This window comes from Enterococcus sp. 2201sp1_2201st1_C11_2201SCRN_220225, from assembly GCF_040925905.1.
GTDB classification, from domain to species: Bacteria; Bacillota; Bacilli; order Lactobacillales; family Enterococcaceae; genus Enterococcus_C; species Enterococcus_C asini_A.
Genome location: NZ_JBCOJC010000010.1, coordinates 1 through 57,671, shown reverse-complemented (window position 1 = coordinate 57,671; position 57,671 = coordinate 1). Strand labels below are relative to the sequence as shown.

The following is a 57,671-nucleotide window of genomic DNA, read 5'->3' as shown; positions in this document are numbered from 1 at the left end:
GTATCGGATTTTGGACATTCTAGGGGACAGCGCCTTTTACTTTATGCCGATTTTGTTAGCGGTTTTTGCTTCCCGGAAGTTTAAAGTCAATACCTCGATTGCGGTAATCGTAGTAGGAGTCTTATTGCATCCCAACTTCACTACGTGGGTGGCTTCTGGAGATGGGATTAGCTTTTTAAAAATACCAGTACAGCCAGTCAGCTATGCGGCTTCGGTAATTCCGGCGCTATTAACCATTTGGATCATGTCTTATATTGAAAAATTTGTGGATCGGATTACGCCGAAAGCTTTGAAAATTATTTTGAATCCAACCTTGGTCTTATTGATTACAGCACCACTGGCTCTAATCGTTATTGGGCCATTGGGGAACTATGCCGGCATGGGCTTGGCTTGGTTTATCAATTTATTGCAAGGACAACTAGGTTTTATTATGGTGGCATTGTTAGCAGCTTTAATGCCATTTATCGTCATGACGGGGATGCACCATGCCTTAACCCCAATTTTTGTAGCTTCTTTTGCGGCGACGGGGACGGAATCTCTGATCTTAGTAGCGCAAGTTTGTGCTAACTTGGCTCAAGGGGGCGCCTCTTTGGCAGTGGCCGTGAAGAGTAAAGACAAGAGTGTTAAATCCCTAGCGACAGCTTCTGGGGTTTCTGCCATTATGGGGATTACGGAACCGGCTTTATATGGGGTAACGATGAAATACAAGAAACCATTGATTGCAGCGGTGATTGGTGCCGGAATTGCTGGTTGCTTTGCCGGGATTATGCACGTGACCTTGTATGTGCCTCAAAATAGCATCATGGCCTTATTAGGTTTTTCTGGAGATAAGGGAATGGCCAATATTATCGCCGGTGTCTTGATGATGTTGCTTTCCTTAGTGATTCCTTTTGTCTTGACTTTGTTTTTGCAAAAAGATGATCAAATCGTAAAAAACAATGTGACAAAATCGACTAAAGCCGGTCTTCAAAAAGGTTTTGCCAAATAAGCAAGTACCTCTTGGGCTACGTCTCAAGAGGTTTTCTTTTCCCTTTATGAAAAGGGGAGATACAATAATAAAAAAGAAATGATAGGAGTAACGCTATGGAAAACCAGTTTTTATTTACAAACGAAACTTTACCTAACCCTAATTTACAACAAGAAGAAACGGTTTTTAGTTTAAGTAACGGCCATTTAGGCGTGCGAGCTTCTCACGTGATTTCTACCTCAGTTGAAGATGCTGGCAGTCCCGGAGCTTTTGTGAATGGTTTTTATGATTCCCATCCCATTGAATATGGGGAGTGGGCCTATGGTTATGCCACAGATCACCAAACTATTGTGAAGTTGCCAGATTTGCGCAAGCTTCATTTACAAGTGGGAAAAGCTAAAGTTGCGACCGCCAAGCGTAGTGCAATCAGTTTAGATATGGCTCAAGGAATCTTAACCGAAAGCTATCAGGTGACGTTTACAGATGACAAAGAACTGGTCCTTAAGGTGATGTCTTTGGTTTCATTGGATCAAGAAACGGTCTATGCTAGCCGACTAACTTTAAAAGCGTTGAATTTCAGTGGGGCTTTAACCATGACCAAAGCCTTAGATTTTGAGACGCCACTTGCCTCAGAAGAATTAGATCCCCGGGTGGCGGCTAACCGAACAACGATTAGCGTAAAAAAAGTTAAGGACTATGACTGCTTACAAACTCAAAATAGCCAACAAAGCTTGCTTCTGGCTCAAGTGATGCAAACTGGGGAGGATCAAGTTTTAGGAACTGAGGGAACGCTAACTTGTGATTTGGAAAATGGAAAAAGTACCACTGTGGATATTTTGGTTTATGTATCGCCTTGGTTTACTACAGGAGAGAAACCTAGTGAAACTAAGGTCGCAGAAGACTTTGAAAAAGCCGTTGGTGGGTATTCTTTTGATCAATTGCTAGCACTTCAAAAAAAGACGTATACAGCGTTTTGGGCTAAAAGTGACATTCAAATTACTGGGGATGGGCAATTGCAAAAAGGTTTGCGCTTTAATTTATTCCAATTGTTCCAAAATGCAGGACGGGATGGCGTGACGAACTATCCGGCTAAAGGACTAACCGGCCCGGGTTATGAAGGGCATTATTTCTGGGATACGGAAATGTACCTTTTGCCATTTTTTATCTACACCCAACCAAAGATTGCCAAAGCCTTGTTAACGTATCGTTTAAGTATTTTACCTGCTGCGAAAAAGCGAGCAGCAGAGCTTCATCAAAAAGGGGCACTCTTTGCTTGGCGGACGATTAACGGTAACGAAGCCAGTGCTTATTATCCAGCTGGTACCGCCCAAGTCCACATTAATGCGGATATCGCCTATGGTTTTCAATTGTATGAGAAAGTTACCGGTGATCATGCCTTTATTGAAAAATCTCGAGAAGTGATTTACGAAACGGCTCGTTTTTGGGCTGGTTTTGGCCATTGGGTAAAAAAAGATGGCGAGAACCAGTTTGGCATTAATGGGGTCACTGGACCAGATGAATATTCTGCTATGGTCAATAACAACTACTACACCAATAAAATGGCCCAAAATAATTTGTGGTATGCCGCTAAATTAGCAAGCTCAGATGACCAAATTACCGAAGCAGAGCGTAATGCTTGGCAAAGGGCTGCCGACAAGATGATCTTACCTTATGATCAAAGTCGGAAAATCTTAAAACAAGATGATGCCTTTTTGGATAAAGAACCTTGGGACTTTGCCAATACGAAAAAAGAAGAATACCCACTGTTGCTGCATTTTCATCCTATGGTGATCTATCGCCATCAAGTGGCCAAACAAGCCGACAGCCTACTTGCAGAATTGCTCTTTCCTAAAGATTACACCCAAGAGCAAATCAGTCGAGATTACGACTATTATGAAAAAGTCACCACCCACGATTCTTCATTGTCTCGCTCGATTTTCAGCGTGTTAGCTAGCCGGATTGGCAAGGTGGAAAAAGGCTATAACTACTTCATGGACACGGCTTTAATGGACATTACCGATTTACAAGGCAATGTCAAAGATGGCATTCATGCGGCCAATATGGGCGGCAGTTGGTTGAGTTTAATTTATGGCTTTGCCGGTTTGTCAGTGGGAAAAGACAGTTTGGAACTCCACAATCATTTGCCAAAAGAAATCAAAGCCATGAACTTCCACTTGACTCTTTTAGGAGAACTGGTCCAAGTGAAGCTGATAGATGGCGGAGTTGAAGTTTTGTCCATGGAAAAAAATAGTCGGCTGGTAATTGCTGATACTCCTGATGGTGGAAAAGTAATCAATCTGTAAAGCATTTGCTGATGAAGGACTTACTGGCGAAAAAATTCGTTGCAACTTTTTTCAGAAAATTTTCTTTTTTTATGAAGCTAGCTAATTGTCCCCGCTAGGCATCCGTGGTAAGATAAAAGCGGATGTAAAAGTCCAAATTCAGAGTAGAAAACGAAGCGTTAAGTGCTTAGAGGATGGGATGTTGCCTCTTTGACGAAGGAATGGTGTGGCGCACTAGTTCCGCGGTTTTGTTTTCGCATTCGCTGCATGCAGATGTAGCAGCTCTTAAAGGAGATGCTGTTATGAAACAAAAATTAACCACCCAGTCATTGGCAACTATGGGTCTTTTGATTGCCATGATTGTGGTCTTGTCCCGGGTGTTGGGCATTGAGACCACCTTTTTAAAAATTAGTTTTCAATTTGTGCCGGAGATGATTATGGGCATGCTCTTTGGTCCCTTTTGGACGGCCATTGGTGCCAGTGTGGCTGATGTGATCGGCATGGCGATTTTGGCCAAAGCCCCTTATTTTGTGGGCTTTACCATTAATGCGGCCATTGGGGGAGCCTTGTATGGCTGGTTCTTCTATCAAAAAGAAGTCACCTTAAGCCGGGCGTTTCTAGTCACCTTGTTAAACACATTGTTGATTACCTTAGCTTTGACCCCATTGTGGTTGCACCTGATGTATCAAATGCCGTTGAACTGGGCTTTTTGGAGCCTGCGTTTAGCCAAAGCGGTGATTTTCTTACCAGTGCAAACTGGCTTAATTTATGCCACTGGAAAAGCCTTGCCTTATAAACGTCTCGCCAAACGTTTTGCCGCATTTGCGACGAAGTAATTTTCCTGCGTGAACTCATCCCAAACGCTTACGCCTCGATTGTTTTGCAATCGGGGCTTTTTTATGCTTTTAGGGATAAATCAGAAGAGGAGTAAGCTAGCGTACTGGGAGTCAGTAGCGGAAATTGCGGGCAGTTTTCACAGCTTTTCCGTCTATTTTTTACCAAGAATATGGTATCCTTAAGCGTGAGTGAAGGAAGTTTGGAGAGGATAATATGAAGAAAAGAACCTATACGATGCTTGGTATCGCTTCGGTGATTGTGGTGGGGGCGGTGGTAGCGCTGACTGTGTTTACGGATTTTGGTGGCCCATCTACGAAATCAAGCAGTGAAAAAAATCAGGAAACCACGCAAAGTACGGTAGTCCCAAGTAAGAGTACCCCTCAAAGCAGTAATACTGCAGAGGAAACAAACAATTTAGAAGACATGCTAGAGCAAATGACCACCGAAGAAAAAGTCGGGCAACTCTTTTTGGCTCGAGTACCGGAAAGTAATGCAGTGGCAGATATTCAGCAATATCATCTCGGGGGCTATTTGCTCTTTGGTCGGGATGTGGAAAGTGCGACCTTAGAAGAAGAACAGGCGCTGGTGAATTCTTTCCAAGAGGCTAGTCAAGTGCCCATGTTAATTGCCGCTGATGAAGAAGGGGGCACAGTAACCCGGGTGAGCAACAATCAAAACTTAGTGGCAGCCCCGTTCCAGTCCCCTCAAGCGCTATATACCCAAGGCGGCTGGGATGCGATTACTACGGATACAAAAGAAAAAGCCGCAACGTTGAAAAATCTTGGCATTAGCGCCGGTTTATTCCCAGTGGCTGATGTAGCCACCGATCCCAATGCGTTTATTTATGACCGGACCATTGGCCAAGATGCCCAAGGGACGGCCCAATATGTGACAACGGTGGTCAAAGCCTTAAAAGAAGCCGGCTCTGGTTCGACGTTGAAACATTTTCCCGGCTATGGCAACAATCAAGATTCCCATACCGAAATCGTCACCGACACTCGGAGTTTAGAAGAGTTGGAAAACAATGATTTGATTCCATTTCAAGCGGGGATTGAAGCCGGCGTGGACAGTATTTTGGTGTCTCATAATATCGTCAATGCCATTGATCCTAGCTTGCCGGCTTCGATTTCTCAGCCCGTCCATGAACTGTTGCGAGAGGAACTGGGCTTTGATGGCGTGGTGATGACCGACGATATGGATATGGCTGGTTTGGCGAATTTTATTTCCCAAGAAGAAGCGGGGTTAAAGGCCCTTCAAGCCGGCAATGATCTGATTTTGTCTTCCACTTATGCCAGTCAGATTCCTTATGTCTTACAAGCCCTAGAAGAGGGGACTTACAGCAAAGAAGACTTGGATGCTTCGGTGTTGCGGGTTTTGAATTGGAAAGAAGAGCTGGGATTGTTAGCGGAATAAAAGCCAGGGAGCAAAAACTGTGGTGTAGCTTTTGCTGAGCCTGAAAAGGAGAAAACGATGAATAATTGTCCAAATTGCGGGGCGCACCTCCCGGAAGCTGCCACGTCCTGTCCGGTGTGCGGCTATGTATTGCAACAAAAAATTCCCCGAGGTGATTTGACGAAAAAAGAACCCCAAAAAGCTGCTGAAAACGCAACTTTAGCAGCGTCAGAGGTAAAAGAAGAGACTACACTGGAACCTGCTGCCAAGGCCGTAACTCAGGCAGTTGACCCACTAAACTCAGAGGAGAAACTGGGCAAAGGGATCACGCCTAACGTCGATGTGACGGCAACAGACGAGAGTTCTGATAATAGTAGTAAATCAGAGGAGACCGCTGATTTAACGTTTGAAGCAGACCAGACCGTTACCTTCGACGAGCCAGCCGAAAAATCCGAAGCTAAATCTGAAGCTAAGTCTGAATCTAAATCTGAAACTAAGTCCGAAACTAAATCCGAAGCCAGCGTAGATTTCCCAACGGACTGGCAAGCCCGAGCTCAAGGGCAACCGAAAACCTTCAATCGCCCGGGTTTAACCCTGTTAGAAGGAGGACAAAAGGCAGAGAATACAGGAAATACCGAGAAAACCGCTAAAACAGTTTCGAAGCAAAAGCCCACTACCTGGGAAAAACTGGATTTATCGACACAAGTCACAGGCTATTTCCGTTTTCTCAATCAACAGGCCTTAGAACCTAAAATCAATCCCGCATTGCCGGATTCGGGTGGAGGCAAATGGTATCCGTTAATCAGCTTGATTATCCTGGTTTTAGGCAATGGCTTTGCTTTAAGTCGACTGGTAACGGCGGCGATTTATCGGGTATTGGGGATGATGCAATCCATCGGCCTCCAGTTTCGCTATGTAGGCTCCGGCGTAGTATTTTTCGTAGATTTGACCTTGTATTTATTCGTAGCCATTGGCCTCTTTTTGCTAGCTTATTACTTAGTGGCCGCCAAAGTCTTCGGCCGACCCTTGGGCTTTTTACAAGCCATGGGAGAAATTTTAGCGCCGGCTTCCTTAGCCGTATATTTAAGTGTGATTGGGGCAGTCTTGGCGCCGTTTTTACCTAAAGCCAGCTTGACTTGCGTTGTAGCGAGCCTCTTGTTAGTCTCAGTCTCATTCATGGGCAACCTGTGGCAAACCGCCAATCTTAGTGGTCGCTTCAATCGCTTTTACACCATCTTGTTGACGATTTTGCTCTGTCTCTTGCTCCTTAGTTTAATCACCCGCTTTTTTGTAGAAGGGATGATCCAAGATTTGCCGATTCAGCAAGTGCCAACTGGGCTTGAGGATTTGTTTGGCGATGGGGAGACGTTTTATTGATGTAATTAGAAAAGCTATCTCAGCTAACCTGATGGACTTATCTGTCAGGCGGTTACGGAATAGAATAAATTTTTGGGAGAACTGCTTGCCATTTTTTGGCAGGTAGTTTTTTTCATTTTCAAAAGATTGTAATGATGAGGGAAATTATGCTACTGCTAAGAATTTTTGTAGAACGGAGTAGGGATTTCGATTTAAAACAGCATTGCTACCAAGCGTAATTATAATAGTGGATATGTTGTAGGATTACATCGTAGAAACGAAAATTTATATGGCTGTCAACACTGCTCAAAAAAATTTTCAATTAAGTGCCATCGTTCTTACTAGTCAGCCTCACCTTTTGTGACATACCCAATGCTCCTGTCTTGGAATAATGAAATATCTAAATATACTTCGGAAGCTTTAACTATTAAAAATTGTATTTTTTAAAGCATTGAGATAATAAATCTAACAACTTATTGATTATGCCTAGATACATATGAATCAAGGGTTTGCTTATCAATCAAGGAAGTAACAACGCCATCTCTGGAAATTGAGAATCCAGCAGCATGAGTTGCAATTTTAATTGCTGCATCTATGTCATACCCGTACATAAGATACGACGCGAGAGCGCTAATAAAAGCATCTCCAGCCCCCGTAGTATCGATTGCCGGAAATTCAGAAGAGTCGAAATGTGAGCTTTTTAGTTTAGTTTTCAGAAAGCTACCATTTTTACCGAGAGTCACGATAATTGTTGAAACACCTTTTTCACAAAGAGTAGTGGCCATTTGATCAATATTTTTATTATTAGGACAAAGAAAACGTAGTTCTTTCTCATTTGGAATCAAAATATCAATTTTTTGCCAAAGTCTATCAGGAATTTGTTGGTTGATTGAAGGTTTTAAAATTGTTTTTGAGCCATATTCATGTGCAAGATCGCAAGCTCTCTCAATTGTATCCAAGGGAATTTCATTTTGTAGTAAACAATAAGCCGTATCCTGGAATAGTTCCAATTTTAAATCAAGATCCTCTGGTGACAAATCGTTATTAGCACCAGGGAGAATTGAGATCATGGACTCCCCATTTGATTGTACAAAAATATAGGCTCTTCCAGTACGATTGTTAGTCGTTCTGATAATTCCAGATGTACTGATTCCATTAGCCTCAAGTTCTTTAAAAATCCGATCACTATCCAAGTCATTGCCAATTTTTCCAATTAGGTTTGCGTGTTGTCCTAACTTTGCTACTCCAATTGCTTGGTTTAATCCCTTACCTCCCGGAAGATTTGATATGTTAGACAGAATTGTTGTGCCACCTTCTTTAGGTATATCAGGTGTATTTAAATAGGTATCGATATTGATGCTTCCAATGACAAGCACTTTTGGTGCATGCAGATCATAAGGTTTTCCAATTGTTGCAAAACTATCTATCTTTAAGTTGTCTACAAAAAATGGAACCTCAAGTTTTTTTCTTTCAATTTCACAAATCAATTTGTGACAAATAAATTTACCAAAATCTGCATTTTTGATGATTAACGAAGATACTTTAATATGGGAATTTGTAAGTGTATTGAGACCATCATCATTTTGAATTGAAACTATCGAAAAATTATCTGGAATTCTTATTGCTGAGTTATTTAGTAAAGTACAGAGTTCAATTGCATGTAAATAATGTGAAATGACGATTCCAGTGACTTCTTGCGTATTAATCAAATGGAGTAATTCATCATCAATTACTTGAAAAATATGTTCATCATTTAGCTTAAGATGGTGATCAAATAGAGCATTAAAATATCCGTTGGTGAATACTGACTTTCGTTGACTTTTAGGAGCCAAGCAAGCGATATATTTATGTCCATTTTCAATCAAAGTAGTAGTCATTTTGTATGCTGCCTCTTCGTAGGGTAACAATAGCGAGTCATTACCTCCGTTAATTCCAATTGTTTGAATTGGGATGTTCAATTCATCTAAGAGATATTTATAATTTAGACTTTTATCTGAGACAGGATCCCAAATGATTCCATCGATATTTGCTTTGCACAACATAGTAATGTTTTTTAGTTCTTGTTCAGGATCACCGTAGTTATTTAGGACTAAGGTGCTATATCCAGCCTTTTGAGCTTCTTTCAAAATCCCGTCTAAGCTGGAGTCAAGAGCAACTGATGAGTTTAGTAAAATTCCAAGAATCCATGATCTTTTTTGTGTAGAGATCATTGAGGAGTAGGGGGTATAGTTGTATTCTTTGACAATTTTCAAAACTCGTTCTCTAGTTTCTTGGCTGATCGTGGTATCTTTTTTGTTGATGATTTTTGAGACTGTAGAGGCGGACACTCCTGCTAGTGTCGCTATATCTTTTATATTCATAACAATCCTCCTTTAATGGTTCAGTAAATTATTGTCTCAATGATATTCTAAAAAAAAATATACGTCAAATTACTATTTTCTTTAGCTTTCTTCTAATTAAAGAGATTATTTTTAATAAAAAACAGTGTTGACAACGCTTACTAGAGATGTTAAATTTTATACGGAAACAGATTTCGGAAACTCGTTTCTCTGTGATGGTAACGTACTTTGTAAAAAAGGGAGGAAGTTAATTTGAAAAAGAGAAAATTGTTCCATTTTTTTTCTAAGCAATTAACAACGAAGTCTTTGGTTTTGATTCCTATTGCTGTAGGGATTAATTTAATTGGCGGAACGCTCTGTGCCACTTTAAAGATCCCTTTGTTTTTAGATATGATTGGTACTATATTGATTGCGTGTTTGTCTGGTCCATGGGTAGCTGCATTGTGTGGTTTTTTAACTAATCTTTTCTTGGCGATTGTGGCTAATCCAGTGTATCTTCCTTATTCTATTGTAAACGTTTTATGTGGATTGGTTACAGGGATTCTTGTTAAAAAGGGTTTTTTCAAAACTGCTTGGGGAGCTATTGTTACTTGCCTTGCTTGTACTGTAACGAATACAGTTAGTGCGTCATTGATTACCATTTTTGTATATGGTGGAGCTACAGGTATAAATACAAGTTCATTAGCGACTGCAGCGTTGATTGCAGCAACTAAAGAAATTGTTTTTTCTGTTTTTTCCACTTCAATGATTGAAAATTTAATAGATAAAGGAATTGTCTTTATGATTGCTTATTCATTAGTGAAACGAATTCCACTACAATTTGCTGCCCAGTACGCTCCTCTTGACTCAGATAAAGTTTGAAAATTAAAAAATGATATGAAAGGAGAAAATTATGGAGTCTTTATCTCAAAGAATTACCGAGTTAAATCCATTAACCAAATTGATGGCCGTATTTGTTTTGGGAATAATCACGTTAGTCTTTCCGAAACCTTGGCTAGGTTTTGCTATTTTACTATTTTTATTAATCATTTCGGTTGTCACTCATTTATTTAGACCATTTTCAAAATTGGTATTTGGTTTTGGAATACCACTCACAATTATGCTTGTTTTTATCCAAGGCGTGTACAGCCCTAAGAACACAAAGAGTTTGATGGATTTGGGTATTGTCGAAATAGGTGTCGAAGGAACACAGTATGCATTGAATTTGGTAGCAACGTTGTTAGTCTTTATGGGGGCATTTTTTTTAATGAACCAAACGACGAAAACAGCCAAGCTAGTTGCTGCACTTACAGCTAGTGGCCTGAATCCCAAGGCGGGTTATCTCGTCTTGGCTAGTTTGAACGTAGTTCCCCAGATGAATAGACGAATGAAAACTATCAAAGAAGCTCAAGAATCTCGAGGGGTAGAAACTGGAGGGAATGTGATTCAACGAGTACGTTCTTTTATCCCGTTGATTGGACCAGTTGTACTAAGTTCGTTCACAGATGCACAAGAAAGAGGAATGACATTGGAAACTAGGGGATTTGGAATCAAAGGTGTTAGTCCTACTTCATTAACGCGTGTTAATACTACGAAAATTGATTTAGTAGTAAGGGGACTCTTGTTAGTTTTATTAATAAGCGTATTATCGATTAGTATGTTTGAAAGATTAAGTGTGCATTGAAGCAGGTGATGAGATGAAAAAAATCGTTGAGGTTTCCCATTTGTCGTATAGGTATAACCAGAGTAAAGAAAGAAGTTTAGATGATGTTAGTTTTTCAGTGGATGAAGGAGAATTTTTCGCAATTATTGGTTCGAATGCAGCAGGTAAGTCCACTTTGTGTAATGCTTTAGTCGGTTTAATTCCACATTTTTTTGTAGGAGCGATGGCGGGGAAAGTGATGATTAATGGAGTTGATGTTGCGAATACAAATATTGGAGAAATTTCAACAATCGCTGGCCTAGTGTTTCAAAATCCATTTAACCAGCTCTCTTATACAACAGAAACAGTTAGAGAAGAATTAGCGTATGGATTGAGTAATCGCGGTTTTAGTCGTAGCGATATGTTGAATAAAATTCGAAGCGTGTCAAAAAAGGTTAGCATTGAAGACTTATTGGAAAGAAACCCACTTGAACTATCAGGTGGACAAGTCCAACGTGTCGCTTTTGGTTCGACCTATATTTTGGAACCAAAGATTCTTGTTTTAGATGAGTATACGACTCAATTGGATCCAGTGGGAAGCGAGAAGCTAACAGAAATTGTGAAACAGCTGAATTCTGAAGGCGTGACGATTATTATGGTTGATCATGATATGAATCGTGTTGCTAAGTATGCAGACCATATTTTACTTTTAAAAGATGGAAAATCAAAAATTCTTGGTACTCCAAGAGAAATTTTTACACAAGAAAATGCTTCACGTTACGGAATAGAGTTACCTGAAGCGGTAAAACTCAGTCATTTAATGATTAAAAAAGGCTACTGGCAAGGAAAAGTTGCTTTGACAGAGGAAGAGGCTTTATCAATGATTAAGAAGGTGCAAAAAGTATGTTGCTAGAGGTGAAAAATCTAGGTCACCGCTATCCGTCAGGTGAAGAAGCACTGAAAGGGGTCAGTTTTTCTATTGCTGATACTTCCCCCGTTGCGATTATCGGACAAAATGGTGCAGGGAAAACAACTACTGTCAAACATTTAAATGGTCTTTTACGACCTACTACGGGAAGTATTTTAATCAATGGAGTTTCTATTGCCAAGCATAGTACTGCCGAGTGGGCGAAAACTGTCGGATATGTTTTTCAAAATCCAGATAATCAACTTTTCCTTGAATCAGTGAAAAAAGAATTTGAGTTTGGGCCAAAACAAATAGGCATGTCAAAAATTCAAATCGCTAATCGTTTAGATGAAATTGCTGATTTAGTTGGATTGAGTGATAAACTGGAAAGTCATCCTTTTGATCTGACGGCAACTGAAAAAAAATTCTGTACTATCGGCTCAGTTTTGATGATGAATCCTAAAATAGTAATTTTGGATGAACCAACTTGCGGACAAGATATTACCGGAAATATGCGGTTAAAGAAGATTATTCGGCAGTTAGAATCACAGCGTGTTCTGTGTATTACCATTTCACATGATATGAGATTTGTTGTTGAAAATTTTAAAAGAATTATCGTCATGAGACAAGGGCAAGTAATTTTAGATGGTGACAGACATACTGTTTTTAGTAATACGAAAACATTACAAAGTAGCTTTGTTTCACCACCACTGATTACAAGATTAGGCCAAGAAGCTGGCCTTAATCAATTAGTATTTGATGCGCAAGATTTTATGTCACAATTTGAGCAAAAATATCAACAGATAAGAGTCTGAGTATTTCATTTATCTTAACAAAAAACAGCTAATCAAACTTGGTTTTAGGATAATCAGCGAGTCAAAGATTTGAGGATTATCAGAAAATAAATTTATGACATTTTGAAAGTGAGGAAGAAAATGGAAACGACAAAAGATATGGTTCACGGAACTGGTGTCCCAGTTCCAGAAGAAGGAACAAAAGAATTTGCGAAAATGAATAAAATGGCAAAGAAAGCTATCCCGTTGATTTTATTAATTTTTACCTTTGGTGTCCTGGAACAACAAGCATTTGGAATGATTTTCGTTAATATAGGACAACAATTAGGTACCCCAGCTCTTGCTTCTCTTATTACCTCTATTCCGGGTATTATATTAGGTATTGTGTGCGTTATTTATGGATCTCTTGGTGATTTCGTTTCTTTGAAGAAAATGACAGTTCTTGGTGTTATCATTTTTGTGGTGGGATCTGCAATAGGATTTATTTTAGGACCTGTTAATATTTGGGCCGTTGTGATTGCGCGGGTTTTACAATCTGCTGGGGGACAAGTTGCTGGTTCCGTTTTTCTGGTATTGGTTTCCAAGTACATTTCAAAAGAAGATCGAGTTGTATACTACGGGATTTTCGTTGCAATTTTTCGATTTTCAGCAGCTCTTGGTGTAGTTGCAGCCGGATATATTGCTAAAGTTGACTGGCGTTGGTTATTTGCGGTTCCAATGATTTCAATTTTCTTCATCCCTTCACTTGCAAAAAATTTGCCAGATGATAAGGCTGAGGGAGCAAATATTGATTGGGCTGGATTTGCTCTTATCGGTGCGTTTGCAGGAGCGGTTACCATGTTCTTTACAGACATGAATGCTTTTTGGGCTATTGCGTCTGTTGTGACTTTGATTTTATTTGTTATTTATATCAATAAAGCCCATAAACCTTTTATCACTCCTGAATTTTTTAAAAATCCTGCTTTTATTGCGACTATGACGGTCATTTTTGTGGGATATTTCTTTAGTTATACCCTAAATGCCGGTATTAATGCGATTGGTTTAAATGTTTTTGGAATTGATTCAGCAGAAGTATCTACTTTATTGGTTTGGTCAATTTTATTAGCAGCAGTATTAGGTTTCGTGTGTGGCCCAGTTGTTAAGAAAATTGGACGTTCAGCAGCTATTATTATGGCCTTGTTGTTCATGGGATTAGGTTTATTGGCAATTGCATTTGCTATTCCTTATGGCAAAGTAATGGCTTTAGCTGTTGCACCATGTATCTATTACTTTGGTACTTCTTTCTTCTATTCACCAATTGTTGATACTGCAACTTTGACAGTAACACCTGAAGAATCTGGTCGGGTATTAGGTGCTAATGATTTGGTACAAGCAATTACAGGTTCTGTAGGGGTAGCACTTTTTGGCGGTATGATGTCTTCTGGTGTAATGTCCGGTGGCAGTATTACAGGTGTAGCTACAGGTGCAGAATCAACTTATTCAAATATTTTCTTAATTGGTGGAGCAATTGTACTAGGTGCAATGGTAATCTTTATTGTAACTAAAAAGATGATATACAGTTATTCAAGTAAAATCAGTCGTTAGTCAAAAATATATTGAATGTGGAGTGAATTAAATGGTCAAGAAAGTAATTTTGGACTGTGATCCAGGTCATGATGATGCGATGGCATTGCTTATGGCAATTGCATCAGAAAATATCGAATTATTGGCAGTTACTACTTCTGCTGGAAATCAAAAGCCGGAAAAGACATTTGCAAATGCAAAAAAATTATTAGCGTTGGCTAAAAGAGAAGATATTCCAGTAGCTATGGGCGCGAGCAAACCTTTAAGACGTGATTTGATTATTGCCGATGATGTCCACGGTGAAAGCGGAATCGATGGAGCAGAATTACCAAAATCAAGTGTTCCTTCTTTGGAAATTTCAGCAAATGACTTAATTGCAGATATTTTACGAAACTCAGAAGAAAAAGTGACGCTGGTAGCTACCGGTCCACTGACTAATATTGCGATTTTCTTACTATCCCATCCTGAATTGAAAGAAAAGATTGAACTGATTTCCTTTATGGGGGGAGCTTGTTTTGGGGGAAATATTACACCACATGCGGAATTCAATATATATGTCGATCCAGAGGCTGCTGATATCGTCGTGAAATCAGGTGTTCCAACGGCTATGTTTGGTTTGGATGTTACTTTAAAGGCGCAACTATTTGAATCAGATATTAAAGAGATTCGTAAAATCGGAAATCAGGTAGCAACTACGATGGCGGACTTATTGGATTTCTTCAATTTGACTACCACGGTACCGTTCTGGGCTGATGCGGATCATGTGGAAGGAATTCATATGCACGATCCTTGTGCTGTAGCATACGTGATTGATCCAAGTCTCTTCACAGTATATCTGATGAATGTGCAAGTCGAAACGAGCGAAACCCTTTCTTTGGGGAGTACGGTGGTCGACTATGATGACGTTAATCAAAAAGATAAAAATGTTTTGGTAGGCTTTGAAGTTGATTTGGTAAGATTTAGAGAATTAATAATGGAAACAATGGCATACTTTGCTGATTAATAAGTATTGAAATATGAGGTTCATCGAAGAAGTTAGAGGTAAGTATATGACTTTTTTGATTACTTTAGTTTAGTAAAATCTGAGAGGAAATGACTATGAATAAAGTTACTGTACTTGGAAGTGTCAATTTGGATACCACTATCAGAATGGAGCGTTTACCTTTACCTGGGGAAACGGTTCACTCAAGTGAAATGTTTAGTAGTGGCGGAGGGAAGGGAGCCAACCAAGCAATTGCAGCGCAAAGGAGTAATGCTGATACTTCGTTTATCGGAGCTGTTGGTAATGATGAACAAGGGAAATTGCTTCTTGATTTGCTAGTTCAGGATGGAATTGATGTTACGGGTGTTCAAATCATTCAAAGTGACCGGACTGGCTCAGCTGTCGTAATGGTAGATGAACAAGCAGAAAATAGCATAGTCATTTATTCTGGTGCAAATAAAAAAATAAATTTATCAGAATGTGAAGTTGCAGAGAAAATTATTGTAGCAAGTGATTTTTTAGTATCACAATTTGAAATAAACATTGACGCGATTATCGAAGCTTTTAAAATTGCGAAACGAAATGGTGTCAGAACACTTTTAAATCCTGCTCCTGCAATGGATGAAATTCCCGCAGAATTATTGAAATATACGGATATTCTTATTCCAAATCAAAGTGAAGCAGAAAGAATCACTGGTATTAAGATTAATACAGATGAACAACTGTATTCAGCTACTAACCAAATTAAAAAATATGGTGTAGAAGTTGTAATCATAACACTAGGAAGTAAGGGTTCATACTATATGTCAGAAGAAAAATCAGGGAAGATTCCTGCGCAGGTAGTGCAAGCAATTGATACAACTGCTGCCGGTGACACATTTATCGGTTCATTGGCGGCTAATCTATCTGTTGATTTTTCTAATTTAGAAGATGCGATTGTGTACGCATCTAAAGCTTCTTCAATAGCTGTACAAAGGTATGGTGCACAGCCTTCGATTCCGTATGCTGAAGAGATTAATTTACAAACTGTGTGAGGATGAAGTAGATTCCTCTACTGAAAATAAAAAAGTGATAAAGAGGATAAAAATCTTATTCCTTTCATCACTTTTTTATTTTGTTTAATTTTTTGGAGAATAATATTGTAACATAACTAATTTTCTATAATTTTCCCTGCCCCCATACTTCACAGAATCGTAGTAATGACCTTACCAATAGCGGATTTGGTCTTCTTTTTGCATGCCTAATTTTTCGCCAAGTTTCATCATTCGCTCATTATCCGACCAGGTGGTAAAGCCGATGTGAAGAAGGTCGGAGTATTGGTCAAAGAGATAGTGAAGCCACAGGCGACAAGCCGCGGTACCAATGCTGGCCGGCGTGCCACAGGTTGTAATCATAAATCACAATGCCAAATTCCAGCCACTGTGCGAGGTTGCCGTCTTCAAAATAAGCGTTGACCTCCCCAATCAGCCATCCTCGCTCCCAGCTCCCTCCGTGAAGGGGATGTTGGCAGATCTGTTAAAAGTCGTCCCAGTTTTGGCGAGGATTCTTGAAATAAGAGCCGTTCCATTGCTATCACTGAAAATCCACCACCATTTATGGCTGATTTGCCACCGGAAGAATAAGTCTTTTTTCAATTATTTTAATCCGTATATTTATTTCTTTGTCAGATAAACCCATGCCCCCAACGCTATTTAACTGGCATTTAGCATCTAGCTGCAATCGATTCTCCTTACTTCTACAACCCTACTGATTGCCGGAAAATTGGGCTTGGTACAGTCTTGCATAAGCGCCATTTTTGGCTAAGAGTTCTTCGTGGCGTCCTTGTTCGACGATGGCGCCTTTTTCCATGACCAAAATGTGATCGGCTTTTTGGATGGTGGCCAGACGGTGGGCGATGACAAAGCTGGTGCGGCCTTGCATCATGGCAAGAAAAGCGGCTTGAATTTTTTGTTCCGTCAATGTGTCCACGCTACTGGTGGCTTCATCTAAAATTAACATGGCAGGACGTGCAATCATGGTGCGGGTAATGGTTAACAGTTGTTTTTGGCCTTCTGAAAGTTTTAATCCTTGAGCGCCGACTAGGGTGTCCAGTTTTTCTGGTAAGCGGGCCACGTATTCATACATATAGGTTTCTTTTAAAGCGGCGTAGATTTCATCGTCTTGGGCAGTAGGACGACCATAGCTGAGGTTGGCGCGCAAGGTGTCGTCAAAGAGCCAAGGTTCTTGTAACACCATGCCGAAGTGTTGGCGCCAGCTTTTCTTGGTAAACTGCCTCATGTCTTTTCCATCTAAGGTAATCCGCCCGCTATCTAAGGGATAAAAGCCCATGAGCAAGTTGACTAAAGTGGACTTGCCGGCACCGGTTTGGCCGACGATTGCCACGGTTTCTCCAGGGGCGCAGGCGAAGGTGAAGTCTTGAATCAGCGGGGTATCTTTTGTGTAGGAAAAGCTGACGTTTTCAAAGGCTAGAGCACCAGTGACGGCTTTTTGGTCGCCTAGTATTTGAGCATCGGAAGCGTCAGGGGTTTCCTCTTTTTGTTCTAGTAGTTCAAAGGAGCGTTTTAAGCCGGCCAGTGCGGTTTGGATTTGGGTGGTAATGCCGGAAAGCTCGATAAAAGGTTTGGTGAATTGGCTGGCGTATAAAGTAAAGCTGGCAATCATCCCCACGGTTACTAAACTACTGCCGGAAAGCACGAGGATCGCCCCTACAAAGCCCACTGCCACGTAGGCCAAGTGATCCACAAAACGAGAGACGGGATTGGTCAATGAAGAAGAAAACTGGGCTTTTTGGCCTTTGTGATAGAGTTCTTCGTTGACCGCTTCAAAATGCTCTTGGTTGGTAGATTCTCGCCGGAAGGTTTTAACGATTTTTTGGTTGGTGACCATTTCATTGACAAAACCAGAAAGGGCGCCGGTGATCTGTTGTTGGGCGCTGAAATCTTGCTGGGAATGTTTGGCCACTTCATAGCTGACGAAAAAAATCACTGGCGTGGCTAAGAGCACCACCACTGTCAGCACTGGACTTAAAGTGAGCATAACAATCAGTGCCACTAAAATCGTGGCAAAGCCGGAAAAGACTTGGCTAAAGACGGCGGCTAGTGCGATGGCGATATTGTCCATGTCGTTGGTAAAGCGGCTTAAAATGTCCCCGTGGCTGTGCTGGTCGTAATAAGCTAAAGGCAGTCGATTCAAATGAGAAAAGGCTTGGTTGCGCAAGTCTCGGGTGCTCTCATAGGCCAAGGTATTGCCCAGACGTTGAATCAAAAGCTGGCTTGTGACAGTGAGTAAGATTAAGGCCACAAACTGGGCCAAAAGTGTAGCAAGGCCGGTAAAATCCACTTGTCCCGGGCCGATTAAGCGGTCAATGGCCGCTCCGATTTGCCAGGTCATAAAGACCGCAGCACTGCCGGATATAAGGCCTAAAGCGGCGGCTAAGACCATGAGCTTGCGGTAAGGGCGCAAGGAGGGCCAGAATTTTTTTAAGAGCTCAGTTGTTTGGGCATTTTTTTTCTCAGTCATTGGCGACACCTTCTTTTTGTGAGGCTAAAATTGCTTGATAAGTGGGACTGTTTACGGCCAAGTCCTGATGGCGTCCTTGGGCAACCAGGCGACCTTCTGCCATGACCAAAATCAAATCGGCATTTTGAATGGAAGAGATGCGCTGGGAAATGATGATTACCGTACCGGTTTTGGCTTGTTGCAGTCCTTGGCGCAAGTGCAGATCCGTTTGATAATCCAAAGCACTTAAAGAGTCGTCTAAAATCAAGAGGGGGGCTTTTTTAATCAAAGCCCGGGCGATGGTTAAGCGTTGGCGCTGACCGCCACTTAAATTGTGCCCCCCTTCAAAGATCATCGTCTCCAATTGTTCAGGTAATGCCCGGACAAAATCGGCGGCTTGGGCGATTTCCAGTGCTTGCCAACACGCTTCGTCGGTAGCATCGGCTTTGCCCCATTGCAAGTTTTCTTTAATGGTGCCGGAAAAGAGCACGGCTTTTTGAGGTACTTGGGCGATTTTCTCCACTAAAATTTGAGGCGGGTATTCTTTGATTGGAACTTGATCGATGAAAAGATCGCCTGTAGTCACCGGATAAAAGCCTGCCATCAATTGGGTTAATGTGGTTTTGCCGCTGCCGGTAGCGCCGGTAATGCCCACGGTCATCCCCGGTTCAATGGTAAAACTGATGTCTTCAAGGGCTAGGCCATAATTTGTCCCGTAGCGAAAATCCACTTGGTCAAATTGAATCTTGGTGCCTTTTGCATCAGGGGTAGCCTCGTCGCTGACATACCAGCTGACATTGTTTAAGGTGTTCACCGTTTCGGTAGCCAAGACTTCATTGACCCGCTGTGCCGAAGCCGCCGCTCGGGTGAAAATCACCACCAAGTTAGACACCACGATTAAAGCTAAGAGCATTTGATTCATATAATTGACCAAAGCCAAGACTTCTCCTTGAGCCAGACGCCCAGAATTAACCCAAGGTGCGCCTTGGGCAAACAAAGCTAGAATTCCCAGATTCAAAATCAAGGTGGTTGCAGGGGTTAAAATCGCCGAGAGGTTGTTCACCCGCTTGCTGACGTTGGCTAAATCTGTCGTGCTATTTGCAAACTGGTGCTCTTCTCGATTTTCCCCGGCATAGGCTCGAATCACCCGAACTCCGCTTAAGTTTTGCTCCACCAGTTGATTGACTTTATCCAAAAGTTTTTGAGCTTTTTTGTACAAAGGAACACTGCCGCGAATAATCACAAAGAGCAGCAGACAAAAGACAGGTAAGATCAATAAAAACAAGAGTCCAGCTTGCCAGTCAATACTAAAGGCCATGACCACCGCACCGATGCTCAAAAAGGGTGCTCTGACCACCAAGCGAATCAACATGGCTAATGCCAGTTGCAGTTGGTTAATATCGTTGGTGCTGCGGGTAATCAACGAATCCGTACCAAACTGGTTCAATTGGCTAAATGACAGCTGGTTAATCTTTTTCATCAGCTGATTGCGCAACTCAGTGCCAAAGCCTTGAGAAGCGATGGAAGAATAATACTGGCAAATCACCGCACAACCAAGCCCCACTACAGACAAGAGCACCATTAAGCCCATCATCTGCCAAATGACGGTGGGATTGTGGGCATTGATGCCTTCATCCACCAAGCGAGCCATGAGTAAGGGCAAAAACAGCTCAAAAACCGCTTCGAGAAATTTAAAAAAAGGCCCCAGAAAAATTTGTTTCCGGTATTTTTTGGCGTGAATCAATAATTTTGTCATGGAAAACTCCTTAAAAAATGTGCCTCGCTACTCTACGTAAAGCCGAGGCCTTGTCTTCTTATTTTAGCCGATTGTCGAAAAAGAGAAAAGGGCGGGGGTTCATGGAAACCTGGGGCAAATTTTGCAACCGCCACTGTCGATTCTCTAGCCATCTTTCTAGCCATCTTTCTAGTCATCTTTCTAGCATCTGTGGCCCACTGGGGTATAATAAAGAAAACAGAAAGGGGGATTTACGTGGCGACGTTTATTCAAATTGTGCTCTTATTTTTTTGTTATTCCTTTATCGGCTGGCTGTGGGAGACGGTTTATTGTTCCATTAAAGCCAGAAAGTTTCAGTACCGGGGCTTTTTAATCGGCCCGATTACGCCGATTTACGGCTTTGGGATTTTGGCGGTGCTTTACTTTTTACAGCCCTTTCATGAAAATTTACTACTATTATATGTGACGGCGACACTCATCGTTACCATCTTGGAATACCTCACCAGTTTTGGCTTGGAAAAACTCTTTCACGCTTCTTGGTGGGATTACAAAGATGTGCCCTTAAATATCAACGGCCGGGTGGCGGTACCGGTGTCACTGTTTTGGGGGGGAGGCTGTGTCTTTATCGTGAAAATCTTAAACCCTCAAGTCTTACAGCTGGAACATTGGCTGGCAGAACACTTCGGCTTTTTACTGCCGGTGTGCTTGATTGCGGTCATGTCCTTTGATTTAGGCTATACTTTGGCGAATATGGCGGCTTTCCAGGCAGCAGTCAAACGCCTCAATGCTACGGTAGATCAGCGAAAAGCCGAGCTAAAAGGTGTCTTGGAAACTTCCAAAGAAGACGTGCAACAGCACTTAAACTGGTCGAAATACTTTGGGGATCACCCGGAAGAAGCGGAAAATTTGCCTCGTTTGAACTTTAACCAGCGGCGTTTATTGAAAAACTTCCCTCAATTGCGCTTGTCCAATGTGAAAAATGGCCGGGAATTGCGTCAATTAGTGGAAGATTTACGGAAAGGTTCCAAGTAATGTTACAAACCCATTACAAGAAAAAGTGGGGGCTGGCCTAGGTCAGTCCCCACTTTTTGGTCATTTTTGTAAAAAAATCGAGAGGAAAATCCCACTTTTTTCACGGATTGTAATAAATTGTTAAGAAATTGCAACAAAACTCGCCAAAACTCTTTGTATAATAAGACAGGTTGGTACAATTGCGTCTTTTATCGTGAGAGACGGGAAATTGTCAAGTAATGTGAAATACAGAGATGAGTTTGAAGGAGTGTTGGATTTTTGAAGAGCAAGTGGACCCTGGCAATTGTGGCTTTATTAAGCGCAAACCTTGTGACCCCGGTAATCGCCCAAGCAGAATCGTTGGACGAGCTGAATCAAAAGGAAAGTGCGGTTTTAAAAGAAAGCGACCAAATTTCCAGTGACGTGCAAAGTGCTTTGACCGCGGCAAATGAAACATACGCTCAAGTAGAAGCAAGCAAAAACGCCATTGAAGAAAACCAAGCAGCCATTCAAAAGGCAGAAGCTGAAATCGAAACCACCCAAGCAACCATTGAAAAACGCCAAGCCGTAGTGGCAGAACGATTGAAAAACATCCAAGTCAACGGCAGTTTTGAATACAACTGGAGCGCTTTATTGAGTGCGGAAAGTGTCACTGATTTTATCAATCGGGCCATGGCCATCACCCAGTTGCAATCCATGGAAAAAGAAAAAATCGAAAGCTTACATGCAGAAAAACTCAAGTTGGAAGACTTGCAAGCCACCGTGGTAGCCAAGCAAGCCGACCTGAAAGCCAATGAAGCCAACTTGGAAGCTGAAGCTAGCGAACTAGATGCTAAAGTGGCGAGCTTAAAAGCCCAATTAGCGGAAAATCAAACTACGCTAAATGAAATCGCCGCTTCTAAAGAAGTAGAAACCGCCCGCATTCAAGCGGAAAAAGAACAAGCAGAAAAAGAGGCTGCTGAAAAAGCGAAGGCTGAAGAAAAAGCCAAAGCCGAAGCAGCCGCCAAAGCTGCGTCTGAACAAGCTGCAGCTGAAGCCGCTAAAAAAGCCGAAGAAAGTACACCGGATAGCAGCACCACGACCGAAAGTGAAACCGGCACTAGCGATTCCACTACCCCAAGTGATTCTGGCAACAGTGGCAATACTGGCAACACCGGCAGTACCGGCGATACTAGCGGTAGTTACCGCACCATGACCTTTGAGTCCACCGCCTATTCCTATGCCGAAGCCGGTGCCAGCTACTTTACCGCTTCTGGGACTGACCTTAGAGCCAACCCCCAAGCCGTAGCAGTGGATCCTTCTGTGATTCCTTTAGGCACATTGGTGGAAGTAGAAGGCTACGGCCTAGCACTCGCCTTAGATACTGGTGGGGCCATTAAAGGCAATATTTTAGACGTGCATTTTGACAATGTGGCAGCCTGCATTAACTGGGGCCGTCGCCAAGTGCAAGTTAAGATTTATAATTAATAGCTAAAAAGGGTCTGTGGCAATTGGTGTCACCGTCCTCCGAACCGAACAATACCAAACGTGAGCCACGAGCAAAAGACAAGCAACTTCCATTAAACATCATGGGAAGTTGCTTGTCTTTTCATCGTTAAAAATTTCAAACGCTAACTAACCTGTTTTTCTCAAGCTAAGTCAGCGTAATTGCTAGTTGAACTTAGCGATTTTTGCTTAGTTTAACTGTACTAGGCGACTGAAAGGAGCGTAGTAACTTTTTCTCTTTATACGTATGGTATTGTTCGTTCTCCGGACTAAGACACCACGGTTGTCGTGATTCTTTTTGTCCATCTATTCCTTGTAAATAGATAGAAAGTTCGCTAGCTATCATTTGAAAGTGGCTAAGGTCATGTTCTTTTTTACGAATTTTCGCCGTAAAATTCTTTTTAATTGTAAAATAATATACAAGTTTTATATATTCCCTTGGCTTTTTGGCTGATTTCATTATAATAGAATCAGTTGAGAATCATTCTCAGAAATCCAGTGAAGGGTGAAGGAACATGGCAAAGCAAATTGACTTCAATCGGCCGTTGTATGAAGTGGCCACAGAATTTCCTGAAATAGTGGGGATTATGGCCGATTTAGGCTTTAAAGAAATCAAAGCCCCGGGGATGTTGCAAACCGCCGGGCGTTATATGACCATTCAAAAAGGCGCCAAATTGAAAAAAATTCCTTTGGAGCAGATTCGCCAAGCTTTTGTGGCGGCCGGCTTTCAAGTGATGGACTAAAAGGAGCGAGAAGATGAATTCAGAAAAACAACGCCGCCAAGAGCGGATTGTGGAAATTTTATCCTTATTACACGAAGGTGGGGCTTTTGAGGAAGCCAAGCGCTTGTTTAACGAAGAGTTTGAAGGGGTGGATGTGACAGAAATCACCGCAGCGGAAAAAGCCTTGATTCAAGGGGGGCTGAACCCAGCAGAGATTCAGCGGTTGTGCAATATCCATGCGGCGGTCTTTAAAGGCGCGATTAACGAGATTCACCGCTCTAATTATGAACACGAACAGCCGGGACACCCTGTCCACACGTTGAAATTAGAAAACCAAGTGTTGCAGTCCTTGTTAACCGATGAAATTGGGGATTTGCTGAAAAAAATCGGGGCAGGGGACTGGAGTTATCGGGAACGTCTCTTGGCGGCTTTGACGGATTTAGGCCAGTTGGAACGCCATTATGCCCGGAAGGAAACCTTGGTTTTTAGCTACATGGAAAAATACGGCATCACCGCACCACCTCAAGTCATGTGGGGAGTGGACGATCATGTGCGCCAGTTGATTAAAGAAATCCGCAGCTATGCCGAAAATCCCAAAGCAGCCTTTAATCCTTTGTCGGAAAAATGGCAAGCTTTGGAAACGGAAATTGAGGAAATGATCTTTAAAGAAGAAGAGATCATGGTACCGATGACCTTAGATGTCTTTAGCTTGGCAGACTGGGCGCAAATTGCCGCTGACAGCTTTGATATTGGCTTTGCCTTTATCCCAGAACCACTGCCTTGGAAACCTAGTGAAGCTGCTTTGGAAAAAGAAAAAGACGCCGAACCAGCCCGGCTAGCAGCCATCGCCCAAGCCAAAGAAACCACTGCGGGCATTGCCCAAGGATTGGCCGCCGGAGAAGAAATTCCAACGGCAACTGCTGAAACTAATGAAGAAAATTACGACTGGCAAAAAGCCAGCACACCGGAAACTGTAGTCTTACCTACGGGAGTTTTGGAATTTGATCAATTGGTGGCCCTCTTCCAAGTGTTGCCTGTGGATTTAACATTGGTGGATGCCAACGATACCGTGCGTTTTTATTCCGAAGGCCAAGAGCGGGTCTTTCCGCGAACCAAGTCTGTCATCGGCCGGCAAGTGGTAAATTGCCACCCGCCGAAAAGCATGCACATGGTACAAGCCATTTTAGATGGTTTTAGGGAAGGTAGTCGAGATAACGCAGAGTTTTGGATTGATTTAGGCCCTAAAAAAGTCTACATTCGCTATTTTGCCTTGCGCAAAGCAGGGGAATACTTGGGCTGTCTGGAAGTCACCCAAGATATTACCGATATTCAAAAAATTTCCGGTCAAAGCCGTTTGCTGGATTAAGATGCTACAAAAAACCGCCTCTTCTTTATCGAAATAGGCGGTTTTTTTATAGACCAAAGCTATCCAAAACGCTAAATCACTCGTTTTTCTTCGGCTTCTAGTTCCCACATTTGCCGCTTTTGGGCCTGGTAGCGTTCCAAATAAGTGGGGATAAAACTACCTCGTTTGCCGGGGATGTCTTGAATTGCCAATGACTCCAACACCCGATCCAACACCGGAGTGCTGGGAAAATCCAAAAAGGACTGCAAAGCGGTGGTGGGACCGGGGACAAAGCGCTCTTGCCGGCGTTTCAAAATCCCCTGGCACAAACAAGCTTGGCGCAGGTTGGCACGCAATGAGTCCGGGCGTTGGGTCACCAGTAAACTCAGGCCATAGGTGGTGTGGATGATGGTCTGGCCAAATTCCCCCGGCAAAATCTGATAAATGCTCTCTGGATTTAGCCAAATGCTCTGACTGGCATCGTTTTTGGAACCCACGGGAAACAAGCTGAAATGAGGCCCGGCAGCCGGCAATTTGTAATGTTTGGTGCCCAATAAATGGCAAAGGGTCTCTTCGTAAATCTTGTCAAAAGGCAGTTGAAGCTGTTCTTGCAACAGTTCATTCAAAAGATGGCGCACTTTGCGATTGAGCTTGTAGAGTCCCTTTGAAGAAATCAACACCGTCTGCTCTTCTGCCGGCAAAGGACAAAGAGCCAAAATCGTCTGGCTGTAATCAATGGCGTGGGTGGGCAAGAGGGTTTCCGTTAAGACGCTCATAGAGGAAAGGTCAAAGGTTTTATGAATATAATCTGAATCCAGATGATCCAGTTGGGCTTTTAAGGCGGGCATGGTCTGGTGGGCGATTTTTTCGCATTGCACAAATTGAGCTTCAGTTAACATAGAGACTCCTTTCTGGCAGAAAAGCAAGACTGGGAAAAATTTCTGCCACAACGCATTTTTTGTTTTTTTATTTTACCATGAGAACGTACGTTTGGATAGAGGTAAAATAACAAGAAGCGGTTATTTGTTTTAGGAAGAGCATTTCGGGGAACTTTTGAAATGGTGAAAAGACTTGTTATAAAACAGTGGCGGGTTTCGGATATCCATAACCCACAAAGTAAAGGAAAGAGAAAGTAAAGGAAAGGGAAAGAAAAGAAAAGCCGCCTGTCGCCTAGAATACTTTAAACAATTGATAAGGAGCAAGCAATATCACAAGCAAGGCGACAAGCAGGCGACAAACAATCAATTTTAAAAATTTGATGAGAAAACGCTCCTCCCTTTTGACAAAACGGGTGTTTTTTTCGTGTTAAGAGTGAAGGCACAAAGGGGAGGAATGAACATGGCTAGACCGTTAAAACAAGGATTGGACTATTACCCGCTGGATGTGGAGTTTTACCGTGACATCAAAATGCGCCACTTAACTCATGCTTTTGGGGTGGAAAGTCTGGTGCTTATGCTGACGTTAGTGGGGATTATTTACAAAGAAGAGGGTTATTTTACCCACTGGAATGAGGAGGTTTGCTTTCTTGTGGCGGCGGATAATTACACCACAGAAGAACAAGTGACCGCTGTGGTGGAAAAGGCGGTGGCTGTGGGATATTTTGACCAAATGTGTTATGAAACCTATGGCATTTTGACCTCTTCGGAGATTCAAAAGCATTATTTGGCGGCGACATACAAGCGCAAGCAAGTCACCATGGTGGCGGAATATTTCTTAGTTCCCGAAGAAGCCTGGGGAAATCTGCACTTGGTCGCTTTGGATAAAAGTCCGCAGCAAGGAAGGACAAAGGGGAAAACGGGGATAGTAACCGAACTTGATGGGGATTGCAGAGTGGGGGAAGCTGTTGAAGTTACTGAAGCTGAAGCTACCGCTGAATCTGACAAAACCGGTGAAACCGAGGTAGCCCCAATAGCCAAAACGCCAGCGTGTGAGAAAGTGACGGCAGATGGGCAATCGACCACACCGGCCCCAATGCCATCAAAAACGCAACTCAACACGCGGTCCAAAGAACAGCGCCAAATTCAGCCCGAACCACAAACGCAATCCGAAGAACAACGCCAAAGACAGCCCAAACCACCAGCACAACCTAAAACGCAACCGGCGATTCAACAAGATCTAAAAGCATCAACCCCAATCTTTCCCCCACCCAATGACGGGGATTGTCCTCCAGCAGAAAAATTAATGCCTCCTCTGGCTGAGGGGGAGTTAGCCAAGCTTTTTCCAGCGGATTGGCAAGAAGAAAATCCAGACTGGGTGATTCATCCTGCCGAAATGCAGGAAAATTTTGGGAGCATCATCTTTGAAAAACGCCCTGAAGTTAGCCCGAAAACTAACACCAAAACAAGCCCAAAAGTCTCTTCTCACGCTAAACTTGCGGTTTTTCCTCAGGCCAATCAAAATACCCTCACCAAGACCGAAAGTTTTAAAAATTGGCATGGGCTGTGGCAAACGCCGAACTTGCTGATTCAAAAAGAATTGGCTCGCTTGGTGAATGAACATGGGGATTTGGTCGTGGCCTTGGCGGTGCAAATTGCCGGTGAAAAGCAAGTTCGGGCCAATCACGCCTTGTCTTTTGTTAAAAGTTGTCTTTTGGAATGGACGCAAGCCGGGGTAAAGGAACTAGAGGAAATCCAAGCCTATCAAAAACAGCGCAATCAGCGTAACCAAAGCAATTATGGCCAGAATTGGCGGGTAGCTTCCAGAGGGCAAGATGAGCAAAATTCGTCTCAAAATTCCCGAAATCAAAGCAGTTTTGCCAAAAGTAGCAAGTCCACACTGCGCCCAGGCCAAGAACTAGAGGATTGGACTAGCCATAAGACCGTGCCTCAAGATCGCCAAACCTGGTTGCGGCTACAAAAGGAGTGTGCCTTGTTGATGGGGGCCAGCTATGTGCCGGACGAAAATTTCATCGCTACCCCAGCGGAATTAGCCTGGATCAAAGACGAACAAGCGGACTATCAAAATCCTGTGTATCTCAATGCTGCCGGCGTTTTTTCCTAGGATATCTTTCGTTGAGTAAAGGCGCTTCATAGGGATAACTTAAAAAGCAGATTGCTTGTTACAAGAAAAATTGGCTAAGTAATTGGCTTTCTTTTGAAAAATAGAGGGGAAAATCCGGAGTTGCATTGGGAAAATCTAGGAGTGAGGAAGGAAAATCCGGCAACCCCCAAGTATTTCCCGCTTATGAAAGGCAATTTCCGCAACAATTTTGGATGAGTTTCACTGCTTTAAAGTTGTCGATGTACTGGCTAACTCCCGCTCTTAAGCGGGCTTCTTGGGGAATAAAAAATTTTTTCTTCAAAATCTAGTGTTTCCATTTTCTTTGTTTAATAGCTGTTTTCCTTAGAGGGTTATCGTTTTTCTACCCGGGATTTCTCCAGGGGCTTTGTTATGCTTTTGTCACCGGCCGGAATTCATAACAAAGAAGGAAATGCTATGAACCAAGAAGAAATCAGTCGTTTATTGCCTGAGTATGCCCCGGTGATTGATCGGGTCTTGCAGCGAGCAGGTGTTTTTTATCACTATCCCGACTGCGAGGATTACCGCCAAGATTTGTCGCTGGTTTTGCTCCAGTGGATGAAAAAAAGTGACAGTTTGCTGCATTTTTTACTGGAATATCCTGAGGGGAAGATTTACCAGCGCTTGTTGTGGTTTTTATTGGATTGTCGCCGGAAAGAATCAAAGAAAATTCAAGGTCAAGTGGAAATCGAAAAGCTGGCGGAATATTTTGGTGATAGCAAAAGTATTGCAGACGAGGCCTTGGTCCAAGAAGAAACTTTTCTGGCTTGTTGGGAATCCCTTACCCCGAGCCAGCAAAACCAGTTTTGGATTTTATGGGATAAACCAAAAGAAAAACAGTGCAGTCGCTCTTTGTTGAGTTATTATCGCTGCCAGTTGAAAAAAAAGTTTAAAAACTTTTACCCAAATCTTTGACATTACACCTGTTTTATTCGTGTTAATAGTGTAGGGCCTACAAAAACCAACGAAGGAGGAAGAAACATGAAAGCACATTTGGAAAACAGTATGGGGATTATGATTCAGGAGCCAGGAGCGAAGAATTTGACGAAGCAGACCATGAACAACGCCATTGAAAACCCGTCGGAAACGGCTGTCTTAAGCCTGATTGATGTCTTTCGGCCTTTATTGCCGGCGGATCATCGAGTGACCAGTGTAGTGGAAACCAAAAAAGCAGAATACACCATTGACTAGGAGGAAGAAAGATGAAAAAACTACGAATGACTTTTTTAGATGGGGAAGGCAAGCGCCGAAATTTGGAACCGCGAATTGCCGCTGAGAATTTGTCCGCCACCGTGGTGCGAGACAGCATGAGCCTGTTGCGAGATTTGGAGATTTTTGAAAAAGACGACGTGCCATTGTATGACGTGGTGAAAGAAGCCAAGTACATTGAAACCATTGAAACACCCCTATTTAAAGTAGATTAAATAACCCAACTGCCCAAAATTTGCGATTCTGTCGTTTTGGGCAGTTTTTTTTGAAGCAAAGTTTCCTTCTTTATTGAATTAACAAAAAAATCAAAAAATTCTTGCAATTAATTTTGAAACTTGCTATACTTTGAAAAAATAAACGAGAAGGAGTGAAAGAGATGGCAAAGCGCGCATGTTACTGGTGGAACTGGCATAGTTGAGGTTGCGTGTATGCGATGGCATAGATGCAACTTTGGCATACACCAAAGACATCTATGCCGGTCATCACTCTTTTACGGAAAAGACCGGAGAGCTGAATTTTCAGCTTGCCGGTCTTTTTTTACCTTTTTTGCCAATGAAAAATAACGGAGGAATGAAAAATGAAAAACGAAATGATGAATAAAACAGCAATACTTGAAACGAAAGGCAACAATGAAAATGCCGGCTACTACGGAGAATTCGGCGGGCAATACGTGCCAGAAGCGGTCTTAACCGCTTTAGATGAAATCACGGAAGCCTATGAAGCTGCCAAAGCAGATCCAGCATTTGACGCAGAATATCGCAGTTTACTGGCAGATTATTGTGGTCGGGCAACGCCATTGTACTACGCGGAAAAACTAACGAAGCAACTAGGTGGCGCTAAGATTTATTTGAAACGAGAAGACTTGAATCACTTAGGAGCGCATAAGTTAAATAACGTGTTAGGGCAGATTCTTTTGGCCCGGCGCATGGGTAAGAAGCGAATCATTGCCGAAACTGGTGCCGGACAACACGGGGTGGCCACAGCAGCTGCGGCAGCCCGCTTTGGCTTGGAATGTGTGGTGTACATGGGAGCTGAGGACTGTCGCCGGCAAAAATTAAACGTCTTTCGCATGGAAATGCTGGGAGCGACCGTAGTCCCGGTAACAGCAGGCCAAGGCACGTTAAAAGAAGCGGTAGATGCTGCCTTTGCCGACTTAGTGGAGCACTTGGAAGATACTTTTTACATCATTGGTTCTGCGGTGGGGCCTCATCCTTATCCTATGATGGTCAAAGACTTTCAAAAAGTCATCAGTGAAGAAGCCCGTGAGCAGATTTTGGCAAAAGAAGGCCGCTTGCCCAATGCCGTCTTTGCCTGTGTCGGGGGTGGCTCTAACGCCATTGGCAGTTTTGCGGCATTTATTGAAGATGAAACCGTGCGCTTGATTGGAGCAGAAGCGGCGGGAGACGGGGTGGATACTGGCCGCCATGCTGCGACTATGACTAAAGGCAGCGTGGGCATTTTAGACGGCATGAACACCTATGGCCTCTTTGATGAAGCAGGCAACGTGGCTCCGGTTTATTCCATTTCCGCCGGCCTCGATTATCCTGGGGTGGGCCCAGAGCACGCTTTTTTGAAAGAGAGCGGCCGAGGGGAGTATTACGCCATTAGTGACGAAGAAGCCGTCCAAGCGTTCTTGGCTTTAAGTAAAGCAGAAGGCATTATCCCCGCCATTGAAAGCTCCCATGCGGTAGCCCAGGCCATGAAGCAAGTGCCGCAAATGAAGCCTGAAGACTTGGTGATTATCACCATTTCCGGTCGAGGAGACAAAGACGTGGAACAAATTGCCGATTATTTAGGGGTGGAGATTTAAGGATGAATTGATCATGCAAATATCAAAAAAGCTGACAGGAGAAAAACTTCCGTCAGCTTTTTTTATAGACTAAGCTATAAAAAATTCCATATTACAAACCTATAGCGAGCTTTGCGAACTCGTTTGGCTTTTCTTATTATTTGCTTGTAGGTGGTGTTTTTTTCTTTCGTAATAAAACCAAGAGTACCAGTAAAATCAGTAGCAATAAGCCAATCACCACGGCAATGCTAATGATTACCCAATTTGGCAAAGTAGCGCTTTTTAAGGTTTCTACCTCAGCTTTTTTAATCTGGAATTTCTTATTCAGCCGCCAAGAATTGCCGTCGCCATCTTGGGCAGTAATTTGCATTTCGTAGCTGCCTACGGGGATGTATTGCTCCGTGTACTCAATGGGCAAGTCAAAATTGGAATTTGGCGCCATTTGGAAGTCGGCTTTTTCAAAACTGACAATCGCTTCTTGGGTTTCCAAATCTTTGACTTTGACTTGTAAGTTCAACTCGCTGATAAACGTCGGCTGGGTATTTTGCAAGTTGGCAAAAACCGTATTTTTATAGTTGTGAACCCCTTGATTGATCTCGTTTAATACGAGATTAGGGGTTATTTTTTCGTCGTCTTCGGTCAGTCGCATGGCCACGGTATAAGAAAAAGTATTGTCAATCAACTGTTGGCTAGCCGGCCGGTCTTCTGGGTAAACTTCTTCCACGTAAAAGCCCCCGAGCAGTTGTCCTTTAAAGGTTTCTTTTGGGATATTCACCTCATAGGAAACTTGCCGGCTGTCTTTCGGTGGGATAATCACCGACACCGGGCCTTTGACTAAGTCTTTAATCGAAAGCTTCAAAGAGCTGTCCACCACTTTGTCTTGAGTGTAGTCAATCACCCCAAATTTATTGGTGGTGGCGGTATTAAACTGAATGCTGATTTCTTTTTGGTATTCCGTAGTATTGTGAATCTCCATGCCCACATTGGTGGTGGTTTCCGGTTTGACTCTCAGATCAAAGTAGGTGCTGACATCCCTTGCTTGCTCTGCGGGAAATAGCGGCGTGATATCAAAGCCGGCTTCTGTTTGAGCAGAGCAAGCTAGGGGAGACCCCCAAATCAGTCCTATAAGTATTGTGATGAAGAGCGCTAGTTTTTTCAAGGGCCTCCTCCTTTCGATTAAAAACCAGGACTAGCAGCTAGTCCCGGTAAACTGCGATATTTTATTAGTCTGCCGGACCAGATGCCAAGTTCCAAGCTAAGGTCATGGATTGGTTTGCGCCAGTGGATGAGGCCCCAAAACTCAAAGCAGAGCTTTCACTGAAGAGGTATCTTGTTGATCCCATACCTGTCCCTTCTCCAGCAGACATTGCGTTTGTGAAAGTATTTGATGACTCTGTAATCAATAGAGCCGGAGCTTGATCGTTACCAGAAGGGGCTACTCCGCCAAAATCTGTATCAAAACTTAATTGAGTTGATAGGGTTGGTGTGATCAATCCTGATGTTTTTGTTTTGTATTTTACTTGTAAGTGCCAGCCGGCTTCAAAGGTATCTTCTACCCCAATGGTTGGGTTAGGAACTTCAAGTCCGGCGGTTCCTGCACTTGCATCTTTTGTACCAAAGTCTAAATCATCTAATGAGGTAATTCTCAATACTTCACCAGTTGATTCAAAGGAAATCTTTGCATCATTTTCTGCAGCTCTACCAGTAGTCTCGTCAATCGTAGCCCCTGAAACTGTACTTGGTAAAATGAATGCTCCAGCAGAAACAACAACTAACAACCCTAATGCTTTTTTCATTTTAAAACCACCTTTGCTATTTTTTTATTCGAAATAATTATATCACACTCATAAATCTCATGCTATTTAAATCTAATTCTTTAATAAAAAACGGGGTATATTTATTGATTTTATAGGTTTTTATCAAGTTTTAATAATCTTGCGTACCATACCGAGTGTTTTTGTTTAATAAAAATTGAAAGTTTTATTTCATTTTGTTATCATTGAAATGTAATGTTTTTGGTTTTGATGAAAATGAAAATGAGTATTTTGTCTATACCGAGTGTTGTGGGTTTTAGGAAGAGAAAGGGAGATTGGAAAAATGAAGAAAATAAAACGAAAACTTGCTGTCTGGAGCAGTATTTTTCTATTAACTAGTCAATATGGACTGACTATTCCCCGGGTAGTGCATGCTGAGACTTCGGATACGCCACTTGAAGAGGTGGTGGAAACAACAGATGGAAGCACCCAAGGAGTAGCCACGAAGATTTTAAAAACAAGTTTGAAGTTTGTGGGAAAACAGGGACTTAAATTAGGATTGTTGAATGTGGAAGGGCAGGCAAGTGATCCAATGGTTAGCTCCATGGCAACTGCTGCGTTGAGGGTCGTTTTTCCGGCTAAAATGGTTTTTAGAGAAATAGATCAGATGAAAAAACAATTGCAAGCCATTAATGATCAGCTAGGAGCTCTTAGTCATCAAGTAGATCAGCGCTTTTTAGAGTTGGGTATTAAGGATCAAGAGAATGAGATTAACAATAAACGAACAATTTTCGTCAATATTGGTGAGCGGTATAATGAATTATCAGAAAAATATGATGCTGCTATAGAGGCCTATCGAGTATATGGGGACGATCCTTCAACTGCCAATTATCAAAATTTTTACGATAAATATGTAGCGTTAAATGATTTTTTGAGTGGAACGGATATGGAAAAAATGGAAGGAAATTTTAACACTGATTTGAATACTCTTGTAGATTTATTAGATCCTAAAAACAACAATCAAGGAAATCAAACTAGCCAGAATTATCTTTATAATGTGCAAAAATATGCTGCTAGCACCATGGCTTTTCGTCATCAATCCTATGATTTCATGGCCTCATCTTTTGAAGAATTGGTGGGCTACGCATTAGATTATTTAATGACTTATCGTACCTATACAACAACTAGAATAGAAGAGCAAAAAAATCTGATTTACAACATGCAAAAACAAGGGGATCGAACTTCAATAATCTCCAAAATTAATAATTTAGAAACAAACTATCAATTGGCTTCTAACAAGCTATTAGGAGCAATTGAAGCTGCAGCGGAGCACTATTTGGCGCCTATAGCTAAAGATCAATCGACGGAACATGATCGTGAGGACAGAATTGGAATGGATTATTCGTCAACCAATGACGGCAAGGTCCACGATGCATGGCTCGAAAATACTGATCCCGAAGAGAAGCCAAACTATACTACGAATGCCGTGGATACTGATCGCTATTTATATTTTTATCGGGTTAAGCCGATTGGAGAAGAAGCCAATGATAGCCAACCTTTTGGTAAAGAAACATCAAACTATTATATTTTAAATCATGGTACAGGAACGGCAGAAGAAAAAAAAGAAGGGTACCGTCGCTTACGTACGTATAATTTGTGGCATAAAAAGGACTTTGATTTGACTATCCTTAAAAACAACACTTTCTTTGTAGCTGCTGATTTCTTTAATTTACGTAGAGCTTCGGATACGAATATGGGAGCAGATTTGTTACCTTATATTCATGATTATGACGAACTATTCAAAATGGAAAGTTACTCTTTTGCTAATAAGAATCTTACAAAGCATTTGACTGAAACAGGAGAATTGCCTAAAAATAATATTGTTGGTGAAAATGATAAGTGGTTGTTAAATTATTACACGGAACCTAAACAAAATAATAGGGCTGAAATCGCAGATGGTAAGATTGGCCTTACGGATACTCGAGTAATTGAACCTGGTAAAACTTATAATATAGCGAGTATGGAAACGGATAATTTATCTGAAAAAGAATATGCAGATGAAAAAAGTGACGATGAGCCCTATTTAGTGATTTTGAAAAATACTGGTGTAGATGGTGTAGAACATTACACTGTTAAAAGTGAAGGGGTGAATGCTGAACTCATAACAATTGACATAGCGGATGAAGACATCAATAGTCATAACAAACATCACGTTAATTCTGGGGCAGATGTCTCAGTTAAAGTTAACCTACCATCTGCTGAAAAAGGCTATAAAAATCAGCTCACTCAATTAGTGGCGAAATATCGGAATGGTCCCGTTTATCAAGAATTGTATAGTAATCAAATCGAAACAGCAGAAGGCGCTACCACCAGTGTAAATGAAAATTTCGAAGTTCCGACAGAATATTCAATGACTGTTCCTTACGATGATACGGTTATTTCGGCAGAATATGAAACTATCAAAGAAAGCTACGAGGTAAACATTGAGGCAGATCCAGTAAATGGCTATGCAAGTTTCTCCGCAACCTCATATTTACAAGGAAAAGCAGAATTTGATGAAGAAGTAGAAATCAATGTTTCACCAGTGGAAGGAAAAGTGGTTACTGGCGTGGAAATTACTTCAGAAGATGGTACGAAAGTGGTAGCGAACCGGGTAGCTGCTGAAGAAAGTGGGATACCAAGTCTTGGGGGTGGGGTTTTCCGCTTCAAGATGCCGGCAGGAAATGTTACGGTAAAACCTCTTTATGAAGCTGGAGTTATCGTAGATTTAAAAACGGATCCCAATACGATTAAAGCAGAAGACGTGATGAGCTTTACTAATCTAAATCTTTGGGATACCAATCTTTTGAACGATATCTTTGATGAGAACAATCAAAAAATTGAAGATACGGTTATCAGAGGGACGTTTGCTAAAGAAGCCGACTTGCACTTTACTGCCAAAAATGCGGAAAAGTATGCCTTAAAATCTATCCTAGGCGACATCCCCGGTTCAGCCGATGATGTGGACATTCCTTTAGAAGAGTCCGGTAAATACCAACATACACTGCCTAAAAAAGTGACAAGTAGCTATTCCTTGGTTGCCCAGTATCTGGATTTCAACAATAAATCTGATCAAGTGAAACTAGCGAAAACAAAAGGCGGGAAAGTCAATTTTGAAGGAGTACCAAATACGGTGGAAGAAATGCCTTTTACAGAAGGGGAGACCGTAAACATCAACATTGCGCCTGATGCAGACTGGGCCTTTGATGAAACGCAACTGAAAGTAACGTTCAATGGGATAGAAACGGAGGATTACCAGCTAAAACAATTTGTTGATAAAGATGATACCCCGAAAGCGCAATTGAGCTTCAAGAAAATTGCTGGGGCCGTCCAAGTGGATATTGGCTTTACCCAAGAGAATTTGGTTTACCTAGAGGACGAGGGGGGGAGCTTGCGCTTTAAAGAAAGCAACACCAATCGAGAAACCTATGCCGCCGGAGAGAAAATTCAAGTCAAAATTGATCCTTTTGATAAGTTTATCAAGGAGAGCTTGCAGATTGTGGCAGAGGGCAAAGAGGTTGTTACGAAAGATCAAGTGAGCTACGATGGGAATCTGCTTACTTTTACGAAACCAGATACTAGTGCTGTAATCACGGTAAAAGCTAGCTTTGAGGTAGAAAACACCATTACCAAAGTAGTGGAAGAAATCGGCAAAGGACAAAATGATTTCCAAGTGTTAAATGAAAAAGGAGCAGAAATCACCAAAGCCTATAGCCGTGATGAAGTAGTGGTAAGTATGAGCTCTGAATCCCAAGAAAAACTAGTCCAACTTTTGGTAGTCGGGGAGGTCAGTGGGACAAAGACTGCACTAGATTTGACCAAAGAGCTGCGTTTTACGATGCCAAGAGAAGCGATTCGCATCGAGGCCAGCTTTGATAATGAACAAGGTCGAGATGACAACCATCCTGATCAGAATAAGGACGGTCACTACGTCTTAAAAACCTATGAACACTTTCTCCAAGCAGGCAAACTGATGAACTTGCCATTAAAGGACAACTCCTATAAAACTGCGACTTATGTGCTAGATCGGATTGTGGACTTTAAAGACCAAGCATGGCAACCATGGGGGAGTGCAGAACAGCCCTTTACCGCTACATTAGACGGAAAAGGCTTTGGGATTATCAATCTGAATCTCCAAGGAAGCGCCTTACTTGATACCATTGGCGAAGAAGGAGTGCTGAAGAATTTAGGTATTCTTTCAGTGAAAGTAAAGGAAGTGAAGACTCCTCATTTCTACGGGGGTGTGCTTGCTGGTCAGAACTACGGGATTATTGACAATGTCTACCTTGGTTTAGCGCCAGAAATCACCCATGTTCGAGTTAATGATCAAGTCAGCTATCCTCGAGAAGCACTAAATCAAGCCGTTATGCAAAATGGCTATTATTTCGGGGGTGTGGTAGGTAAAAACTATGGTAAAGTCATGAATACCACCAACTATCTTAGTCTTCAAGGTCGTTCCCCAGAGGATATTTCTAAGCCGATAGGGGGGATAGTGGGATTTGCCTATCCTAGTAGCAGTGTAGTCAATAGTACTAATTTGGGTGAAATTGATACCTCGAAATCAGGAAGCTCCACATCTACTAATGGAGGGATTGTTGGTAGCGATGGTAAGGGAACAATCGTAAAAAACAATTATGCTCATTTCGATATCATAGGTTCTTACTCGGATGTAACGCCTATTACCAGTGGGCTTCTGGGGAATTCAACCGCACCTTTAGATAACTATTATCGAGGAGTAGATTACGAATATAAGGGTACTCCTGGAACGAAATTAACTTCTGAGGAGATGAAAGTTAATTCTTTCAAAGACACGCTAAATGCCGGTGTGGCCGCTAATGCCGAACTGAAAAAATGGAACCGCAAAGATAATCGCAATCAAGGTTTGCCGTTTATGGAAGGAGGACACGTCTTTGTCAACCAGTTGTCCCAACAATCCTTAAGTGCGGGAATCTTTACCGTGACCAGTCACGTGCCGTATGACACCACCTTGGAGCTAACCAACTTAAGTGACAAAGAAGATACGGCATTCTTTAAAAATGCAGTGAAAGCCGGCAAGATTGAAGAATTGGTGGACTTGAGCTTGCAACATCCCGATGGGGCAGTCAAAGCGTTTAAAGATGCTGAAATCAAAGTGGATGTTTCCAAATTTGAAAAAGCCAGCGAAAATCGCGGCTTCAAATTGCTTCATCACACGGGAGAAAAAGTGGAAGAAGTGGCATTGAAACGAGAAGGGAATAATTTGGTGGGCCGAGTGGATTCCTTATCACCATTTGCCTTAGTTTCCGCAGCAGATGAAAAAGATATCGTAATCGACGAAACACCGACAAATACAGAGGATAAGACGGGGAAAGGCATTTTGCCGAAAACCGGCGAGAAAGTCACCATGAGTTTAGCCGTGGTAGGTATGATCCTTTGTGCTGGCGTGGTGGTGTATTACTTCAAACGCCGGAACGAAAAAGAATAATTTGGTTGTGTGGGAATTTCCCTTTTAATGAAGCTCCTTGACTAGCTGTGTTGCTGGTCAAGGGGCTTTTTTTGGAGGGTTTCAAGTCTTGTAAAAGGAGTAGGTGCAGTTAAATAAAAAGTCAGCGCTTTGAGACGCTGACTAGTAGATAGTAAAAGTTATTTTCTGTTTTTCAATAAGAAAGCGGCTCCCAGTAAGCTAAGGCCGATTAAAGAAAGGATTCGATCCTTTGTCGTATTGGTTTTGGGTAGCACTTTTGCAGTCACGCTTTGCCCTGATTGCCCAGAATTAATTGGGCTTTTTGTGAAACTAGCACTTCCAGCAGTGTTAGAGACAATCGGAAAAGAGGAGGTTGCAGGCTCTGATGGTACCGTAGATTCAGAGGATGGCGCAGTTTCAGAGGAGACAGTAGGCTCTGTGGATTCAGAAGATACGGTAGGTTCAGTCTCTGAAGGTGCGGTTGAATCAGAAGGCTCTGTAGAATCAGAGGGAACAGTGGATTCCGATGGTTCCGTGGATTCGGAAGGGCCGGTAGACTCAGATGGCTCTGTAGAATCAGAAGGGCCGGTAGATTCAGATGGTTGCGTAGAATCAGAAGGGCTGGTAGATTCAGATGGTTGCGTAGTTGAGGCAATAATGGTTTCAAAAGTAATCGTACCTGCATTTTGGCTGATGGTATTTCCAAAGTTTGTAGCGATACGGATGGTCAACATGCTGAGATTATTCAAGCTACCTAGTGCTGCTTGTAATTTGGCTTGGTTAATGGAAAAGTGTAAATCAAAAGTGAGGCTTTTTCCATCGTCGCTAAAGCTAGTATTGTCTAAGCCGATGCCTTCAATCCAATCCGGCAGTGGGGTAGCAGAACCTGCTTGGGCGCCGCTCCAATTGGCGCTTAAGGTCAGCATACTTAAGTCCAATGTGTCCATTGGGGATTTAGAAGTAATTTGGATTTTTAACCTGTGGGTTTCGTCAGCCGTTACGCTATATTGATAGGCGGCATCTGAATTTTTAGGCTGATCATCGAGAGATAAAATCGTCACGTTATTGGTTTCGTCTTGATTCATTAAAGTACCCAGACTTGCGCTAGTTTCCCCAGAAATTGCAAAGCTAGGCTGGGTGTAGCTGACTAAAGACAGCCCAGCTAAAATCGTTGTAACCAGCAATAATTTTTTCATTTTATTCCTCATCCTCCAATCAGGCGTTATACCTGTTCTCCTTTTAAAGTCCATTAAATTGGACTAGACTAATTTTATACCGACGTTGTTTGAATTTCAAGGGGGCCACTGTAAAAACGGGTTTTTTCCTGATTTTTGAGCCAAATTGACAGGAATCCGTGTATTTTGCGATACTGGGTAAATTAATTTTTTATCATGTTTAGACTAAATAACAGCTAACTTTCGGGAAAACAAGGGAAGCTAGCTGTTTTTTGCTGTGCTTGAGAAAGAGGACATCTTCCAACAATTGTCAAAACAGAAGAAATTTTCAGAAAAATAGAACTTTTCTCTTGTTTCGACACTCCATTCTATGTATAATAAACCATAGTATTTTTATGGAAATTTTCCGACAATTTAAATTAAGAAAGGAGCTTTTATAGGAGGAAAGCAAAAAAGTGTGATTTTATCACCTTTTTAACCGATGTTTTTTGAAAAAAAGCTAATTTTACTTATTTGATTTAAGTAAGGAATGAAACAAGGGATTTTCATGAGGTATAAAGATTTTTATTTTGATTATATCTTGAATAATTATTAAAAAGTGGGGGTTATGGTATGAGCGAAAAATCATTTCAGAAAAAAGCATGGACGGCCTTAGGGATTAGTTTGGCTTCTCTATTGGTGCTGTCGGCCTGTGGGTCAAATTCAGACAAAAAAGCCAGTGGTGGTGGCAGTACGCCGGAAGACACAGTGGTTTTAGGAACCACGGATAAGATTGTGACCATTGACCCAGCTGGTTCTTACGACAATGGTTCATTTATGGTAGAAAACAACATCTATCCATTCTTATATAACTTCCCTTATGGTTCCGATGTGCCGGAACCGGATATCGCCGCGGAAAAAGGAGCGTTCTCAGAAGACGGCTTAAGCTATACCGTGAAATTAAAAGAAGGTTTGAAATTCGCCAATGGCAATGAGTTAACGGCTTCTGACGTGGTCTTCTCCTTTGAACGGGTGGTAACCATCGGCGAAAACGGCAAAGATTTAGGCAATGGCCCGTCATCACTTTTGGCGGATATGGAATCTGTGGAAGCCACAGATGACCATACCATAGTCTTTCATTTGAAGACACCAAACAATGTCACTTGGGAGCAAGTCCTAGCGACACCAGCGGGACCAATCGTGGATGAAGAAGTTTTCAGCCCTGATGATTTAACGCCGGATGCAGATATTGTCAAAGAGCAAGCCTTTGCCGGTCCGTTAAAAATTGATACGTATGCCATTAACGATTCCATCGCTTATTCCAAAAATGAGGATTACCAAGGAATTTATGGGTTAGCCAAATCTGACAAGTATCAAATGAAATACTATGCCGATGCTTCTAATATGAAATTGGACATTCAAAATAACAAAATCGACGTAGCTTTCCGTTCCTTAACTGCAACGGACGTGGAAGACTTGGAAGCCAAAGACAACGTGAAAGTTCACGAAGGGCCTGGTGGAGAGTTGCGCTACATGACCTTTAACATGGCGATTCAACCATTTGGCACGGAAACTGAAGATGCAGACGAAACCAAAGCTTTGGCGGTACGGCAAGCCATCGCTCATTCCATTGACCGGCAAGCCATCGCCGACAATGTATACAAAGGGACTTATGAGCCAGCTTACTCCTTTGTACCATCTTCATTCACTGGCTTTACGCCAAGTCTAAAAGAAGCGTATGGTGACGGCAATGGTGCCCCAGATGCGGACAAGGCTAAAGAAGTCTTGGAAGCAGCCGGAATTGAAACGCCACTGGAAATCAACATCCAGTACAATGGGGATCACTATGGTTCTTCTTCACCAGATGAATATGCGGCCATTAAGCAACAATTGGAAGAAACCGGACTCTTCACCGTGAACTTGGCTCAAACAGAGTGGTCTACTTACTCCAAAGACCGGGTTATCACTGATGAATCCAATGGTTCTTATCCAATCTACCAATTGGGTTGGTTCCCTGATTTCTCTGATGCGGACAACTATTTGACCCCATTCTTTGGCAAAGATAATTTCGTCCACAACGGTTACGACTCAAAAGACGTTCAAGACCAATTGGCAGCGGAAATTTCTGACTTGGATCACGACAGCCGCACTAAGAAGATCGAAGGCTTGCAAACTACATTAGCTCAAGATTTGCCAACGATTCCATTGTTGGAAGGCAAACAAATCGCCGTTTCTGGAACAGATGTCAAAGGGGTAGAAGATACATTAGATGCTTCCTTTAAATTCCGTTACGGTGCCATTTCCAAATAAGTTTGACAATTGTAAATCCGGTGGTGAGTACACCGCCGGATTTGCTGTTTGGTGCTGAGTGTTGGTGGAAGTGGTGGGATTTATTTTCCTTAGCTGAGGTATTGCGGCAGCTGAAGAACTGGTTATCCTTACTTCCGGTAAATTGCTCACGTCACTGCGGGCAAGGAAAATGCCAAAAAGTTCATTTGCATTTGGCAATCTCACTGCCACCTGTATCATCCACCTAAAGTGAGGCCAGACTGCTTTACCAACTGTTGTTTCAAAAAAAGAAATCCTTGTCTTGCAAGGATTTTAATAGGAGAGAGGATTTGCTACATGGAGAAAAAGCACATAAAGTCCCCCTTAACCAATAGTTTTTTCCGCTACTGTCTGACTCGTTTTTTATTTGTGATTCCGACAGTCTTTATCTTGGTGACGGTGGTCTTTTTCTTGACTCGTTTAACCGGGGATCCGATTACGGTAGCTTTATCAGGAAAACTGCCCCCAGCGGAAATTGCCGCTCGGGTGCACCAAGCAGGCTACGATCGGCCGGTCATCGTGCAATACATCGAATATTTAGGCAACTTGTTACAAGGAGATTTGGGCAATTCCACCTCCATGTCCATGCCGGTCACGGAAATTTTAAAACAATACGGCGCGGCCACCTTTGAACTGGCGATTTTAGCCACAATTGTAGCCTTAATCGTGGGGATTCCATTAGGGAAATTAGCGGCTCGTTATCGTGATCGCTGGCCGGATGTGGTGATTCGGCTGTTTTCCATCGTTTGTTATGCCACGCCGGTGTTCTTTTTAGGCTTGGTATTAAAACTGATTTTTTCTGTTTACATTCCGATTTTGCCTTCCAGTGGCCGGGTGTCGGCTTTTTATGAAGCCCAGTTGCAAAATGTGGCTCATCCTACAGGCTTTAACATTATCGATTCTTTGCAAACGGGAGATTCGGCGATTATTTTAGATGTCTTGCAGCATTCTGTTTTGCCGGCATTGGCATTAGGTTTACTGACGGCAGCTACTTTTATTCGCTTGATTCGAACCAATTTGATTTCCACATTGTCTACGGATTACGTCTTTGCCGCTCGTTCCAAAGGGGTGACAGAAAAGCGGATTGTCAACAAGCACGCCTGGAAGCCGGCGTTAATGCCGATTATTACGGTGATGGGGATGAATATCGCCATGATGTTAGCCGGTGCGATTTTAACGGAAACCACCTTTGAATGGAAAGGTCTCGGCTACCAAATGTCTCAAGTGATTAAAGCGAGAGACTTTAATGCAGTCCAAGGAATCGTCATTTTAATTGCGGTAATTGTTTCATTGACCAACTTTATCGTTGACGTGGCAGCCGCTGCCATTGATCCAAGAATTCGCCAGAAGGAGGAGAGCAAATAATGGAAAAAGTAAAGGAATGGCCATTGATTAAGCAAATTCGCCAGTCTGTGGGCTTGCAACGTTTTATGCTCTTAACCGGTTTGGTGATTATGATTTTGTTTTTATTATGTGCTTTATTTGCCCCCCAACTGGCCCCTTATGGTTTTTCTCAAACCAAAGCGGACGGTCTGGCCTTTATTCCTCAACAAGCACCAGGAGAAGGACACCTATTAGGCACCACCGTGGGGGGATTAGACGTATTGTCTCGGGTGATTTGGGGTTCGCGGACAGCCCTTTTGGCGATTATCGTTTCTGTGGTCGCTTCCCTTTTTATTGGGACTTTTCTAGGGCTGGTGGCCGGTTATTTCGGTGGCTGGTTTGACCGGATTATGGTAATGATTGCTGATGCGGTCTACTCTTTTCCTTCTTTGTTATTGGCCATTGTCCTCGCGATTATGCTCAATGCCAATGGCGGTAGCGTCATGGGAGGAATCATGTCTGCAGGGATTTCCATTACCGTGGTCTTTGTGCCTCAGTATTTGCGGGTGGTGCGCTCAGAAGTGATGAAGATTAAAAACGAGGCTTACGTGGATTCTGCCAAAGCCATTGGTGCTTCCACCAGCCGGATTATTTTCCGCCACGTATTGCGCAACTCCACCAGAACGTTGCCGGTCATCATCACCATGAATGCCGCCGAAGCAATTTTAACCTTGGCAGGACTGGGCTTTTTAGGTCTAGGAATTGAACCTTCCGCCGCTTCCGAGTGGGGTTATGATTTAAACCGGGCGATTTCAGACGTTACCGCCGGCATTTGGTGGACGGCGATTTTCCCAGGTTTGGCCATTGTAATTGTGGTGATTGGCATCACATTGCTGGGAGAAGGATTAAATGACTTAGCCGATCCGCGATTGCGCCTGCGGAAGAAACCTACAGCATTTGAAAAGGAGGCGGTAAAATGAGTTTGAATACCAAAACTGCCGCAGACGTAGCCCAAATTGACGGCTTAAAAGTCCGATTTAGTACTGATAGTGGCGATTTCGATGCGGTAAAAGACGCTTCTTTATCCATTGCCCCCGGTGAAATCTTAGCACTAGTAGGGGAATCCGGTTCCGGCAAATCCGTGACCTCAAAAGCGTTGTTGCAAATGCTACCGGACTCTTCCATTGAAGCCGGCACTGTGCTTTTGCGCTCAGGAGACAAGGGATTAGTAGATGTGCATCAGCTTTCTAGCAGTGAACTGCGAAAAATGCGTGGGGTGGACGCTGCCATGGTTTTCCAAGAACCCGCCACCGCTTTAAATCCAGTTTATAAAGTGGGCTGGCAAATTGTGGAAGGCCTGCGAGCTCACCCAGAACTCTCCGGTGGGGTGAAATTGACCAAAGAAGCTGCCCGGAAAAAAGCCATTGAAATCCTGGGCAAAGTAGGGATTCCTGATCCGGAAATTCGGGTGGATTATTATCCCCATCAATTTTCCGGAGGGCAAAAACAACGGATTGTCATCGCCCAAGCCTTAATCTTAGGCGCAAAATTGATTATTGCAGACGAACCCACCACCGCATTAGATGTGACCGTCCAAGCAGAAATTTTGGCATTGTTAAAAGAAATTCGCGCCGAGTTTAACACCGCCATTTTATTAATCACCCATAATATGGGCGTAGTGGCGGATATGGCGGATCGAGTTATCGTTATGAATCAAGGGAAAATTGTAGAAAGTGCCGATGTTTACGAACTTTTTGCAGCCCCGAAAGATGCCTATACGAAAAAACTGCTGGCAGCTGTACCACGAATCGAAGAAGCTACCCGCCGCGCCAATACTCGGAAAAAACCACTGTTGGTGGCTCCCGATGCCGATGCTCGTCCAGAAGACATCGTGGTGAAAGCCGAAAACATGAGCGTCACCTATCCAGCTCAAGGAGGCAGCCCCGCCTTTCAAGCAGTGCGAGACGTATCTTTTGAAATTCGCAAAGGAGAAGTCATGGGCTTAGTAGGGGAGTCCGGTTCCGGCAAATCCACCATTGGTCGGGCAATTATGGGCCTGTCGCCTTTTGCTGGCAAATTAGAAGTCTACGGCCAAGTGCTCTCAGACATTCCCACTAAAGAACGCCGGCTCTTGCGCCAACGCATCGGCTACGTTTTCCAAGACCCCTATGGCTCCTTTAATCCACTGTTGACTATTGGAGAAGCAGTGGCGGAACCCATGGTAGTCGCCGGGCCGAACTCCCCTTCTGGTTTTGGAGTCAAAAAAGTCAAAGACGCCCAGGCTCGAGTAGCAGAACTCTTGGAAATGGTTCACTTGCCAAAAGCCTTTGCCACCCGTTTCCCTCACGAACTCTCCGGCGGCCAGCGCCAACGCGTGGGCCTAGCCCGAGCGTTAGCCTTGCAACCAGATTTCATTATTGCCGACGAACCCACTTCGGCATTGGACGTGTCCGTGCAAGCAGAAGTCTTAAAGATTTTCTTGGAACTGCAAGACGAATTGCAGTTTGCCTGCCTCTTTATTTCCCATGACTTGGCAGTCATCGACATGGTGTCTGATTACATCACCGTCTTGTACAAAGGCCAAATCATGGAAAAAGGCACCGGCGGACAAATCTTAACCGCACCAAAAGAAGACTATACCAAGAAATTGTTGGGCTCATTGCCTGTACCAGATCCAGTGGTGCAGAGGCAGGGGTAGAAATGGGGAAACAAAAAGGCGCAGTCTACTGAGACCGCGCCTTTTTGCTATATCAATCATTACCAATTTCCATGCACTTGTGCCCGGATATACTGATCGTAAATCTTTTCCACGCCTTTCATCTGAGCCGGGGTCAAATCCGGAATCTTTGCTGCGGCTACATTGGAAATCACTTGGCGATTATTGCTAGCTCCCGGAATTACCGTGGTGACCGCTTCGTGCATTAAAATCCATTTTAGGGCGTAAGGAATCAAATTCTCGGTTTGGAACAATGTTTTCAATTCTTGAACGGCTTTTAAGCCTAGGTCATAATCCACGCCAGAAAAAGTTTCTCCTTTGTCAAAGGCCTCCCCGTTGCGGTTAAAGCTGCGGTGGTCTTCTTTGCCAAAGGTGGTGTCTTTGGTGTATTTTCCCGTCAAAAGACCGCTAGCTAACGGCACTCGGGCGATTACGCCAATTTTCTTTTCTTGTAATGTGGGGAAAAGTTCTTCGGCGGGTTTTAAACGAAACATATTGAAAATCACTTCCACGGCGCTAATAGGATACTGACTAGCGGCCAATGCTTCGCTGACTTTTTCCACGCTGACTCCGAAAGAGCGCAGTTTGCCGGCTTGTTGCATTTTGTCTAACTTGGTGAAAATTGCATCTTTTTGATAGACAGAAGTGGGTGGGCAATGGAGCAGCAACATGTCCAGTTGCTCAGTTTGCAGTCGTTTCAAACTAGCGTCGGTAAAGGCTTCAATGGCTTCTGGTGTATACATTTCAGCAGTGTGAGGAGTAAGGGCGCGGCCACATTTCGTGGTGACGAAAAAGTCATTGGGATTTTCTTTCATAAAGTGGCCAATGGCTTTTTCGCTTTCCCCATCGTTATAAATATCCGCGGTATCAATCATGGTAATGCCGTTTTCTTTTGCCGTTTGCAAAATTTTTTCGGCTTTAGCAGGGTTGAAAGCCTCGCCCCATTTGGTGCCCAACTGCCAAGTTCCTAGGCCAATTTCTGTAACAGGGGCATTGATTTTTTCAAAAACACGTTTTTTTACCATCTGCAATTCACCTCATAGTTTGATTTTGGTGTGTTTCCATTATCGTGAAAAGTATAACATGGAAGGGAAAAATCGGTTACAAAAAGGCCTTGTCACAAGGATAAACCCATTTTCACGTGGGGGATACCATCTTCTAAAAATTCCTCAGAACACACCACAAAGTCCGCTTTTTCATAAAAACCTATAGCATAACACTGGGCTTCGATGACAATCTGGCGGGCATGAAAGTGGGCTTTGATTTCTTTAATGCCACTAGCTAAGAGCTTTTTTCCCAGACCTTGCCCATGGGTTACCGTCAATACCCGACCCATCTGCACAACACCGGGCTCTTTTAAAAAGGCTCGCAAATAAGCTAGTACGTGACCTTCTTCTTGGAAAAACAGGTGTAGGCTCTCTTGATCTTGCCCGTCGATATCTTGGTAGGCACAGTTTTGTTCTACCACAAAGATTTGTGAGCGAACTTTTAGGATTTCGTAGAGTTCAGTGGTGGAAAGTTGGGGGAAAGTTTTAACGATTAAATTCATGAGAAGCTCCTTTTTTAAATGGATTGGTTAACGTGATTATACACAAAATAAGCAGAAACGAGGTACTAGCTTACCGATTAAAAAACTAGCACCACAAATAAATAAAGAAAATCCTCAGATTAACTGGAGCGTATAGTTAATCTGGGGATTTTCGATTGTTTTAATCCAAAAATTTAAACTTACTCCATGGTTTTATAAAGTCCAATAAGAGGAGTTCTTCTTGGGAAATACTACCAACTTTATTTTTCCGAGAATCAGCGTGAGGTTCCAAAACAATTTGCAATTCATTTTTGTAAATACCGAAGTCATCATTGCCGATGAGGATATCTCCTCGTTGGAATTCAATCTGATTATCGTGAGGTTTATTGGCTTCTTCTTTGTAATAAACCCGAGTCATGGTGGAGCGAACTACTAAATTATTCATATCACCCCGGCGATAATGTTGGTGTTCCAAAATAATTTTTTTCTCGATTGGATTAGCTTCTGCCACAAAATCAATATGAAATTGAACTTGATAGCGATTGGTTTCAGCCAAGGCTTTTAATTCAGCTTCAGAGGCGTAGGCATTTCCGATAATGACATCGTCAATCATTCCCGTGGCAAATAAATGTTTAGCTTGTACTTCAATAGGTAACTTGCGATCCACTTCTAAAGTAGGCAGGCCATCGTTGACATTCCAAGGGCCTTGTCCTCCCACTTGGCTGGCAACAAAAGCCGCCGTATGAATACCAAACTTTCTAAAACGTTGGCTACAAGTCATGAAAAAATCATAAGGCAGGCCAGTTCCGACTTGAGGATAAAAGTTGTGGCAACCATAAATAAACGGGCTGTTTGCTTGATAGCTCATAATATTATTCAAGTAATCTACATCACTACTCATATTTAATTCAATAATTAAGCCATATTCATTGTAGGAAAGCATAGCTTCAGTACTGCCATCAAAGCCTTGATCTAAACGAATCCCCGCTACGTGTAAATCGTGGAAAAATTTTAAGTCTGAATAACTGATACCCAATTGATCGAAAATGCGGGGCGAAACATCAAGAATGGTTTGATAGCCGAGTTCGTTACCTACATCTACTATCTTCTTGAATTTTTCCTTGGTTTCTTCTACAGAGCCTTGAACTTCTAACATACTCATAAAAATTCTAGTAAAGCCATATTGGTGGCCTAACTCTAAGTATTTTTTATCTGCTTCAAAATCACTGTGGTCGGGGTAAATGGATAATCCTAATTGTCGCATGGTCATAGTAAAACACTCCTTTTTATTTTTCCCATCTGGACCAATAAATTGCGCCATGACTATTATTGGTAGCTACGGTATGAATTTCTAGTTCAGGATAGTGGGTTTGGATGGTGGTAACCAAGGTATCGCGATAGCTGTCATTGTTGGTGAGAACTGAACCAGATAAAGCCAAGCGTTTCGGACAGGGTTTTTGGTACTGCTTCAGTAAGCCGAGGACTTCTGTTGCTAAGGCGATTGCTTGATTGGTAATAATTTGTGTGGCTTCCATGGAACCAGCAGCAGCTTTTTCTCCGATTGACTTGGATAAGGAGGCAATAGATGTACGATCAAGATGATAATACTTTTGAACGACTGCGGTTAAACTTTCTACTTGAAAAATTTTTTGGATAAACGGAATAAAGTCATTTTGTTTATTTGAATCTTGTAAATAAAGGGCGTACTTTACAGCGGCTTCAGTAATCTTATAGGCGCTGCCAGTATCGCCTAGTAAAAAGCCCCAACCTCCATAACGCAATAACCGCTTATTTTGACGGCCGTAAACCACTGAGCCGGTACCGGCAATGACCAATGTTCCATCGTGACCTTCCAGTCCATTTAATAAGGCCAATTGAGCGTCACTAATCACTTTTACAGGCACTTGAAATTTTTCGGTAAAGAACTGGGAAACTTGAACAGCTGTACCGGTGGTCTCAATGCCGGCAACCCCCATCACCACGTATTCACAAATTTGAGGCTGCATCTTCTCCAGTAAACGGCCAATGACATCAGTTAAGTTGGTAATGGTACTGTCGTAATTCAAAAAAATATTTCCCGGACCACTTTCCTCTTTGTGTAAAACATCGCCAGTCATTGATAATGCTTCTCCGGTGATGTGGGTGCCACCGCTATCAATGCCAATTATATAACTCATTTCAATCCCTCTTTATCCATAATAAATTTAATAGTCAGTAACTTGCTTTCGTGATTATTATAAAACATTGAAAAAAAATTTCAATGTTTGATTGAAAAAAATGGTTTTTTGTTTTATAAATAAAGTATACTTTTGATTGAAGGTGTGAATGCATGGCGTTTTTAGAATTAACAAGATCTGCTAAAATACTCGATTTACAAACCACCGTCCGAGTTATTTTACCAGATATAATTGAACCGAAGAAAGAATTACCGGTGATTTGGCTCTTTCATGGATTGGGAGATAACGGTAGTGCTTGGGCGCGAAAGACCAATTTGGAACAACTAGTTTCAACGAAAGACTGGGTAATCATTATGCCTGATATGGGTCGTAGCTTTTATAGTGATATGACCTATGGTGGCAAGTATTGGCAGTATTTAACCTGTGAATTAATCCCTCAAATGCAAAATCTTTTGCCGATTAGTCAAAATCCAGCTGATAATTATGTGGTAGGAAACTCTATGGGAGGATATGGGGCGCTGAAATTAGCTTTCTCTTATCCAGAAAAGTTTAGGGCAGTAGCTGCGATTTCACCAGTTGTTGACTTAAAGGTTGTGCCTACTATTATGTCTGATTACCAAGGGGTATTTGGCGAAAACGGGGTGTTTGATTCGCAAAATGAGTTATTGGCAATCGCGAAACAAGCGCCAGTTAAGGATTTAGCCACAATCAAATTATTTCAAATTATTGGAGATGAGGATTTTCTAAAAGAAGACAACGACCGTTTTCATACTGAAATGGCATCAGTACCGATTGAAACAGACTATCAAGTATTGCCCGGTAATCATGATTGGATTTTTTGGAATGAAGCCATCAAAAAAGTGTTAGATTGGCTCAATCACATATAAGAGGAGATAAGCAATTAATGAAACTGACAACAGAAATGCGCAATCCAGCGACCATGCACATTGACACGCTGACTACTGAAAATATTTTACAGATGATCAATCAACAAGACAAAAAAGTAGCTGAAGTTATCGCTCAACCTGCTATTCTTACGGTTATTAGTCAAATGGTAGAGCAAATTGTAGCTAGCTTTAAAAATGGTGGACGACTGTTTTATATCGGCGCTGGGACTAGTGGCCGTTTAGGTGTGTTAGATGCTGCGGAATGTGTACCAACTTATGGAACAGACCCTGAAATGGTGCAAGGAATTATTGCTGGGGGAAAACTGGCCATGACGGAAGCAGTGGAAGGAGCTGAAGATTCCTTAATTGGTGGCAAAGAAGATTTAATTCAACACCATTTGTCTGCCAATGATTTTGTACTAGGTTTAGCAGCTAGCGGCACTACTCCTTATGTAATCGGTGCTTTGGATTATGCTACTGAAATCGGTGCAAAAACCGGAGCATTTAGTTGTAATGAAATGGCCCCCGTTAGCCAACACGCGCAATATGCAGTAGAAGCGGTGGTGGGGCCAGAAGTGATTACCGGCTCTACTCGAATGAAAGCTGGTACTGCAGAAAAACTATTTTTAAACATGATTTCTACCACTGCGATGATTAAAATGGGGAAAGTTTATGGTAATCTAATGGTAGACGTCAAACCGACTAATGAAAAGCTAGTTGATCGTGCGAAACGGATTATTTCTGATGCGACAGGAGTAGACTATGCTCTAGCAGCAGAATACTATGAACAATCTTGGCATCAACCGAAAGTGGCCATTGTGATGATTAATGGCGGGGTATCCCGAGAAGTGGCAATTGATGCGTTGAAACAAAATGACGATTTTATTGCGAAGGCATTAGCAAGTTTGCGCAACTAAATAAAGTTGTAGTGAGGATTGATGAGATGTCAGTTAAAGGGCGAATTTTAAATGCCAGCAATGATTTATCTGCGGCAGAAAACAAAGTGGCGAATTATATTTTAGAACACCCTCAAGAGGTGCTAAAGATGACTGTGGGACAATTAGCCAAGGTAGCGGATTCTAGTCCCGCCTCTGTGATTCGCCTCACCAAACGTTTAAATATCGGTAGCTTTACGACTTTAAAGATTTTACTGTCCTCTGATTTAACGAAAAACAGTGAAGAAAATCAGGGCTATAATGAAATCACCAAAGATGAGCCACTGACCAATATCAAAGAAAAATTGCTAACCAGTGCCCAACAATCAATTCAAGAAACCATTGATCAAATTGAGGAAAAAGAAATCAATGAACTAGTCGAACTGTTGATAGCTTCAAAACAGTTGCTTTTATTTGGGGTAGGAGCTTCTTTTCTAACCGTTGAAAATATTTCTCAAAAATGGGATAGAGTAGGGCATACTACTATTTCTGACAATGATCTAAATATGCTGTTACCAAAGATTATCAATACCGATAAAGAGGACCTTTTGTGGGTGATTTCCAATTCTGGTGAATCCCCCGAAACGATTTTGGCTGCCAAAATGGCGCGAAAAAAAGGATTAAAAGTCGTCTCTCTCACGAAATTTGGCAATAATACTTTGGCCAAATTATCTGATATTGCCATTCATACATCACAACCGGTGGAAAGTACCAATCGAATTGCCGCCACTAATTCCTTGTTAGCCCAATTTATGATGGTGGATGTAATCTTTTATTACTTTGTCAGTAAGACCTTTGATACCAGTGAACAATCACTACGAGAATCTGCTGAAATCATTAATGAGTACAAACGCTCCATCAATAAAAAAGGAAATTAAACGAGTAAGTGGTGATCACAGTCAATGGCTGTGGTCATTTTTTTACAGCAAAATTTTAATTAAAGAAATTTAATTTCAATAATTTGTTTATTGTGTTGAAATTTTAAAACACAGTGCTATACTATGTTTGTAATTATAAAACGCTTTTTTGGAAGGAATGAACTTATTATGAAAAAGTTTTTAAGTTGGATTGAAGCGAAACTCATGCCACCAATGGTTAAGCTATCGCAAAACCGGTATTTAGTTTCAATCCGGGATGGGATCATTGCCACGATGCCATTGGTAATGTTAGGTAGTTTCTTTGTATTATTTGCACAATTTCCCATACCTGCTTATCAAAAATTGGTCGCACCTTATGTTGCAACCATTATGTTACCTTATCGAATTACCGTAGGATTGATGGCTGTCTATGCTGCGTTTGGGATTGGGTATCAATTAGCGAAACGTTATAAATTGGATGCTTTATCTAGCGGTTTGATTTCCATGGGGGCCTTTTTAATGACCACCACACCGGTTTTGGCAAATGATGCCGCTGATGCGAAAACCTCTTTAGGAATGGTTCTACCAATGTCTTACCTTGGTGGTGCCGGAATGTTTACGGCGATTATTGTAGCGATTATTGCTGTGGAAATTATTCGTTTCTGTAGCACTCATAATATCGAAATCAAGCTTCCTGATTCCGTGCCAGCTTCTGTATCTCGTTCTTTTGCAGCAATTGTTCCTTCTGCAATGGTAATCATCTTAGTCTGGGTTGTCTGTGGTGTTCTGAAATTTAATGTCAATGAAGCTTTGATGCAACTCTTTAAACCAATTGTCGATGTAGGTATGAATTCTTACTTTGGTTTAGTTATCCCACCATTGTTGATTACTGTATTATGGGCAACTGGGATTCATGGTGATTCTATTATTGGGAATTTAGTTCGTCCTTTCTGGTTGATTTTATGGCAACAAAATGCCGATGCTGTAGCTGCTGGTCATGCTGCTCAAAATATTGCCACAGAAGGTTTTTACACCTTTGTTTGGATTGGTGGTTCCGGTGGTACTTTAGCACTATGTGTAATTGCGATGTTCTTTGCAAAATCAGCTTACTTAAAAGAAATCGGCAAACTATCAGTGGTACCAGGTATTTTCAATATCAATGAACCAATTATCTTTGGTGCACCAGTGGTCTTAAACCCATTACTAGCAATTCCTTTCATCGTGGGTCCATTTATTACTTCTACACTAACTTATTTTGCTATGAGTATGGATTTAGTGAATAAAACGTCAATGCTAGCGCCATTTACCGTACCGTTTCCAATTATGGGGTATATGATTACCCAAGCCGATGTTCGGGCAATCCTGTTAATGCTGATTAACTTTGCTATCTATTTAGCAATTTACTACCCATTTGTTATGATGTATGACAAGCAATTACTTGCAAAAGAAAACGAAGAAGCGCATCATGAAGCCGATACAGTAACTGCATAAAAGTTTGGAGGTTATCAAGATGAGAAAGAAATTAACTATTCATGGAGAACTAGCCGATGGCGGAGTAAAATATGTGGCGCAACGCTATGCTATGCAAATGCATCTAACTGGTGTTTCATCACGAGGCGCAGATGGAACAGTAGTGATTGAGATTCAAGGACCTGAGGATAAATTGCAACAATTTAAAGATGAAATTGCCAAAGGAAGTCAGTTTTTTACTGTAACCAGTATTGATGAAGTAGAGATTCCTGAAGTTTCCGAAAAAATGTTTAGAGTGGGCTGAGTAAAATGGCAAATCTCCTTTTAGGAATCGAAAATCTTGAGGTATACGTGCCTCTGATAAAAGGCAAACGGGTTGGTTTGATCACCAATTTCACCGGTGTAACTAGCACCTTTGAGAAAAACTATGAATTGTTAGCTAATTGGTGTCACGTCGAAAAATTATTTACTCCAGAACATGGTCTCCACGGTGTTGCTGAAGCAGGAGAGACTGTTGCTAGCTACTATGATGAGCAGTTGGCAATGAACATTGTCAGCCTTTACGGTGAACGACATGCACCATTAAAAAGTGATGTAGTCGATTTAGATGTGTTACTTTTTGATATTCAAGACATTGGGATTCGTTACTACACTTATATTTATACGATGTATGAATCGATGAAAGTTGCAAAAGAAGCAGGGATTCCTTTTATTGTAATGGATCGTCCTTTACCATTAGGCAGAAAATATCCCTTGGGTAAGACTTTGACCCCAGCGTTTTTTTCCTTTGTAGGTTTGCTTCCTTTGCCTAATAGCTATAGCTTAACCATTGGGGAATTGGCAAACTGGATTCAGACGAAAAAAATGCCTTCGTTGGCATTGACTGTGGTACCTTTGAAAAATTGGGACAGTCAAGCAGATATTGTTCAAAATGGTTTGCCATGGCTAGCCCCTTCTCCTAATTTACCTACACTAAATGCAGTGAGACTTTATTTAGGATTGTGTTTTATGGAAGGAACCAATGTTTCAGAAGGCCGGGGAACCGTTTATCCTTTTGAACAAATCGGAGCTCCTTGGATCGATGGTTCAGCCTTAGCTAAAACCTTGGCAAAAAAAGTTTCGCCGAAAGATTGCCTGTTTCAACCTACTTGGTTTGTGCCACTAAGTTCCAAACATACTGGGACTGTCTGTCAAGGCGTGCATTTCCACCTGATGAATCCTGAATTTAACACGTTAAAACTGGGCTACTTGGTTTTAGAAACTCTGAAGGATTTATACCCTGAGGAGTTTGATTACAGCCTAGTATCAAAAGATATCGGCGTGGCGCATAAATTTATTGAATATTTGGCGGGGACGCAGTTGGCTGATTCAGTAGACTTTGAGAAGATTGCCACAGACTATGGGAATGAGAATGAAGTCTTTGAACAGCAGGTAGCTCAGTATTATCTTTACTAGAAGGAGTGGCATTATGATTACGACAATCACTTTATTTATCGTTTTGGCTGTTTTGTTTGTTCTTTCAACAGCGCTTGTTGAAAAAGTCTATCAATCCGGTCATCAGATCAACAGTTTTTTAGTTGGTGGAGCCAGCTTTCTGGTGCTTATCTTAGGACAAATCTTTTTTACTAATCCAGTAGTGATGTATGGAATTCAAGTACTTTTCTTATTTGGTACAATTATCTTTTTCATGTCTGCCACTAGAAATTACAAACTGCTAATGAGCGGTGAGGGCAATGGCTGGTTGGCTAAAAAAGTGAAACGCCTGAGAGCTGCAAATCAGAAACATTCTTAGCCAAAAGAAAAGAGCTTGGGACTTTTGTTAAGTTCCAGGCTCTTTTTAAAAAATATAAATCAATAGTAGGTGAGAAAATGAAGATAAGTCAGTTTAACGAAAGCGAGTTTCAGCAATCAATCGCACTGCGTAAATATGTTTTTCGCTCTCCTTATACCAAAGCAAAAGCGGCGGATTACCAGTTTTTATTGCAAATTGCCGATAGTATCGGGGCGTTTGATGATCAGGGACGCTTGTTAGGGCAAGTGCTAAACTTACCAATCTTTTACAACTTTTACGGTCAAAAAGTACCGGCAGTAGGGGTCAATCATGTGGGCGTCTTTCCGGAAACTAGAGGGCAAGGTGTAGCTGGGAAATTGATGAAGGCAAGTCTTCAACAAGCCTATCAACGAGGACAAGTTTTAAGTATCTTACAGCCCTTTTCAGTTGCCTTTTATCGGAAATATGGTTTTGACTTATTTGCCACACGGATTCATTATCAGATTTCAAAAGAGCTCTTTCCCCAATACACTCATGAAAATGTCTACCGCATTGAGCGCTGGGTGAGAAGCGAAATGTCCCCTTCATTGATGAAAGTGCTTTGCGAGGTCTATGAACAATTTGCCCAAAAAAGAAACGGTACTCAAATACGAGATACCAATTGGTGGCGACGCATGGATTTACAATTTCCTGAGCTTAATTATGCCGTTATCTATCAGGCTGATGTTTGTGTTGGGTACCTCAGTTATCGAATTGTGGATACTAATCTGGAAATCATTGATTTTATTTATGAGAACAGTCAAGCTGCTAAAGAATTATGGAATTTTGCCAGTGCTCATCAGTCTAATGTTTTTCAAATTTGCGGTACGACGACTAACGCTGAAAGCATTAATTATTCCTTTGCAGATCCGCGGATTGACCAACGACTTTGGTACAACACCATGATTCGCATTGTGGACTTGCCGCAGTTTTTAAAACTTTGGTTTGCTCAATTTCCAGCCGTGAAAAGTTTTACTTTTTCAGTCATTGACTCTGTCGCTCCTTGGAATAGCGGGTGTTATCAAATTTCTGGTGACACAGTAAGTAAATCTGTCACTGAAAAGCTAGATTCAGACTTGGTGGATATTCGGGAATTGGCTGCCATTTTCTTAGGACCATTGACGAAAGGTCAATTGAAAGAACACTTAGACGATGAAAATCGGCCTTATTTGGAGCCTTTGCTAATTAGTGCAGAAAATAAACTACCCGCTCATTTTTTAGGAGAATTCTAGAAGAAGTCTTGTAGGTGGAATTATCACAATATAAAAAAGCATGGCACGCCATGCTTTTTTTACATATCACCCTACTCCTCCAACTTCTCAATCAACTCTTTCATCTCTTCAATCTCTCTTTCTTGAGCGTCAATAATCTCTTGGGCTAGTTTTTTGACTTCGGGATCACTTAAATTTGCCCGCTTACTGGTGAGGACTGCGATGGAATGGTGGGGGATCATGGCTTTCATCCACGCTACGTCATCTACTGCAGTCTGGCTACGCACCATAAACAAAGAACCGGCAAAAACCAAAAGGCTCACCGCTAAAATTGCCAGATTGCCTTTTTTACTAGGGTACATTTTCCACATAAAAAGTAACATCACAATGGCCATGGCAGCCCCCATCATCAACGCCATAAAAGCCCTTGTTTGGCTGAAAAAGAAGTGGCTGAAGGCATAAAGGTTAAAATACATCATAAAAAACATCAAAATGGTGGAGACGGTAATCATCAAGAAAAATTTAAGGTACTTCTTCATTTTTTTTTGCTCCTTTCCATAGTGTTAAATTGTCCTGTCCATAAGCCAATCCTGAGATAGAAAAAAGCCCCCTGATCAACGAATCGCCAAGGGGCCAGTGTCATTTTTTGCAGACCAAGGCATCAAAAAAATTCCATAATCAAGGCTTGCAATAGGGATCTAATCCCTTTGTTTCACCCTTTTTCGCAGCAAGTAAAGCAACTTTCGCCAATTTCAAAGCCGGTCAAAACTAGCGGACTTTCACATTGAAATCTTTTATTAAGGCCGCTGCTTCGTTATTTAGATGATTTCCCGCCACGTAGTTTCTATCTATTACAAAATCTGCTTCAGGGAAGATGCTCTGTAAAGCTAAGGTATTCGCCAAGACACACAGACTAAGCTCCGTTCCTACTATTTCAATCGTCTTTGATTGTGAAGAAGGAGCCAACTCTTGAATTGCCAATAAAGCTTTTGGCGGTAATGTAAAATAGTGTTTTTTTACAATGGTTTCACTAACTAAAGGGGCTAAGGCGGGAATAATCTGTAACGCCACGTTTTCTTCGTCTTTATTTTGATATTCCACCGGGATGTCCCGGGTGAAAATCACTAGTTCTTCGCTTTTACGGGCATGATCCAGCCGCTCTTTGATTTTAGGTACCAACTGTTTGG

49 protein-coding genes and 1 riboswitch (1 of these 50 running past the window's edge) are annotated in these 57,671 nt (G+C 42.1%); of the genes, 35 read left to right on the top strand and 14 right to left on the bottom strand.

Annotation, left to right across the window (positions count from 1 at the left end):
• The 5 genes from AB5754_RS04500 to AB5754_RS04480 form a co-directional block, all read left to right on the top strand.
• Positions 1 to 988 carry the 3' portion of a PTS transporter subunit EIIC gene (locus AB5754_RS04500; RefSeq protein WP_368250624.1) on the top strand. The gene continues 467 nt to the left of window position 1, outside the view, so only the last 988 of its 1,455 coding nucleotides appear in the window; its start codon lies beyond the left edge, outside the window; the stop codon is at positions 986 to 988.
• Between the two features lie 95 nt (positions 989 to 1,083).
• Positions 1,084 to 3,270 carry a glycoside hydrolase family 65 protein gene (locus tag AB5754_RS04495; RefSeq protein ID WP_368250626.1) on the top strand — a complete coding sequence of 729 codons (2,187 nt, stop codon included), beginning with the start codon at positions 1,084 to 1,086 and terminating at the stop codon, positions 3,268 to 3,270.
• A gap of 137 nt (positions 3,271 to 3,407) precedes the next feature.
• Positions 3,408 to 3,517, top strand: a riboswitch (THF riboswitch).
• Positions 3,518 to 3,551: 34 nt separating this feature from the next.
• Positions 3,552 to 4,085 carry a folate family ECF transporter S component gene (locus tag AB5754_RS04490; protein ID WP_311834362.1) on the top strand — a complete coding sequence of 178 codons (534 nt, stop codon included), beginning with the start codon at positions 3,552 to 3,554 and terminating at the stop codon, positions 4,083 to 4,085.
• Positions 4,086 to 4,299: 214 nt separating this feature from the next.
• Positions 4,300 to 5,499: a glycoside hydrolase family 3 N-terminal domain-containing protein gene (locus tag AB5754_RS04485; RefSeq protein ID WP_368250628.1), complete on the top strand. Its 1,200-nt coding sequence runs from the start codon at positions 4,300 to 4,302 to the stop codon at positions 5,497 to 5,499.
• Positions 5,500 to 5,556: 57 nt separating this feature from the next.
• On the top strand, positions 5,557 to 6,855 hold the full coding sequence (locus tag AB5754_RS04480) for a zinc ribbon domain-containing protein (RefSeq protein WP_368250629.1): 1,299 nt from the start codon (positions 5,557 to 5,559) through the stop codon (positions 6,853 to 6,855).
• A 452-nt stretch (positions 6,856 to 7,307) separates the two neighbouring features.
• Here AB5754_RS04480 and AB5754_RS04475 read toward each other — a convergent pair whose 3' ends face one another.
• Positions 7,308 to 9,194 carry a PfkB family carbohydrate kinase gene (locus tag AB5754_RS04475; RefSeq protein ID WP_368250630.1) on the bottom strand — a complete coding sequence of 629 codons (1,887 nt, stop codon included), beginning with the start codon at positions 9,192 to 9,194 and terminating at the stop codon, positions 7,308 to 7,310.
• A gap of 231 nt (positions 9,195 to 9,425) precedes the next feature.
• On the opposite strand from AB5754_RS04475, the gene AB5754_RS04470 reads away from it, so the two are divergent.
• From AB5754_RS04470 to rbsK, 7 genes are all read left to right on the top strand, one after another.
• On the top strand, positions 9,426 to 10,034 hold the full coding sequence (locus AB5754_RS04470) for an ECF transporter S component (RefSeq protein WP_368250631.1): 609 nt from the start codon (positions 9,426 to 9,428) through the stop codon (positions 10,032 to 10,034).
• A gap of 31 nt (positions 10,035 to 10,065) precedes the next feature.
• On the top strand, positions 10,066 to 10,836 hold the full coding sequence (locus AB5754_RS04465) for an energy-coupling factor transporter transmembrane component T (protein ID WP_368250633.1): 771 nt from the start codon (positions 10,066 to 10,068) through the stop codon (positions 10,834 to 10,836).
• 13 nt (positions 10,837 to 10,849) lie between these two features.
• Positions 10,850 to 11,707, top strand: a complete 858-nt coding sequence (locus AB5754_RS04460) for an energy-coupling factor ABC transporter ATP-binding protein (RefSeq protein WP_368250634.1) — start codon at positions 10,850 to 10,852, stop codon at positions 11,705 to 11,707.
• The gene (locus tag AB5754_RS04455) at positions 11,698 to 12,516 is read left to right on the top strand and encodes an energy-coupling factor ABC transporter ATP-binding protein (RefSeq protein WP_368250636.1); all 819 of its coding nucleotides are present in this window, start codon (positions 11,698 to 11,700) and stop codon (positions 12,514 to 12,516) included. The genes AB5754_RS04460 and AB5754_RS04455 overlap by 10 nt, the downstream gene beginning before the upstream one ends.
• A 120-nt stretch (positions 12,517 to 12,636) precedes the next feature.
• Positions 12,637 to 14,079 (top strand): MFS transporter, encoded by a 1,443-nt coding sequence (locus AB5754_RS04450; RefSeq protein ID WP_368250637.1) that lies wholly within the window; start codon positions 12,637 to 12,639, stop codon positions 14,077 to 14,079.
• A gap of 31 nt (positions 14,080 to 14,110) precedes the next feature.
• Positions 14,111 to 15,061, top strand: coding sequence for a nucleoside hydrolase (locus tag AB5754_RS04445; RefSeq protein ID WP_368250638.1), 951 nt, complete (start codon positions 14,111 to 14,113; stop codon positions 15,059 to 15,061).
• A 95-nt stretch (positions 15,062 to 15,156) separates the two neighbouring features.
• A complete protein-coding gene (gene rbsK / locus AB5754_RS04440; RefSeq protein ID WP_368250639.1) occupies positions 15,157 to 16,074 on the top strand; it encodes a ribokinase in 918 nt (305 codons plus the stop codon).
• 171 nt (positions 16,075 to 16,245) lie between these two features.
• Here the strand turns inward: rbsK and AB5754_RS04435 are convergent, their stop codons facing one another.
• The 3 genes from AB5754_RS04435 to AB5754_RS04425 all read right to left on the bottom strand — a co-directional run bounded on the left by AB5754_RS04435 (position 16,246) and on the right by AB5754_RS04425 (position 20,294).
• The gene (locus tag AB5754_RS04435; protein ID WP_368250640.1) at positions 16,246 to 16,434 is read right to left on the bottom strand and encodes a GNAT family N-acetyltransferase; all 189 of its coding nucleotides are present in this window, start codon (positions 16,432 to 16,434) and stop codon (positions 16,246 to 16,248) included.
• 349 nt (positions 16,435 to 16,783) lie between these two features.
• Positions 16,784 to 18,559: an ABC transporter ATP-binding protein gene (locus AB5754_RS04430; RefSeq protein WP_368250642.1), complete on the bottom strand. Its 1,776-nt coding sequence runs from the start codon at positions 18,557 to 18,559 to the stop codon at positions 16,784 to 16,786.
• Positions 18,552 to 20,294, bottom strand: coding sequence for an ABC transporter ATP-binding protein (locus tag AB5754_RS04425; RefSeq protein WP_368250644.1), 1,743 nt, complete (start codon positions 20,292 to 20,294; stop codon positions 18,552 to 18,554). Before AB5754_RS04425 ends, AB5754_RS04430 begins: the two co-directional genes overlap by 8 nt.
• A gap of 234 nt (positions 20,295 to 20,528) precedes the next feature.
• Between AB5754_RS04425 and AB5754_RS04420 the strand changes: the two genes are divergently transcribed.
• The 4 genes from AB5754_RS04420 to AB5754_RS04405 all read left to right on the top strand — a co-directional run bounded on the left by AB5754_RS04420 (position 20,529) and on the right by AB5754_RS04405 (position 24,857).
• A complete protein-coding gene (locus tag AB5754_RS04420) occupies positions 20,529 to 21,305 on the top strand; it encodes a putative ABC transporter permease (protein ID WP_368250647.1) in 777 nt (258 codons plus the stop codon).
• A 258-nt stretch (positions 21,306 to 21,563) separates the two neighbouring features.
• Positions 21,564 to 22,751, top strand: a complete 1,188-nt coding sequence (locus AB5754_RS04415; protein ID WP_368250649.1) for a 3D domain-containing protein — start codon at positions 21,564 to 21,566, stop codon at positions 22,749 to 22,751.
• Between the two features lie 533 nt (positions 22,752 to 23,284).
• Complete coding sequence (locus AB5754_RS04410; protein ID WP_311834355.1) at positions 23,285 to 23,512, top strand: DUF1858 domain-containing protein; 228 nt, start codon at positions 23,285 to 23,287, stop codon at positions 23,510 to 23,512.
• A gap of 13 nt (positions 23,513 to 23,525) precedes the next feature.
• Positions 23,526 to 24,857, top strand: a complete 1,332-nt coding sequence (locus AB5754_RS04405) for a DUF438 domain-containing protein (protein WP_368250652.1) — start codon at positions 23,526 to 23,528, stop codon at positions 24,855 to 24,857.
• 71 nt (positions 24,858 to 24,928) lie between these two features.
• On the opposite strand, the gene AB5754_RS04400 is transcribed toward AB5754_RS04405, so the two are convergent.
• Positions 24,929 to 25,735: a hypothetical protein gene (locus tag AB5754_RS04400; RefSeq protein WP_368250654.1), complete on the bottom strand. Its 807-nt coding sequence runs from the start codon at positions 25,733 to 25,735 to the stop codon at positions 24,929 to 24,931.
• 439 nt (positions 25,736 to 26,174) lie between these two features.
• Between AB5754_RS04400 and AB5754_RS04395 the strand changes: the two genes are divergently transcribed.
• From AB5754_RS04395 to trpB, 6 genes are all read left to right on the top strand, one after another.
• Entirely contained in the window at positions 26,175 to 27,836 is a 1,662-nt protein-coding gene (locus AB5754_RS04395) for a Lin1244/Lin1753 domain-containing protein (RefSeq protein WP_368250656.1), read from the top strand.
• 390 nt (positions 27,837 to 28,226) lie between these two features.
• Positions 28,227 to 28,769, top strand: coding sequence for a hypothetical protein (locus AB5754_RS04390; RefSeq protein WP_368250658.1), 543 nt, complete (start codon positions 28,227 to 28,229; stop codon positions 28,767 to 28,769).
• A 66-nt stretch (positions 28,770 to 28,835) separates the two neighbouring features.
• Entirely contained in the window at positions 28,836 to 29,045 is a 210-nt protein-coding gene (locus AB5754_RS04385; RefSeq protein ID WP_311834350.1) for a hypothetical protein, read from the top strand.
• Positions 29,046 to 29,056: 11 nt separating this feature from the next.
• On the top strand, positions 29,057 to 29,278 hold the full coding sequence (locus tag AB5754_RS04380) for a DUF2922 domain-containing protein (protein ID WP_311834349.1): 222 nt from the start codon (positions 29,057 to 29,059) through the stop codon (positions 29,276 to 29,278).
• A gap of 199 nt (positions 29,279 to 29,477) precedes the next feature.
• On the top strand, positions 29,478 to 29,663 hold the full coding sequence (locus AB5754_RS04375; protein WP_368259481.1) for a hypothetical protein: 186 nt from the start codon (positions 29,478 to 29,480) through the stop codon (positions 29,661 to 29,663).
• Complete coding sequence (trpB, locus tag AB5754_RS04370) at positions 29,656 to 30,873, top strand: tryptophan synthase subunit beta (RefSeq protein WP_368250802.1); 1,218 nt, start codon at positions 29,656 to 29,658, stop codon at positions 30,871 to 30,873. Before AB5754_RS04375 ends, trpB begins: the two co-directional genes overlap by 8 nt.
• Before the next feature lie 136 nt (positions 30,874 to 31,009).
• Here the strand turns inward: trpB and AB5754_RS04365 are convergent, their stop codons facing one another.
• Both AB5754_RS04365 and AB5754_RS04360 read right to left on the bottom strand, forming a co-directional pair.
• On the bottom strand, positions 31,010 to 32,011 hold the full coding sequence (locus AB5754_RS04365) for a DUF916 and DUF3324 domain-containing protein (protein ID WP_368250660.1): 1,002 nt from the start codon (positions 32,009 to 32,011) through the stop codon (positions 31,010 to 31,012).
• Between the two features lie 64 nt (positions 32,012 to 32,075).
• Positions 32,076 to 32,648 carry a WxL domain-containing protein gene (locus tag AB5754_RS04360; protein ID WP_368250662.1) on the bottom strand — a complete coding sequence of 191 codons (573 nt, stop codon included), beginning with the start codon at positions 32,646 to 32,648 and terminating at the stop codon, positions 32,076 to 32,078.
• A 301-nt stretch (positions 32,649 to 32,949) separates the two neighbouring features.
• Here AB5754_RS04360 and AB5754_RS04355 point away from each other — a divergent pair, with 301 nt between their 5' ends.
• The gene (locus AB5754_RS04355; protein WP_368250664.1) at positions 32,950 to 38,109 is read left to right on the top strand and encodes an LPXTG cell wall anchor domain-containing protein; all 5,160 of its coding nucleotides are present in this window, start codon (positions 32,950 to 32,952) and stop codon (positions 38,107 to 38,109) included.
• Positions 38,110 to 38,267: 158 nt separating this feature from the next.
• Here the strand turns inward: AB5754_RS04355 and AB5754_RS04350 are convergent, their stop codons facing one another.
• Positions 38,268 to 39,284 carry an LPXTG cell wall anchor domain-containing protein gene (locus AB5754_RS04350; RefSeq protein WP_368259480.1) on the bottom strand — a complete coding sequence of 339 codons (1,017 nt, stop codon included), beginning with the start codon at positions 39,282 to 39,284 and terminating at the stop codon, positions 38,268 to 38,270.
• Between the two features lie 591 nt (positions 39,285 to 39,875).
• Here AB5754_RS04350 and AB5754_RS04345 point away from each other — a divergent pair.
• The 4 genes from AB5754_RS04345 to AB5754_RS04330 all read left to right on the top strand — a co-directional run bounded on the left by AB5754_RS04345 (position 39,876) and on the right by AB5754_RS04330 (position 45,591).
• Positions 39,876 to 41,552, top strand: coding sequence for an ABC transporter substrate-binding protein (locus AB5754_RS04345; protein ID WP_368250668.1), 1,677 nt, complete (start codon positions 39,876 to 39,878; stop codon positions 41,550 to 41,552).
• Between the two features lie 315 nt (positions 41,553 to 41,867).
• Positions 41,868 to 42,935 carry an ABC transporter permease gene (locus AB5754_RS04340; RefSeq protein WP_311834341.1) on the top strand — a complete coding sequence of 356 codons (1,068 nt, stop codon included), beginning with the start codon at positions 41,868 to 41,870 and terminating at the stop codon, positions 42,933 to 42,935.
• Entirely contained in the window at positions 42,935 to 43,873 is a 939-nt protein-coding gene (locus AB5754_RS04335) for an ABC transporter permease (RefSeq protein ID WP_311834340.1), read from the top strand. Before AB5754_RS04340 ends, AB5754_RS04335 begins: the two co-directional genes overlap by 1 nt.
• Entirely contained in the window at positions 43,870 to 45,591 is a 1,722-nt protein-coding gene (locus AB5754_RS04330; RefSeq protein WP_368250671.1) for a dipeptide ABC transporter ATP-binding protein, read from the top strand. The genes AB5754_RS04335 and AB5754_RS04330 overlap by 4 nt, the downstream gene beginning before the upstream one ends.
• Positions 45,592 to 45,650: 59 nt before the next feature.
• Here the strand turns inward: AB5754_RS04330 and AB5754_RS04325 are convergent, their stop codons facing one another.
• From AB5754_RS04325 to AB5754_RS04310, 4 genes are all read right to left on the bottom strand, one after another.
• Positions 45,651 to 46,634 (bottom strand): aldo/keto reductase, encoded by a 984-nt coding sequence (locus tag AB5754_RS04325; RefSeq protein WP_368250673.1) that lies wholly within the window; start codon positions 46,632 to 46,634, stop codon positions 45,651 to 45,653.
• A gap of 92 nt (positions 46,635 to 46,726) precedes the next feature.
• Positions 46,727 to 47,158: a GNAT family N-acetyltransferase gene (locus AB5754_RS04320; protein ID WP_368250675.1), complete on the bottom strand. Its 432-nt coding sequence runs from the start codon at positions 47,156 to 47,158 to the stop codon at positions 46,727 to 46,729.
• Positions 47,159 to 47,318: 160 nt separating this feature from the next.
• Complete coding sequence (locus tag AB5754_RS04315; protein WP_311834336.1) at positions 47,319 to 48,407, bottom strand: MupG family TIM beta-alpha barrel fold protein; 1,089 nt, start codon at positions 48,405 to 48,407, stop codon at positions 47,319 to 47,321.
• Positions 48,408 to 48,423: 16 nt separating this feature from the next.
• Positions 48,424 to 49,314 (bottom strand): BadF/BadG/BcrA/BcrD ATPase family protein, encoded by an 891-nt coding sequence (locus AB5754_RS04310; protein WP_368250678.1) that lies wholly within the window; start codon positions 49,312 to 49,314, stop codon positions 48,424 to 48,426.
• Positions 49,315 to 49,466: 152 nt separating this feature from the next.
• Here AB5754_RS04310 and AB5754_RS04305 point away from each other — a divergent pair, with 152 nt between their 5' ends.
• The 8 genes from AB5754_RS04305 (at position 49,467) to eis (ending at position 56,505) form a co-directional block, all read left to right on the top strand.
• Positions 49,467 to 50,201, top strand: coding sequence for an alpha/beta hydrolase (locus tag AB5754_RS04305; RefSeq protein WP_368250680.1), 735 nt, complete (start codon positions 49,467 to 49,469; stop codon positions 50,199 to 50,201).
• 17 nt (positions 50,202 to 50,218) lie between these two features.
• Positions 50,219 to 51,118, top strand: a complete 900-nt coding sequence (gene murQ, locus AB5754_RS04300; RefSeq protein WP_368250681.1) for an N-acetylmuramic acid 6-phosphate etherase — start codon at positions 50,219 to 50,221, stop codon at positions 51,116 to 51,118.
• A gap of 26 nt (positions 51,119 to 51,144) precedes the next feature.
• Positions 51,145 to 52,014, top strand: a complete 870-nt coding sequence (locus AB5754_RS04295; protein ID WP_311834332.1) for a MurR/RpiR family transcriptional regulator — start codon at positions 51,145 to 51,147, stop codon at positions 52,012 to 52,014.
• Between the two features lie 168 nt (positions 52,015 to 52,182).
• Entirely contained in the window at positions 52,183 to 53,484 is a 1,302-nt protein-coding gene (locus tag AB5754_RS04290; protein ID WP_368250683.1) for a PTS sugar transporter subunit IIC, read from the top strand.
• A gap of 19 nt (positions 53,485 to 53,503) precedes the next feature.
• Positions 53,504 to 53,767, top strand: a complete 264-nt coding sequence (locus tag AB5754_RS04285) for an acylphosphatase (protein ID WP_311834330.1) — start codon at positions 53,504 to 53,506, stop codon at positions 53,765 to 53,767.
• Between the two features lie 5 nt (positions 53,768 to 53,772).
• On the top strand, positions 53,773 to 54,918 hold the full coding sequence (locus AB5754_RS04280) for an exo-beta-N-acetylmuramidase NamZ domain-containing protein (protein WP_368250684.1): 1,146 nt from the start codon (positions 53,773 to 53,775) through the stop codon (positions 54,916 to 54,918).
• 13 nt (positions 54,919 to 54,931) lie between these two features.
• Positions 54,932 to 55,255 carry a hypothetical protein gene (locus tag AB5754_RS04275; RefSeq protein WP_311834328.1) on the top strand — a complete coding sequence of 108 codons (324 nt, stop codon included), beginning with the start codon at positions 54,932 to 54,934 and terminating at the stop codon, positions 55,253 to 55,255.
• Positions 55,256 to 55,332: 77 nt separating this feature from the next.
• The gene (gene eis / locus AB5754_RS04270) at positions 55,333 to 56,505 is read left to right on the top strand and encodes an enhanced intracellular survival protein Eis (protein WP_368250685.1); all 1,173 of its coding nucleotides are present in this window, start codon (positions 55,333 to 55,335) and stop codon (positions 56,503 to 56,505) included.
• Positions 56,506 to 56,576: 71 nt separating this feature from the next.
• Here eis and AB5754_RS04265 read toward each other — a convergent pair whose 3' ends face one another.
• Positions 56,577 to 57,023: a DUF305 domain-containing protein gene (locus AB5754_RS04265; RefSeq protein WP_368250686.1), complete on the bottom strand. Its 447-nt coding sequence runs from the start codon at positions 57,021 to 57,023 to the stop codon at positions 56,577 to 56,579.
• 229 nt (positions 57,024 to 57,252) lie between these two features.
• Positions 57,253 to 57,671 (bottom strand): isochorismatase family protein (locus tag AB5754_RS04260; protein ID WP_368259479.1); only part of this gene is annotated, 419 nt, incomplete at its 5' end.

Excerpts from the sequence above, each read along its gene's own strand:
- AB5754_RS04495 (WP_368250626.1), top strand. The coding sequence starts at position 1,084 with ATGGAAAACCAGTTTTTATTTACAAACGAAACTTTACCTAACCCTAAT.
- AB5754_RS04490 (WP_311834362.1), top strand. The coding sequence starts at position 3,552 with ATGAAACAAAAATTAACCACCCAGTCATTGGCAACTATGGGTCTTTTG.
- AB5754_RS04485 (WP_368250628.1), top strand. The coding sequence starts at position 4,300 with ATGAAGAAAAGAACCTATACGATGCTTGGTATCGCTTCGGTGATTGTG.
- AB5754_RS04480 (WP_368250629.1), top strand. The coding sequence starts at position 5,557 with ATGAATAATTGTCCAAATTGCGGGGCGCACCTCCCGGAAGCTGCCACG.
- AB5754_RS04475 (WP_368250630.1), bottom strand. The coding sequence starts at position 9,194 with ATGAATATAAAAGATATAGCGACACTAGCAGGAGTGTCCGCCTCTACA.
- AB5754_RS04465 (WP_368250633.1), top strand. The coding sequence starts at position 10,066 with ATGGAGTCTTTATCTCAAAGAATTACCGAGTTAAATCCATTAACCAAA.
- AB5754_RS04460 (WP_368250634.1), top strand. The coding sequence starts at position 10,850 with ATGAAAAAAATCGTTGAGGTTTCCCATTTGTCGTATAGGTATAACCAG.
- AB5754_RS04455 (WP_368250636.1), top strand. The coding sequence starts at position 11,698 with ATGTTGCTAGAGGTGAAAAATCTAGGTCACCGCTATCCGTCAGGTGAA.
- AB5754_RS04450 (WP_368250637.1), top strand. The coding sequence starts at position 12,637 with ATGGAAACGACAAAAGATATGGTTCACGGAACTGGTGTCCCAGTTCCA.
- AB5754_RS04445 (WP_368250638.1), top strand. The coding sequence starts at position 14,111 with ATGGTCAAGAAAGTAATTTTGGACTGTGATCCAGGTCATGATGATGCG.
- rbsK (WP_368250639.1), top strand. The coding sequence starts at position 15,157 with ATGAATAAAGTTACTGTACTTGGAAGTGTCAATTTGGATACCACTATC.
- AB5754_RS04435 (WP_368250640.1), bottom strand. The coding sequence starts at position 16,434 with ATGATTACAACCTGTGGCACGCCGGCCAGCATTGGTACCGCGGCTTGT.
- AB5754_RS04430 (WP_368250642.1), bottom strand. The coding sequence starts at position 18,559 with ATGACTGAGAAAAAAAATGCCCAAACAACTGAGCTCTTAAAAAAATTC.
- AB5754_RS04425 (WP_368250644.1), bottom strand. The coding sequence starts at position 20,294 with ATGACAAAATTATTGATTCACGCCAAAAAATACCGGAAACAAATTTTT.
- AB5754_RS04410 (WP_311834355.1), top strand. The coding sequence starts at position 23,285 with ATGGCAAAGCAAATTGACTTCAATCGGCCGTTGTATGAAGTGGCCACA.
- AB5754_RS04405 (WP_368250652.1), top strand. The coding sequence starts at position 23,526 with ATGAATTCAGAAAAACAACGCCGCCAAGAGCGGATTGTGGAAATTTTA.
- AB5754_RS04400 (WP_368250654.1), bottom strand. The coding sequence starts at position 25,735 with ATGTTAACTGAAGCTCAATTTGTGCAATGCGAAAAAATCGCCCACCAG.
- AB5754_RS04395 (WP_368250656.1), top strand. The coding sequence starts at position 26,175 with ATGGCTAGACCGTTAAAACAAGGATTGGACTATTACCCGCTGGATGTG.
- AB5754_RS04390 (WP_368250658.1), top strand. The coding sequence starts at position 28,227 with ATGCTTTTGTCACCGGCCGGAATTCATAACAAAGAAGGAAATGCTATG.
- AB5754_RS04385 (WP_311834350.1), top strand. The coding sequence starts at position 28,836 with ATGAAAGCACATTTGGAAAACAGTATGGGGATTATGATTCAGGAGCCA.
- AB5754_RS04380 (WP_311834349.1), top strand. The coding sequence starts at position 29,057 with ATGAAAAAACTACGAATGACTTTTTTAGATGGGGAAGGCAAGCGCCGA.
- trpB (WP_368250802.1), top strand. The coding sequence starts at position 29,656 with ATGAATAAAACAGCAATACTTGAAACGAAAGGCAACAATGAAAATGCC.
- AB5754_RS04360 (WP_368250662.1), bottom strand. The coding sequence starts at position 32,648 with ATGAAAAAAGCATTAGGGTTGTTAGTTGTTGTTTCTGCTGGAGCATTC.
- AB5754_RS04355 (WP_368250664.1), top strand. The coding sequence starts at position 32,950 with ATGAAGAAAATAAAACGAAAACTTGCTGTCTGGAGCAGTATTTTTCTA.
- AB5754_RS04350 (WP_368259480.1), bottom strand. The coding sequence starts at position 39,284 with ATGAAAAAATTATTGCTGGTTACAACGATTTTAGCTGGGCTGTCTTTA.
- AB5754_RS04345 (WP_368250668.1), top strand. The coding sequence starts at position 39,876 with ATGAGCGAAAAATCATTTCAGAAAAAAGCATGGACGGCCTTAGGGATT.
- AB5754_RS04340 (WP_311834341.1), top strand. The coding sequence starts at position 41,868 with ATGGAGAAAAAGCACATAAAGTCCCCCTTAACCAATAGTTTTTTCCGC.
- AB5754_RS04335 (WP_311834340.1), top strand. The coding sequence starts at position 42,935 with ATGGAAAAAGTAAAGGAATGGCCATTGATTAAGCAAATTCGCCAGTCT.
- AB5754_RS04330 (WP_368250671.1), top strand. The coding sequence starts at position 43,870 with ATGAGTTTGAATACCAAAACTGCCGCAGACGTAGCCCAAATTGACGGC.
- AB5754_RS04325 (WP_368250673.1), bottom strand. The coding sequence starts at position 46,634 with ATGGTAAAAAAACGTGTTTTTGAAAAAATCAATGCCCCTGTTACAGAA.
- AB5754_RS04320 (WP_368250675.1), bottom strand. The coding sequence starts at position 47,158 with ATGAATTTAATCGTTAAAACTTTCCCCCAACTTTCCACCACTGAACTC.
- AB5754_RS04315 (WP_311834336.1), bottom strand. The coding sequence starts at position 48,407 with ATGACCATGCGACAATTAGGATTATCCATTTACCCCGACCACAGTGAT.
- AB5754_RS04310 (WP_368250678.1), bottom strand. The coding sequence starts at position 49,314 with ATGAGTTATATAATTGGCATTGATAGCGGTGGCACCCACATCACCGGA.
- AB5754_RS04305 (WP_368250680.1), top strand. The coding sequence starts at position 49,467 with ATGGCGTTTTTAGAATTAACAAGATCTGCTAAAATACTCGATTTACAA.
- murQ (WP_368250681.1), top strand. The coding sequence starts at position 50,219 with ATGAAACTGACAACAGAAATGCGCAATCCAGCGACCATGCACATTGAC.
- AB5754_RS04295 (WP_311834332.1), top strand. The coding sequence starts at position 51,145 with ATGTCAGTTAAAGGGCGAATTTTAAATGCCAGCAATGATTTATCTGCG.
- AB5754_RS04290 (WP_368250683.1), top strand. The coding sequence starts at position 52,183 with ATGAAAAAGTTTTTAAGTTGGATTGAAGCGAAACTCATGCCACCAATG.
- AB5754_RS04285 (WP_311834330.1), top strand. The coding sequence starts at position 53,504 with ATGAGAAAGAAATTAACTATTCATGGAGAACTAGCCGATGGCGGAGTA.
- AB5754_RS04280 (WP_368250684.1), top strand. The coding sequence starts at position 53,773 with ATGGCAAATCTCCTTTTAGGAATCGAAAATCTTGAGGTATACGTGCCT.
- AB5754_RS04275 (WP_311834328.1), top strand. The coding sequence starts at position 54,932 with ATGATTACGACAATCACTTTATTTATCGTTTTGGCTGTTTTGTTTGTT.
- eis (WP_368250685.1), top strand. The coding sequence starts at position 55,333 with ATGAAGATAAGTCAGTTTAACGAAAGCGAGTTTCAGCAATCAATCGCA.
- AB5754_RS04265 (WP_368250686.1), bottom strand. The coding sequence starts at position 57,023 with ATGAAGAAGTACCTTAAATTTTTCTTGATGATTACCGTCTCCACCATT.